This window comes from Bradyrhizobium diazoefficiens (assembly GCF_016616885.1).
Taxonomy (GTDB): domain Bacteria; phylum Pseudomonadota; class Alphaproteobacteria; order Rhizobiales; family Xanthobacteraceae; genus Bradyrhizobium; species Bradyrhizobium diazoefficiens_F.
Genome location: NZ_CP067102.1, coordinates 6,469,653 through 6,522,431, shown reverse-complemented (window position 1 = coordinate 6,522,431; position 52,779 = coordinate 6,469,653). Strand labels below are relative to the sequence as shown.

General features: G+C 64.0%; 64 protein-coding genes and 1 riboswitch (2 of these 65 running past the window's edge). Of the genes, 31 read left to right on the top strand and 33 right to left on the bottom strand.

Annotated features, from left to right (window positions below):
* From JJC00_RS30365 to JJC00_RS30335, 7 genes are all read left to right on the top strand, one after another.
* Positions 1–583, top strand: the 3' portion of a protein-coding gene (locus JJC00_RS30365) for an AraC family transcriptional regulator (protein WP_200469491.1). It extends 251 nt beyond the left edge of the window; only the last 583 of its 834 coding nucleotides appear in the window; the start codon falls outside the window, past its left edge; the stop codon is at positions 581–583.
* Positions 584–721: 138 nt separating this feature from the next.
* A complete protein-coding gene (locus JJC00_RS30360) occupies positions 722–1,660 on the top strand; it encodes an SMP-30/gluconolactonase/LRE family protein (RefSeq protein ID WP_200469490.1) in 939 nt (312 codons plus the stop codon).
* A 204-nt stretch (positions 1,661–1,864) separates the two neighbouring features.
* Complete coding sequence (locus tag JJC00_RS30355; RefSeq protein WP_200469489.1) at positions 1,865–2,458, top strand: GNAT family N-acetyltransferase; 594 nt, start codon at positions 1,865–1,867, stop codon at positions 2,456–2,458.
* A 16-nt stretch (positions 2,459–2,474) separates the two neighbouring features.
* The gene (locus JJC00_RS30350; protein WP_200469488.1) at positions 2,475–4,121 is read left to right on the top strand and encodes a GMC family oxidoreductase; all 1,647 of its coding nucleotides are present in this window, start codon (positions 2,475–2,477) and stop codon (positions 4,119–4,121) included.
* 164 nt (positions 4,122–4,285) lie between these two features.
* The gene (locus tag JJC00_RS30345; RefSeq protein ID WP_200469487.1) at positions 4,286–4,543 is read left to right on the top strand and encodes a BrnT family toxin; all 258 of its coding nucleotides are present in this window, start codon (positions 4,286–4,288) and stop codon (positions 4,541–4,543) included.
* Entirely contained in the window at positions 4,530–4,823 is a 294-nt protein-coding gene (locus JJC00_RS30340) for a BrnA antitoxin family protein (RefSeq protein WP_200469486.1), read from the top strand. The genes JJC00_RS30345 and JJC00_RS30340 overlap by 14 nt, the downstream gene beginning before the upstream one ends.
* Positions 4,824–4,853: 30 nt before the next feature.
* Positions 4,854–5,171, top strand: a complete 318-nt coding sequence (locus JJC00_RS30335; RefSeq protein ID WP_200469485.1) for an immunity 53 family protein — start codon at positions 4,854–4,856, stop codon at positions 5,169–5,171.
* 486 nt (positions 5,172–5,657) lie between these two features.
* Here the strand turns inward: JJC00_RS30335 and JJC00_RS30330 are convergent, their stop codons facing one another.
* Positions 5,658–6,500: an AAA family ATPase gene (locus tag JJC00_RS30330; protein WP_200469484.1), complete on the bottom strand. Its 843-nt coding sequence runs from the start codon at positions 6,498–6,500 to the stop codon at positions 5,658–5,660.
* A 235-nt stretch (positions 6,501–6,735) separates the two neighbouring features.
* On the opposite strand from JJC00_RS30330, the gene JJC00_RS30325 reads away from it, so the two are divergent.
* The 3 genes from JJC00_RS30325 to sseA all read left to right on the top strand — a co-directional run bounded on the left by JJC00_RS30325 (position 6,736) and on the right by sseA (position 9,558).
* Positions 6,736–7,911, top strand: coding sequence for a vWA domain-containing protein (locus tag JJC00_RS30325; RefSeq protein ID WP_200469483.1), 1,176 nt, complete (start codon positions 6,736–6,738; stop codon positions 7,909–7,911).
* Between the two features lie 110 nt (positions 7,912–8,021).
* Entirely contained in the window at positions 8,022–8,435 is a 414-nt protein-coding gene (locus JJC00_RS30320; RefSeq protein ID WP_200469482.1) for a rhodanese-like domain-containing protein, read from the top strand.
* Between the two features lie 271 nt (positions 8,436–8,706).
* Complete coding sequence (gene sseA / locus JJC00_RS30315) at positions 8,707–9,558, top strand: 3-mercaptopyruvate sulfurtransferase (RefSeq protein ID WP_200469481.1); 852 nt, start codon at positions 8,707–8,709, stop codon at positions 9,556–9,558.
* A gap of 2 nt (positions 9,559–9,560) precedes the next feature.
* On the opposite strand, the gene JJC00_RS30310 is transcribed toward sseA, so the two are convergent.
* Positions 9,561–10,340, bottom strand: a complete 780-nt coding sequence (locus tag JJC00_RS30310) for a hypothetical protein (protein ID WP_200469480.1) — start codon at positions 10,338–10,340, stop codon at positions 9,561–9,563.
* A gap of 365 nt (positions 10,341–10,705) precedes the next feature.
* Between JJC00_RS30310 and JJC00_RS30305 the strand changes: the two genes are divergently transcribed.
* Together JJC00_RS30305 and JJC00_RS30300 are read left to right on the top strand one after the other, a co-directional pair.
* Positions 10,706–11,890 carry a L,D-transpeptidase family protein gene (locus tag JJC00_RS30305; RefSeq protein ID WP_200469479.1) on the top strand — a complete coding sequence of 395 codons (1,185 nt, stop codon included), beginning with the start codon at positions 10,706–10,708 and terminating at the stop codon, positions 11,888–11,890.
* Positions 11,891–12,052: 162 nt separating this feature from the next.
* Positions 12,053–13,021, top strand: coding sequence for an NAD-dependent epimerase/dehydratase family protein (locus JJC00_RS30300; RefSeq protein ID WP_200469478.1), 969 nt, complete (start codon positions 12,053–12,055; stop codon positions 13,019–13,021).
* Positions 13,022–13,031: 10 nt separating this feature from the next.
* Here JJC00_RS30300 and JJC00_RS30295 read toward each other — a convergent pair whose 3' ends face one another.
* A complete protein-coding gene (locus tag JJC00_RS30295; RefSeq protein ID WP_200469477.1) occupies positions 13,032–13,994 on the bottom strand; it encodes a D-2-hydroxyacid dehydrogenase family protein in 963 nt (320 codons plus the stop codon).
* Positions 13,995–14,141: 147 nt separating this feature from the next.
* Positions 14,142–14,357: a hypothetical protein gene (locus tag JJC00_RS30290; RefSeq protein ID WP_200469476.1), complete on the bottom strand. Its 216-nt coding sequence runs from the start codon at positions 14,355–14,357 to the stop codon at positions 14,142–14,144.
* On the opposite strand from JJC00_RS30290, the gene JJC00_RS30285 reads away from it, so the two are divergent.
* Positions 14,356–14,574, top strand: a complete 219-nt coding sequence (locus JJC00_RS30285) for a hypothetical protein (RefSeq protein WP_200469475.1) — start codon at positions 14,356–14,358, stop codon at positions 14,572–14,574. The two genes, JJC00_RS30290 and JJC00_RS30285, sit on opposite strands and share 2 nt — an antisense overlap.
* A 16-nt stretch (positions 14,575–14,590) precedes the next feature.
* Positions 14,591–16,240, top strand: coding sequence for an energy-dependent translational throttle protein EttA (gene ettA, locus JJC00_RS30280; protein WP_200469474.1), 1,650 nt, complete (start codon positions 14,591–14,593; stop codon positions 16,238–16,240).
* On the opposite strand, the gene JJC00_RS30275 is transcribed toward ettA, so the two are convergent.
* Positions 16,200–16,691, bottom strand: coding sequence for a hypothetical protein (locus JJC00_RS30275; protein ID WP_200469473.1), 492 nt, complete (start codon positions 16,689–16,691; stop codon positions 16,200–16,202). The genes ettA and JJC00_RS30275 overlap by 41 nt on opposite strands.
* A 99-nt stretch (positions 16,692–16,790) precedes the next feature.
* Here JJC00_RS30275 and JJC00_RS30270 point away from each other — a divergent pair, with 99 nt between their 5' ends.
* Positions 16,791–18,014 carry a lytic murein transglycosylase gene (locus tag JJC00_RS30270; protein ID WP_200469472.1) on the top strand — a complete coding sequence of 408 codons (1,224 nt, stop codon included), beginning with the start codon at positions 16,791–16,793 and terminating at the stop codon, positions 18,012–18,014.
* An 85-nt stretch (positions 18,015–18,099) separates the two neighbouring features.
* On the opposite strand, the gene JJC00_RS30265 is transcribed toward JJC00_RS30270, so the two are convergent.
* Positions 18,100–18,384 (bottom strand): hypothetical protein, encoded by a 285-nt coding sequence (locus JJC00_RS30265; protein ID WP_200469471.1) that lies wholly within the window; start codon positions 18,382–18,384, stop codon positions 18,100–18,102.
* 238 nt (positions 18,385–18,622) lie between these two features.
* A complete protein-coding gene (locus JJC00_RS30260; protein ID WP_200469470.1) occupies positions 18,623–18,961 on the bottom strand; it encodes a hypothetical protein in 339 nt (112 codons plus the stop codon).
* A 135-nt stretch (positions 18,962–19,096) separates the two neighbouring features.
* Here JJC00_RS30260 and JJC00_RS30255 point away from each other — a divergent pair, with 135 nt between their 5' ends.
* The 3 genes from JJC00_RS30255 to bfr all read left to right on the top strand — a co-directional run bounded on the left by JJC00_RS30255 (position 19,097) and on the right by bfr (position 20,451).
* On the top strand, positions 19,097–19,390 hold the full coding sequence (locus JJC00_RS30255) for a hypothetical protein (RefSeq protein WP_246773974.1): 294 nt from the start codon (positions 19,097–19,099) through the stop codon (positions 19,388–19,390).
* A 167-nt stretch (positions 19,391–19,557) separates the two neighbouring features.
* Positions 19,558–19,830 carry a (2Fe-2S)-binding protein gene (locus tag JJC00_RS30250; protein WP_200469468.1) on the top strand — a complete coding sequence of 91 codons (273 nt, stop codon included), beginning with the start codon at positions 19,558–19,560 and terminating at the stop codon, positions 19,828–19,830.
* Positions 19,831–19,962: 132 nt separating this feature from the next.
* Positions 19,963–20,451 carry a bacterioferritin gene (bfr, locus tag JJC00_RS30245; protein ID WP_027529403.1) on the top strand — a complete coding sequence of 163 codons (489 nt, stop codon included), beginning with the start codon at positions 19,963–19,965 and terminating at the stop codon, positions 20,449–20,451.
* Positions 20,452–20,669: 218 nt separating this feature from the next.
* Here the strand turns inward: bfr and JJC00_RS30240 are convergent, their stop codons facing one another.
* Both JJC00_RS30240 and JJC00_RS30235 read right to left on the bottom strand, forming a co-directional pair.
* On the bottom strand, positions 20,670–21,014 hold the full coding sequence (locus tag JJC00_RS30240) for a hypothetical protein (protein WP_200469467.1): 345 nt from the start codon (positions 21,012–21,014) through the stop codon (positions 20,670–20,672).
* Positions 21,015–21,154: 140 nt separating this feature from the next.
* Complete coding sequence (locus tag JJC00_RS30235; protein ID WP_200469466.1) at positions 21,155–22,216, bottom strand: alpha/beta fold hydrolase; 1,062 nt, start codon at positions 22,214–22,216, stop codon at positions 21,155–21,157.
* Between the two features lie 234 nt (positions 22,217–22,450).
* Between JJC00_RS30235 and JJC00_RS30230 the strand changes: the two genes are divergently transcribed.
* Positions 22,451–22,717, top strand: coding sequence for a DUF2277 domain-containing protein (locus JJC00_RS30230; protein ID WP_200469465.1), 267 nt, complete (start codon positions 22,451–22,453; stop codon positions 22,715–22,717).
* 96 nt (positions 22,718–22,813) lie between these two features.
* The gene (locus tag JJC00_RS30225; protein WP_200469464.1) at positions 22,814–23,029 is read left to right on the top strand and encodes a hypothetical protein; all 216 of its coding nucleotides are present in this window, start codon (positions 22,814–22,816) and stop codon (positions 23,027–23,029) included.
* Positions 23,030–23,036: 7 nt separating this feature from the next.
* Here the strand turns inward: JJC00_RS30225 and JJC00_RS30220 are convergent, their stop codons facing one another.
* The 3 genes from JJC00_RS30220 to JJC00_RS30210 form a co-directional block, all read right to left on the bottom strand.
* Positions 23,037–23,546: a collagen-like protein gene (locus JJC00_RS30220; protein WP_200469463.1), complete on the bottom strand. Its 510-nt coding sequence runs from the start codon at positions 23,544–23,546 to the stop codon at positions 23,037–23,039.
* Between the two features lie 121 nt (positions 23,547–23,667).
* Positions 23,668–23,916: a helix-turn-helix domain-containing protein gene (locus JJC00_RS30215; RefSeq protein ID WP_148750579.1), complete on the bottom strand. Its 249-nt coding sequence runs from the start codon at positions 23,914–23,916 to the stop codon at positions 23,668–23,670.
* A gap of 200 nt (positions 23,917–24,116) precedes the next feature.
* The gene (locus tag JJC00_RS30210; protein WP_200469462.1) at positions 24,117–24,884 is read right to left on the bottom strand and encodes an SDR family NAD(P)-dependent oxidoreductase; all 768 of its coding nucleotides are present in this window, start codon (positions 24,882–24,884) and stop codon (positions 24,117–24,119) included.
* A gap of 111 nt (positions 24,885–24,995) precedes the next feature.
* Between JJC00_RS30210 and JJC00_RS30205 the strand changes: the two genes are divergently transcribed.
* A complete protein-coding gene (locus JJC00_RS30205; RefSeq protein ID WP_200469461.1) occupies positions 24,996–25,481 on the top strand; it encodes a J domain-containing protein in 486 nt (161 codons plus the stop codon).
* Positions 25,482–25,487: 6 nt separating this feature from the next.
* Here JJC00_RS30205 and JJC00_RS30200 read toward each other — a convergent pair whose 3' ends face one another.
* The 4 genes from JJC00_RS30200 to JJC00_RS30185 form a co-directional block, all read right to left on the bottom strand.
* On the bottom strand, positions 25,488–26,126 hold the full coding sequence (locus JJC00_RS30200) for a hypothetical protein (protein ID WP_200469460.1): 639 nt from the start codon (positions 26,124–26,126) through the stop codon (positions 25,488–25,490).
* Between the two features lie 95 nt (positions 26,127–26,221).
* Entirely contained in the window at positions 26,222–26,473 is a 252-nt protein-coding gene (locus JJC00_RS30195; RefSeq protein ID WP_200469459.1) for a hypothetical protein, read from the bottom strand.
* 234 nt (positions 26,474–26,707) lie between these two features.
* The gene (locus JJC00_RS30190) at positions 26,708–26,968 is read right to left on the bottom strand and encodes a hypothetical protein (protein WP_200469458.1); all 261 of its coding nucleotides are present in this window, start codon (positions 26,966–26,968) and stop codon (positions 26,708–26,710) included.
* A 119-nt stretch (positions 26,969–27,087) separates the two neighbouring features.
* Entirely contained in the window at positions 27,088–27,474 is a 387-nt protein-coding gene (locus JJC00_RS30185) for a RidA family protein (RefSeq protein ID WP_200469457.1), read from the bottom strand.
* 360 nt (positions 27,475–27,834) lie between these two features.
* On the opposite strand from JJC00_RS30185, the gene JJC00_RS30180 reads away from it, so the two are divergent.
* Both JJC00_RS30180 and JJC00_RS30175 read left to right on the top strand, forming a co-directional pair.
* Positions 27,835–29,001, top strand: coding sequence for an IS110 family transposase (locus JJC00_RS30180; RefSeq protein ID WP_200467696.1), 1,167 nt, complete (start codon positions 27,835–27,837; stop codon positions 28,999–29,001).
* 645 nt (positions 29,002–29,646) lie between these two features.
* Complete coding sequence (locus tag JJC00_RS30175) at positions 29,647–30,081, top strand: hypothetical protein (protein WP_200469456.1); 435 nt, start codon at positions 29,647–29,649, stop codon at positions 30,079–30,081.
* 126 nt (positions 30,082–30,207) lie between these two features.
* Here the strand turns inward: JJC00_RS30175 and JJC00_RS30170 are convergent, their stop codons facing one another.
* From JJC00_RS30170 to JJC00_RS30160, 3 genes are all read right to left on the bottom strand, one after another.
* Entirely contained in the window at positions 30,208–30,900 is a 693-nt protein-coding gene (locus tag JJC00_RS30170; RefSeq protein WP_200469455.1) for a glutathione S-transferase family protein, read from the bottom strand.
* 11 nt (positions 30,901–30,911) lie between these two features.
* Positions 30,912–31,307 carry a hypothetical protein gene (locus tag JJC00_RS30165; protein ID WP_200469454.1) on the bottom strand — a complete coding sequence of 132 codons (396 nt, stop codon included), beginning with the start codon at positions 31,305–31,307 and terminating at the stop codon, positions 30,912–30,914.
* A 94-nt stretch (positions 31,308–31,401) separates the two neighbouring features.
* A complete protein-coding gene (locus JJC00_RS30160) occupies positions 31,402–32,052 on the bottom strand; it encodes a glutathione S-transferase family protein (protein ID WP_200469453.1) in 651 nt (216 codons plus the stop codon).
* A gap of 324 nt (positions 32,053–32,376) precedes the next feature.
* On the opposite strand from JJC00_RS30160, the gene JJC00_RS30155 reads away from it, so the two are divergent.
* Complete coding sequence (locus JJC00_RS30155) at positions 32,377–32,814, top strand: VOC family protein (RefSeq protein WP_200469452.1); 438 nt, start codon at positions 32,377–32,379, stop codon at positions 32,812–32,814.
* A 279-nt stretch (positions 32,815–33,093) separates the two neighbouring features.
* Here JJC00_RS30155 and JJC00_RS30150 read toward each other — a convergent pair whose 3' ends face one another.
* Positions 33,094–34,377, bottom strand: coding sequence for an IS701 family transposase (locus tag JJC00_RS30150; protein ID WP_200468305.1), 1,284 nt, complete (start codon positions 34,375–34,377; stop codon positions 33,094–33,096).
* Positions 34,378–34,543: 166 nt separating this feature from the next.
* Between JJC00_RS30150 and JJC00_RS30145 the strand changes: the two genes are divergently transcribed.
* The 3 genes from JJC00_RS30145 to JJC00_RS30135 all read left to right on the top strand — a co-directional run bounded on the left by JJC00_RS30145 (position 34,544) and on the right by JJC00_RS30135 (position 37,113).
* Positions 34,544–35,272: an SDR family oxidoreductase gene (locus JJC00_RS30145; protein WP_200469451.1), complete on the top strand. Its 729-nt coding sequence runs from the start codon at positions 34,544–34,546 to the stop codon at positions 35,270–35,272.
* Positions 35,273–35,471: 199 nt separating this feature from the next.
* Positions 35,472–35,696 (top strand): DUF6429 family protein, encoded by a 225-nt coding sequence (locus JJC00_RS30140; protein WP_200469450.1) that lies wholly within the window; start codon positions 35,472–35,474, stop codon positions 35,694–35,696.
* Positions 35,697–35,829: 133 nt separating this feature from the next.
* Positions 35,830–37,113, top strand: coding sequence for an IS701 family transposase (locus JJC00_RS30135; RefSeq protein WP_200468305.1), 1,284 nt, complete (start codon positions 35,830–35,832; stop codon positions 37,111–37,113).
* Positions 37,114–37,320: 207 nt separating this feature from the next.
* On the opposite strand, the gene JJC00_RS30130 is transcribed toward JJC00_RS30135, so the two are convergent.
* The 7 genes from JJC00_RS30130 to JJC00_RS30100 form a co-directional block, all read right to left on the bottom strand.
* Complete coding sequence (locus tag JJC00_RS30130) at positions 37,321–37,833, bottom strand: mismatch-specific DNA-glycosylase (RefSeq protein WP_200469449.1); 513 nt, start codon at positions 37,831–37,833, stop codon at positions 37,321–37,323.
* Between the two features lie 510 nt (positions 37,834–38,343).
* Positions 38,344–40,242, bottom strand: coding sequence for a phosphomethylpyrimidine synthase ThiC (thiC, locus tag JJC00_RS30125; RefSeq protein ID WP_200469448.1), 1,899 nt, complete (start codon positions 40,240–40,242; stop codon positions 38,344–38,346).
* A 270-nt stretch (positions 40,243–40,512) separates the two neighbouring features.
* On the bottom strand, positions 40,513–41,121 hold the full coding sequence (locus JJC00_RS30120) for a thiamine phosphate synthase (protein WP_200469447.1): 609 nt from the start codon (positions 41,119–41,121) through the stop codon (positions 40,513–40,515).
* A complete protein-coding gene (locus JJC00_RS30115) occupies positions 41,108–41,890 on the bottom strand; it encodes a thiazole synthase (protein ID WP_200469446.1) in 783 nt (260 codons plus the stop codon). The genes JJC00_RS30120 and JJC00_RS30115 overlap by 14 nt, the downstream gene beginning before the upstream one ends.
* Positions 41,891–41,894: 4 nt before the next feature.
* Complete coding sequence (thiS, locus tag JJC00_RS30110) at positions 41,895–42,092, bottom strand: sulfur carrier protein ThiS (protein WP_200469445.1); 198 nt, start codon at positions 42,090–42,092, stop codon at positions 41,895–41,897.
* Positions 42,083–43,093 carry an FAD-dependent oxidoreductase gene (locus JJC00_RS30105; RefSeq protein ID WP_200469444.1) on the bottom strand — a complete coding sequence of 337 codons (1,011 nt, stop codon included), beginning with the start codon at positions 43,091–43,093 and terminating at the stop codon, positions 42,083–42,085. Before JJC00_RS30105 ends, thiS begins: the two co-directional genes overlap by 10 nt.
* Positions 43,081–43,209, bottom strand: a riboswitch (TPP riboswitch). Its footprint overlaps the gene before it by 13 nt.
* Positions 43,210–43,345: 136 nt before the next feature.
* On the bottom strand, positions 43,346–43,879 hold the full coding sequence (locus JJC00_RS30100; RefSeq protein WP_200469443.1) for a lytic transglycosylase domain-containing protein: 534 nt from the start codon (positions 43,877–43,879) through the stop codon (positions 43,346–43,348).
* Between the two features lie 233 nt (positions 43,880–44,112).
* Between JJC00_RS30100 and JJC00_RS30095 the strand changes: the two genes are divergently transcribed.
* Positions 44,113–44,313 (top strand): hypothetical protein, encoded by a 201-nt coding sequence (locus JJC00_RS30095; RefSeq protein ID WP_200469442.1) that lies wholly within the window; start codon positions 44,113–44,115, stop codon positions 44,311–44,313.
* Between the two features lie 8 nt (positions 44,314–44,321).
* On the opposite strand, the gene JJC00_RS30090 is transcribed toward JJC00_RS30095, so the two are convergent.
* Complete coding sequence (locus tag JJC00_RS30090) at positions 44,322–45,647, bottom strand: ATP-binding protein (RefSeq protein ID WP_200469441.1); 1,326 nt, start codon at positions 45,645–45,647, stop codon at positions 44,322–44,324.
* Positions 45,648–45,661: 14 nt separating this feature from the next.
* The gene (locus JJC00_RS30085; protein ID WP_200469440.1) at positions 45,662–46,402 is read right to left on the bottom strand and encodes a response regulator; all 741 of its coding nucleotides are present in this window, start codon (positions 46,400–46,402) and stop codon (positions 45,662–45,664) included.
* Between the two features lie 180 nt (positions 46,403–46,582).
* Between JJC00_RS30085 and JJC00_RS30080 the strand changes: the two genes are divergently transcribed.
* The 3 genes from JJC00_RS30080 (at position 46,583) to JJC00_RS38810 (ending at position 48,791) form a co-directional block, all read left to right on the top strand.
* Positions 46,583–47,158: a hypothetical protein gene (locus tag JJC00_RS30080; RefSeq protein ID WP_200469439.1), complete on the top strand. Its 576-nt coding sequence runs from the start codon at positions 46,583–46,585 to the stop codon at positions 47,156–47,158.
* A gap of 217 nt (positions 47,159–47,375) precedes the next feature.
* Entirely contained in the window at positions 47,376–47,918 is a 543-nt protein-coding gene (locus JJC00_RS30075) for a PRC-barrel domain-containing protein (RefSeq protein ID WP_200469438.1), read from the top strand.
* Positions 47,919–48,356: 438 nt separating this feature from the next.
* Complete coding sequence (locus JJC00_RS38810; protein WP_200469437.1) at positions 48,357–48,791, top strand: DUF3551 domain-containing protein; 435 nt, start codon at positions 48,357–48,359, stop codon at positions 48,789–48,791.
* Positions 48,792–48,831: 40 nt separating this feature from the next.
* Here JJC00_RS38810 and JJC00_RS30065 read toward each other — a convergent pair whose 3' ends face one another.
* The 4 genes from JJC00_RS30065 to JJC00_RS30050 form a co-directional block, all read right to left on the bottom strand.
* Positions 48,832–49,662, bottom strand: a complete 831-nt coding sequence (locus tag JJC00_RS30065; RefSeq protein WP_200469436.1) for an ABC transporter permease — start codon at positions 49,660–49,662, stop codon at positions 48,832–48,834.
* Positions 49,659–50,921, bottom strand: coding sequence for an ABC transporter permease (locus tag JJC00_RS30060; protein WP_200469435.1), 1,263 nt, complete (start codon positions 50,919–50,921; stop codon positions 49,659–49,661). Before JJC00_RS30060 ends, JJC00_RS30065 begins: the two co-directional genes overlap by 4 nt.
* Positions 50,922–50,943: 22 nt before the next feature.
* Positions 50,944–51,993, bottom strand: coding sequence for an ABC transporter substrate-binding protein (locus tag JJC00_RS30055; RefSeq protein WP_200469434.1), 1,050 nt, complete (start codon positions 51,991–51,993; stop codon positions 50,944–50,946).
* A gap of 65 nt (positions 51,994–52,058) precedes the next feature.
* On the bottom strand, positions 52,059–52,779 hold the 3' portion of the coding sequence (locus JJC00_RS30050) for an ABC transporter ATP-binding protein (protein WP_200469433.1). It continues 389 nt past the right edge of the window; only the last 721 of its 1,110 coding nucleotides appear in the window; its start codon lies beyond the right edge, outside the window; it ends in the stop codon at positions 52,059–52,061.

Below are 52,779 nucleotides of genomic sequence, written 5' to 3'. Positions count from 1 at the left end.
ATTCACCCGCGCGTTCCGCGACCAGTTCGGCACCACGCCCGAAGCGGTGAGGGCGGCAACGTGCGTCAACCAGATCAAGCTTCAGGAGCCGATCCTCATGGAGTCCACCATGCTCGACAACCTCAAAGCGCCGCGTTTCGAAACCGCAAGGGCCTTCCTCGTCGCCGGCCTTGCCGAGCGCATCTCCTGCGACAACGGCGCGGCCATTCCTGGCCTGTGGCAGCGCTTCCATCAGGAGGTCGCCGATATCCCCGCACGCGTCGGTAACCTCGCCTACGGCGTCTGCTGCAACGGCGACGATGCCGGAAATCTCGATTACATCGCCGGCGTCGAGGTCGCCGATTTCTCCGATCTGCCGCGCCGCTTCGGCCGCATCCGCATTCCCGAGCAGCGCTACGCGGTGTTCACCCACACCGAGCATATCTCCTCGATCCGCCGCACCGTCAGCACAATCTGGAATCAGTGGTTGCCGGCCTCGGGCCTGAAGGCCGCGGATGCGCCGAACTTCGAGCGCTATGACGAGAAGTTCGACCCTGTCACAGGCAATGGTGGCCTTGAAATCTGGATACCTGTGCGGGAGTAGCGCTGCAACGCTGGCATACCATCCCGCTTGCTTGGCAAGGGGGACCTACTTTGTCATAACCGCTGGCAAAACTTGCCAGCGGGGCCCGTGCCGGACATCCCGAGCAAGCCATAACAAGCAGCCGGGAGGGTCCCCCCAATGTCCACTGCCACGTCCAACGTCCGCGTTCTCGCCACCGATCTCGAATTTCCGGAAGGGCCGGTCGTGATGCCGGACGGCTCGGTGGTGCTGGTGGAAATCCGCGGCCAGCGCCTGACCCGCGTTTATCCCGACGGCCGCAAGGAGATCGTCGCCAAGGTGCCGGGTGGCCCGAATGGCGCAGCGCTCGGCCCCGACGGAAAAATCTACATCTGCAACAATGGCGGCTTCTCCTGGATCCCGACCCGCAATATGATCATGCCGGGCCCGCAGCCGGAGGACTATCTCGGCGGCTCGATTCAGCGCGTCGATCTGCAATCCGGCAAGGTCGAGACCGTCGTCACCAAATGCGGCGAGCACGATCTGCGCGGACCGAACGATCTCGTGTTCGACAAGCATGGCGGCCTCTGGTTCTCCGACCTCGGCAAGCGTCGCGCGCGCGAGATGGATGTCGGCGGCATGTATTACCTCAAGCCCGGCATGAAGGAGATCGTCGAGGTCGTGCATGGCGTGCTGCCGGCCAACGGCATCGGGCTCTCGCCGGACGAGAACACCGTCTACATCGCTGAGACGCCCACGGGGCGGCTCTGGGCCTACGAGCTCTCCGCGCCAGGCACGCTGAAGCCGCGCGATGCGATCTATCGCGGCGAGCGCGGCAAGCCGATCTGCGGCCTCGGCGGCTACCAGATGTTCGACTCGCTCGCGGTGGAAGCCAACGGCAATGTCTGCGTCGCCACCCTCGTCTCCGGCTGCATCTCGGTGATCGCGCCCGACGGCACCCTGGTCGAGCAGGTCCCGACCGGCGACCGCGTCACCACCAACATCGCCTTCGGCGGCCCTGAGCTGAAGACGGCCTACATCACGCTGTCAGGTAGGGGCGAGCTCGTCGCCATGGATTGGCCGCGCGGCGGTTTGCCGTTGAATTTTCTGAATAAGTGAGCCAAGCCGTCATTGTACGGGAGGCGAGGCAACTCTCAGACCCTCACCCTGAGGAGCGCGCATCTGGCGCGCGTCTCGAAGGGCGAGGCCACTGGTGGGGCCTTCATCCTTCGAGACGCTTGCTTCGCAAGCTCCTCAGGATGAGGGTCTTGCAGTCTGGATCGCTTCGCTCCTCGCAATGACGACACGTAAGGAGAGATTTCGATGCCCTGGCCTGATCCGATCACCCTGCGTGGACAGCACGCCCGTCTCGAGCCGCTGTCGAAAGAGCATCGCGAGGGGCTGGTGGAGGCCGTGAAGGACGGCGAGCTCTACACGATCTGGTACACCGCGATCCCGACGCCGGAGAACGTGGCCAAGGAGATCGACCGCCGCCTGAGCCTGCAGGCCGCGGGCTCGATGCTGCCGTTCACCGTATTCGACGCCGGCGGCAACATCGTCGGCATGACGACCTACATGAACATCGATGCCACCAACCGCCGCGTCGAGATCGGCTCGACCTGGTACGGCAAAAGCGCGCAGCGCGGGCCGCTGAACACGCAGTGCAAGCTGTTGCTGCTCACCCACGCCTTCGAGACGCTGAACTGCATCGCGGTCGAATTCCGCACGCATTTCTTCAACCACCAGAGCCGCCGCGCCATCGAGCGCCTCGGCGCCAAGCAGGACGGCATTTTGCGCAGCCACCAGGTCGCGCCGAACGGCACGCTGCGCGACACCGTCGTGTACAGCATCACCGCTGCGGAATGGCCGACGGTGAAGGCGCATCTCGAATATCAACTCAACGACAAGCCGCGCTGAGGGCGGCCGAGGCACCATGGATAGATTTGACTATGTGATCATCGGCGCGGGCTCGGCCGGTTGCGTCCTCGCCAGCCGGCTCAGCGAGGACCCCAACACCAGCGTCTGCGTGCTGGAGGCGGGTCCGAGCGATTGGCACCCCTACATTCACCTGCCGGCGGGTTTCATCAAGACCTTCCACATGAAGAGCGTCAATTGGGCCTACCAGCAGGAGGTCGGACCTTACACCGGCGGACGCAGCATCTATGCGCCGCGCGGCAAGACGCTCGGTGGCTCGTCCTCGATCAACGGCCACATCTACAATCGCGGCCAGCGCATGGATTTCGACACCTGGGCGCAAATGGGCAATCGCGGCTGGGGTTATGCCGACGTGCTGCCGTATTTCAAGCGGCTGGAGAAGCGGGTCGGCGAGGGCGACAACACTTTTCGCGGGCGCGACGGCAACCTCACCGTCACCACCATGGATTGGCGCGACCCGCTCTGCGAAGCCTTCATGGAAGGCGCGGTCTCACTCGGGATTCCCCGCAACCCCGACTACAACGGCAAGATTCAGGAGGGCGTCTCCTACTGCCAGCGCACCATCGACAAGGGCCTGCGCGTGTCCGGCTCGACCGCGTTCCTGAAGCCCGCGATGAAGCGGCCCAACGTGCATGTGCAGACGCATGCGCATGCAACCGAGATCATTTTCGAGGGCAAGCGCGCCGTCGGCGTGCGCTACACCAAGGGCGGCAAGGGCGGTACACCGGTCGAGGTTCGCGCCAACAAGGAAGTGATCCTCTCCGGCGGCACCTATAATTCTCCACAGCTCTTGCAGTTGTCCGGCATCGGCTCGCCCGATCTGCTCGGTGCCCACGGCATCCAGGTGCGTCACGCCCTACCCGTCGGCGAAGGCCTGCAGGACCACTACGCCCCGCGCACCGTGGCGCGCGTCAAGGACATCAAGACCATCAACGAGCTTCGTCGTGGTTTCTCGCTGTGGATCGAAGCGCTGAAATGGGCGACCGCGCGCCGCGGCCTGCTCTCGCTGTCGCCGACCATGGTCTATTGCTTCTGGCATTCCGGCGAGAGCGCTGACTCGTCCGATCTCCAGCTCACCTTCACGCCCGCCTCTTATAAAGAAGGCGTGCAGGGCCAGCTCGAGGACGAACCGGGCATGACAGTGGCCTCCTGGCAGCAGCGCCCGGAGAGCCGCGGCTATGTCCGCATCCGCTCCAGCGATCCGTTCGCGCCGCCGATCATCCAGACCAATTATCTCGACGCCGAGCTCGACCGCCGCGTCATCGTCGGCGGCATGAAGCTCGCGCGGAGGCTTTTGAAGTCCGCGCCGCTGTCGCCTTATTATGCCTACGAGGATTTTCCGGGTCCAAACATCAACACCGACGACGAGTTCCTGGCCGCCGCCACCGAGCGCGGCACCACCACCTTCCACCCCGGCTGCACCTGCCGCATGGGCCCGGCGGACAGCACATGGGCAGTCGTCGACGACCAGCTCCGCGTCCACGGGCTCGAAGGCCTCCGCGTGATCGATGCCTCCGTCATGCCGCGCATGATCTCGGCGAATTTGAATGCCTCGACCATGATGATCGCCGACCGTGCCTCGGACCTGATCCGCGGCAAGGCGCCGATGGAAGCGGCACGGATACCGGATGTAGCGGTGGCGTGAGCCGAACTTCGCCTCTCCCCGCCTGCGGGGAGAGGCCGGATCGCAGCGAAGATGCGATCCGGGTGAGGGGGACTCTCCGCGAGTCAGCTTTTCCCTTCACAGTCTATTTCGTAACTACAAAATGTATTTGACTGCCAGCTAAATCGTAGCTACATTAAAAGACAATGAAAATCGTCTGGGACGAGCCGAAACGCCTCGCCAATCTCGACAAGCACGGTTTGGATTTCGCCGATCTCAACGAGACATTCTTCGAAAATGCGCTGGTCGTTCCTTCGTATAAGGACAAGCGCTGGGTCGCGATCTGCAAAAGCATCCGGGGTGTCATCGTGGTCGTGTTCGCCCGGCTGGGACGCGAGGGTGTCAGCATCATCAGCATGCGACCGGCAAGCCGCAGCGAAAGGAGACTTTATGCCGAACGCTAAAAAGAAGTCAGGCTACACCAAGAGAGATCTGCGCGAGGTCAGCGACAATCCCGAGCTGACAAAGGCCGATTTTGCCAAGGCGCGGCCATTCTCCGAAGTCTTCCCCGATCTCAGCGCGTCCATCCGCAGAGGGCGAGGCCCGAATAAGGCACCGACAAAAAAGCTCGTCTCGTTGCGCCTAAGTCCGGAGGTGGTCGAGCATTTCAAATCGACCGGGCCAGGCTGGCAATCGCGGATCGACGAGACCTTGCGCAAGGCGGTCAAGCGCAAGGCGTCGTGAGAATGCTGCGCCAGATCGTGGAAGATTTCGATGCAAGATTCAGGTGACGTGCTGGAACGATTGGAGCGGTGGTATGCGGCCCAATGCAACGGGGATCGGGAGCATACCTACGGCGTGAAATTGGATACGCTCGATAATCCTGGCTGGACGTTCAAGGTTGACCTTACCGATACATATCTCCTTGGTCGCAGCTTTGAGAAGATCGAGGAGGAGCAGAACGACGACCATACTGATTTCTTCCACTGTGAGGTCAAGGGTCGGCAATTCGTCGGCTATTGTCCCCCCAGTCGGCTTCGCGAAGTGATTTCGATTTTCCTGAACTGGGCTGAAGCGCCAGCCTCGGATTAGCCCGCAGGGTGGGTGGCTTCGTCCGCATCCGTGCCCGTCGGGCAAAACACCCCGTCAACCCCACCGCGCAAAAATATTCCACTTTGCCGAAATTCGGAATTGCGGCATAAGTCGAAACAGCCCGGCCCGACGAAGAGGGGCGGTTCGCGAGTCGTTCGAAACGCGGGCCGGGTTGCGGTGGACGCGGCAGCGTCGGCACGAAAGGGTGCGGGCAGGGCGGGTAGTCCCTGTGAGCTCGAGACCCGCGTGTGGACGAACGGCGCTGAGCGCGTACGGCAAAACCGTGTGGTCCCGGCCGTCGTCGCTACGGTCAAGCCTATCGCGGAGGTGTGGAGCGCCTAACCGGGTCAACCACATCGTCAATTCGCGGGGCGAGGGAGGCCAGAAGGAATTCGGCTCCCGGGAGAGCACGGCATAAGCCGTCAACCCACTGCGCAGGGACACCGGTGATTGGAGCGAGAGCGAAGCGCTATCGAAGGAACGCCCTTACACTTCCCTTCGGCTCAAGAACGCCAGCCGCTCGAACAGATGCACGTCCTGCTCGTTCTTGAGCAACGCGCCGTGCAGCGGCGGGATCAGTTTGCGCGGGTCGCGTTCGCGCAGCTGCTCGACGCTCATGTCTTCGTTGAGCAGCAGCTTCAGCCAGTCGAGCAGCTCCGAGGTCGACGGCTTCTTCTTCAGGCCGGGCACCTCGCGGACCTCGAAGAAGATGCGCAGCGCTTCCTCGACGAGGCGCTTCTTGATGCCGGGGAAGTGGACGTCGACGATGCGGCCCATCGTGTCGGCATCGGGGAACTTGATGTAGTGGAAGAAGCAGCGGCGCAGAAACGCGTCCGGCAGCTCCTTCTCGTTGTTGGAGGTGATCATCATGATCGGGCGCTGCTTGGCCTTGATGGTCTCGCCGGTCTCGTAGACATGGAATTCCATGCGATCGAGCTCGAGCAGCAAATCGTTCGGGAATTCGATGTCGGCCTTGTCGATCTCGTCGATCAGCAGCACCGGGCGCTGCTCGGCCGCGAAGGCGTCCCACAGCTTGCCGCGCTTGATGTAGTTCTTGATGTCGGAGACTCTGCTATCACCGAGCTGGCTGTCGCGCAGGCGCGACACCGCGTCGTATTCGTAGAGGCCCTGCTGCGCCTTGGTGGTGGACTTGATGTGCCAGGTCAAAAGCGGTGCGTTCAGCGCCTTCGCCACTTCCTCCGCCAGCACCGTCTTGCCGGTGCCAGGTTCGCCCTTGATGAGGAGCGGGCGCTCCAGCACGATCGAGGCATTGACCGCGACCTTGAGATCGTCGGTCGCAACATAGTCCTTGGTGCCGGTAAATTTCATTGCACGTCCTTGTTGGTCGTCGGCCGAAGCGGTCTCCGGTCGCGACATGGGAACGGCCGCGCGTGGCGGCCGTTCCTGGTTCAGTCAGGCTTTCAGACCCGTTTTATCAGCGAAAGGATGACGAGCACAATCACCGGGCCAATCCCGCCACGTGGACAATCGTGTCTGGGCGCGGCCCAGGGACGCGCCGGCACGGCCCCTTGACGCCAGCCGCCTGAAAGGCAATCTGTCACCCATGTTCCTGCAATTCTTCACCTCTCTGCGCGATGCGCAGGTCCCTGTGACGCTGCGCGAATACCTCACGCTGATGGAGGCGCTCGACGCTGATCTGTCGGATTATTCGGTCGAGAGTTTCTACTATCTGTCGCGCACCTCGCTGGTGAAGGACGAGCGCAATCTCGACAAGTTCGACCGCGTCTTCGGCACCGTGTTCAAGGGGCTGGAAAGCCTGCTCGACGCCATGGAGAAGGCGGAGATCCCCGAGGAGTGGCTGAAGAAGCTCGCCGAGAAATATCTCAGCGAGGAAGAGAAGAAGCAGATCGAGGCCATGGGCTGGGACAAGCTCATGGAGACCTTGAAGAAGCGCCTCGAGGAGCAGAAGGGCCGGCACCAGGGCGGCTCGAAATGGATCGGCACCGCCGGCACGTCGCCGTTCGGCGCGCATGGCTACAATCCCGAAGGCGTCCGCATCGGCCAAGAGAAGAACCGCAACAACCGCGCCGTGAAGGTGTGGGACAAGCGCGAGTTCAAAGACCTCGACGGCAATGTCGAGCTCGGCATCCGCAACATCAAGGTGGCGCTGCGCCGCCTGCGCAAGTTCGCGCGCACCGGTGCGCCGGATGAGCTCGATCTCGACACCACCATTCGCGAGACCGCCAATCACGGCTATCTCGACGTTCACATGCGTCCTGAGCGGCGCAACGCGGTGAAGCTGCTGGTGTTCTTCGACATCGGCGGCTCCATGGATTCGCATATCGAGCAGGTCGAGGAGCTGTTCTCGGCGGCCAAGAGCGAGTTCAAGCACATGGAGTATTTCTACTTCCACAACTGCCTCTATGAAGGCGTGTGGAAGCAGAACAAGCGCCGCTTTACCGACCGCACCCCGACCTGGGACGTGCTGCACAAATATCCGCACGACTACAAGGTCGTGTTTGTCGGCGACGCCTCGATGTCGCCTTATGAGATCATGGTGCCAGGCGGCTCGGTCGAGCACGTCAACGAGGAGCCCGGCTCGGTCTGGCTCGACCGCATCGTCCGGACCTATCCGCATACGGTGTGGCTCAATCCGGTCGCCCAGAAGCATTGGGACTATTCGGAATCGACTACCATCATCAAACGCATCTTTGCCAACCGCATGTACCCGATCACGATCGAGGGTCTGGAGGGGGCGATGAAGGAATTGACGCACTGAGATGTGCTGTCATTCCGGGGGCGCGCGTAGCGCGAACCCGGAATCTCGAGGTCCCGGGTTCGATGCTTTGCATCGCCCCGGAATGACGGAAGAGAAGAAGGGAGAAGCACATGCCCCAAAACATCACCCGTGGCATCAAGGCGCTGATCGACGAGGCCAATGCCGAGATCGAGACGCTGACCGCCAAGGACGCGATCGAGATCTCCAAGAACGGCGACGTCGTCATCGTCGACATCCGCGACCCCCGCGAGATCGAGCGCGACGGCCGCATCCCCGGTGCATTCTCCTGTACGCGCGGCATGCTCGAATTCTGGATCGATCCGCAGAGCCCCTACGCAAAACCGATCTTCCAGGAAGACAAGAAGTTCGTCTTCCACTGCGCTGGCGGCCTGCGCTCTGCGTTGGCGGCCAAGACCGCAAAGGACATGGGCCTCAAGCCCGTCGCCCACATCGCCGGCGGCTACGCCGCCTGGCGCGACGCCGGCGGCCCGACGGAGCAGTGGGAGCCGAAGAAGAAGGGGTGAGGTGCTTCGCTGTGGCTCCAATCTCCGGTGTCATTCCCCGCGAAGGCGGGGAATCCAGTACGCCGCGGCCTATCGGTCGAATCACAACCGTCTCGGAGTACTGGATCGCCCGGTCCCGGCTCCGCCAAGGCTACGCCGAGGCCCACGTCGGCGCTCGGCACGCCGAAGCTTCAGCGAAGGCGGCAAGCCGGGCGATGACAGCGGAGTTTGACGCGCACAGCTTCAACCTCACTCGCGCTACGCGCCCCGGAATGACCACAAGGAAAAGCGAATGACCACCGATCCCCTCGTCTCCACCGAATGGCTCGCCGCCCACATCAACGACGCCAACGTCAAGGTGCTCGACGCCAGCTTCAAGCTGCCGGGCGTGCTACCGCTGCCGAAGGATGATTATCTCGCCGCGCATCTGCCGGGCGCGGTGTTCTTCGACGTCGATGCGGTGTCGGACCATTCCAACCCGCTGCCGCACATGTATCCGAGCGCCGAGCAGTTCGGCCGCGATGTCGGCAATCTCGGCATCTCCAATGCCGACACGGTCGTGCTCTACGATGCCGGCGGCTGGGTCGCCGCGCCGCGCGCATGGTGGATGTTCCTGGCCTTCGGCCACAGCAATGTGCGCATTCTCAATGGCGGCCTGCAGAAGTGGCGCGCCGAGGGGCGCGCCGTCGAGAGCGGCGAGGTCAAGCCGAAGGCTGCGACGTTCAAGGCGAGCTATGATCCGAAGCGCGTACGCAGCATGCAGCAGCTGATCGCCAATGTCGAAAGCCGTGCCGAGCAGGTGATCGACGCTCGCGCTGCCGATCGCTTTGAAGGCCGCGCCCCCGAGCCGCGCGCAGGCATCCGCTCCGGTCACATCCCCGGCGCGCGCAACGTGCCTTATAATCAGCTGTTCGATGCCGCGACCGGCACGATGAAGCCGCTCGAGGATCTGCGCGCCGCCTTCACCGGCGCCGGCGTGAAGCTCGATGCGCCGATCGTCACGAGCTGCGGCTCCGGCGTCTCCGCCGGCGTGCTGACGCTCGCGCTCTATCGCTTGGGGGTCACCGACACCGCGCTCTATGACGGCTCATGGTCGGAATGGGGCCAGGAGAAGGGCCCGCCGATCGCGACCGGGCCGGCGTAAGGTCAGCGCGTGCGCGTGGCCGTCGTGGCGAGCGTCTGCTGCTGCTGGCCGAACGGATCGAGTGCCTGCCGGACCGGCTGAGGTGGCGGCCGCCGCACGATGCGGTGACGCTTCTTCTTGTGCGCGCGGGGCTTGCTGTCGGGCGCCGCGCTGCCGGCCTTGGTCTTCGCCGGCGCGAGGTCGTTCAGCGCGGCCACTCTGGCTGCTGCAATGTCGCTCACGCGCGATGCCAGCGCCGGCGTCGCGGTGCGCGGCACGTCGGTGGCGTTGACGGTTGGCGCGGGTGTTGTCGTCGCGGTGGAAGCTGCCGCGTCGGCCGCGGTCAGTGTGTCGGTCGGCGCGGGAGCCGCAGCTTCGCTCTTGGCTGGCTCGGGGGCTGGCGCTTCGGTGGCGGGCGGCGCTGTCGCTGGGGGCGCGATGGCGGCGACCTCTGGCTCAGGCTGGGGCTCGGATTGGGCCTTGGCCTCGAGCGTCACTGCGGCCATCTGCTCGGGGCCGGTCTCGACCGCGGGCAGGCCAATGCTCGGGACCTGCTCTGGCACCGCAGACGTCGGCTCATTGGTCGCCGGCGCGACCGGCTCGACGCGGAGCGCCGCGAGCACCGGCTGGGCCGGTTCGGGGGCCTGCGCGAACACCTGCTCCTGCGGGCCGTTCCGCCACGAGGGGTTGCTGACATACTGCTCGTGGCTCGCCCGCAGCAGCGAGGCGGCCCCTAAGCCGAATACCAGGATGGAGGCTGACAGCAGAATCGCGGCAAGCAGGAAGCGGAAGCCGGGAAGCATTGACGGGTTACGAATTTCCGCCCCGGCGGCTCGCCAGGGCCCATGAGCCATCTGAACGCGGTGACGGTACTGAGCGCCGGCTTCGCCACGCGGAGATTCGAGCTCAAATCGGTGGCGAATCAGGCTGATTCGAACATATCGCAACGTTCCCGCGCCGTTCCGTAAAAATCGGGGCTGATGACTCCGGCAATCTACGGCGTGATGCGATTTCCGCCCCGTGATGCAACGGGGCAACTGTGTGCGATTGCATCACAAATCGCTAAATCAGGCACAAATCAGCCTGTCATGTCTTGAATGTGCCGCTATCTTCGGTCATCTGGCCGTTAACGGCTCGGACGGGGCCTAGGGGCTATACAAGAGCGATGATGATCAAACACTTTCTGACGATATGCGCTGCCGCAACAGTCGCTGCGGCGGGAACCTCGCTCGCACAAGCCCAGAGCTATCCGGTTCAGCAGGCGCCGAGCTACGGCGCTCCGGCCGAATACCGGCCCGGCGACCGCACCCCGAATTTCGACGCGCTGGACGATGAAGACGACGCGATGCCGCAGGCCTCGCTGCCGCCGCCCGGTCCGGCTGACGATCCGCGCTACGGCCGCCCGGCCGGCGCTCCCCCGGTCTATTCGGCCGCCCCGCCGCAGGGCCCGGTGATGTCGCCGGATGATCCGCGTTACGGCCGTCCGGCTGGTGCTCCGCCCGTTTATTCCGCCGCCCCGCCGCAGGGTCCGGTGATGTCACCCGATGATCCGCGCTATGGCCGCCCCGCTGGCGCGCCCGCGGTGATCTATGCCGACCGTCCGGGCCAGGCGCCCGCCAGCGACGGCATGCGTCCGCCAGAAGCCGTCGGTGGCCCGGCCGCGACCGGAGTGGTCTCGCAGCCGCCCGCCGCAGGTGCCAGTGGCCGGCCGATGTCGGTCGCGTCATTGCCGCCCGAGGAGCAGCCTGACGCGGCACCGGCGCAGCTGGCGCCGAACCTGCGTCGCCAGGAGGTCGCGTTCCAGACCAAGGAGCCGGCCGGCACCATCGTGGTCGATACGCCGAACACCTACCTCTATTACGTCCTCGGCAATGGCCGCGCGATCCGCTACGGCGTCCGCGTCGGCCGCGACGGCTTCACCTGGACCGGCGTGCAAAAGATCACCCGCAAGGCCGAGTGGCCGGATTGGCATCCGCCGGCGGAAATGATCGAGCGCCAGCCCTATCTGCCGCGCTTCATGGCCGGTGGCGAAGGCAATCCGCTCGGCGCCCGCGCGATGTATCTCGGCTCGACCGTGTATCGCATCCACGGCACCAACCAGCCCTCGACGATCGGCAAGTTTGTCTCCTCCGGCTGCATCGGCATGCTGAACGAAGACGTCTCGGATCTGTTCGACCGCGCCAAGGTCGGCACCCGCGTGGTGGTGATGCAGGGCGGTACTGCACCGGGAACGGCGACTGCTTCGGCGGCGCCTGCGCCCGGTCCGGCTCCGATGGCCGCCCAGGCAGGTCCGGTTCCGGGTACGCAGCCGACGGTGGTGCCGCCGCTACCCGCGCCAGTCACGGTGCGCTAACTCTCTTCGTCAGAGCTGATTGAATCAGCGGCGCGTGTGCTTCGGCCACGCGCCGCTTTCGTTTGATGCATGCCCGTCCGGTTCCCGCGCATTCGCCCCGTTGAATCCTCACAGACGTCGACTACCTGCCGAGGAGGTTGCAACGAATTCGAGGAGCGCACGATGCGAATCTTTGTTGCGGGCGCGACCGGCGCGGTCGGGCATTATCTTGTTCCGGCGCTGATCGCGGCGGGTCATTCGGTGGTTGGTACGACACGAAGTGCGGCAAAAGCAGACCTCGTGCGTCGATTGGGTGCGGAGCCGGCCGTCGCCGACGGCCTCGATGTCGGCAGCATGCGCGCTGCGGTGTCTGCGGCAAAGCCGGACGTGGTCATTCATCAGATGACGGATCTCGCGGCCGCCACCGACCTCCGCCATTTCGATCGCGCTTTCGCACGAACCAACGAGCTCCGCACGCGCGGCACCGACATTCTGCTCGACGCCGCACGCGAGGCCGGCGCCAGGCGCTTCATCGCGCAAAGCTTCTGCGGCTGGACCTTCAGCCGCAACGGAGAAGCGGTCAAGACCGAGGCCGATGAACTTGACCCACATCCGCCGCAGGAACTGCGACGCACGCTTGAGGCAATCCGGTATCTGGAGCGGACCGTCACCGCATCGACGACGCCGGAAGGGATCGTGCTGCGCTATGGGTTCTTCTATGGGCCTGAGACCGGCACGCTCTCGCCGGCGATGATCGACCAGCTGCGCCACCGCCGTGTGCCGGTGATCGGCAGTGGCGCCGGCACGTGGTCGTTCATTCACACCGAGGATGCGGCCTCCGCCACGCTTGCTGCGGTCGAGCGCGGGCGCGCCGGCAACGTTTACAACGTCGTCGACGATCATCCGGCGCAGGTGAAGGATTGGTTGCCGGCGTTGGCCGAACTGATCGGTGCCAAGCCGCCGCTCCACGTTCCTGCCTGGCTCGGGCGCCTGCTTGCGGGCGAGCACATGGTGGCGATGATGACAGAGGTGCGCGGGGCATCGAATGCCAAGGCGAGACGCGAACTCGATTGGCAGCCGGCGAAGTCATCGTGGCGCCAGGGATTTGCTGAACTCGCGAGGGCCTCGGCAGCACAGCGCGCCGCAGCGTGACGCGCCTCCCTCAGGCCAGCTTCCGCGGCAGCTCGCTTCCGCTGGTCCAGGCGTCGATCGCCTCGACCATCTGCCCGTAATGGATGCGCAAGCCGTCCTCGGTCGCGTAGCCGAGATGCGGCGTCAGCACGAGATTGTCGAGCTTGCGGAAGGGATGATCGACCGGCAGCGGCTCGACCGAGAACACGTCGATGCCGGCGCCGGCGATCTTGCGCTGCTGCAAGGCCTCAAGCAGCGCCTGCTCGTCTACGATCGGCCCGCGCGCGGTGTTGACGAGGAAGGCGGTCGGCTTCATCCGCGCGAGATCTGCGCGGCTGACGAGGCCGCGTGACCGCTCGCTCAGCACCACATGAATGGTGACGATGTCGGCCTTGGCGAACAGCTCCTCCTTGGTGGCGTAGCCGACGCCGGCTGCCGCGCACTTCTCTGGCGTGAGATTGGGGCTCCAGGCGATCACATTCATGCCGAAGGCCTTGGCAATGCCGGCCATCTTGGTGCCGAGCTTGCCGAGGCCGACAACGCCGAGCGTGAGACCCTCGATCTCGACACCGGAAAAGGTCTGCCAGGGCTCGCCGGCGTGCATGCGCGCATTCTCGCGGCCGATGCCGCGGGTCAGTTCCAGGATCAGGCCCATGGTGAGTGGCGCGGTCGGATCGCGGGAATATTGCGTGCCGCCGATGGCGACGCCCTTCGCCTTGGCGGCCTCCATGTCGATCGCGGCATTGCGCATGCCGGAGGTGAGCAGCAGCTTCAGTTTCGGCAGCTTGTCGAACAGGCTCTTGGGGAACGACGTGCGCTCCCGCATCGCGCAGATGATGTCGAAATCGGCCAGCGCGCTGGCTGCGGCCTGCTCGGAGGCGAAGGGGTGGCTGAACACGGTGGCATCGACGCGGTCGGACAGTTTCGGCCAGTCGGCGGCGTCGAGGGCGAGGTTGAAATAGTCGTCGAGAATTGCACAGCGCAGCCGCGTCATCAGCGTTCATCCATGGCGAAAGGTGGCGGCGCCAGGCGGAGGGGCGCCATCGTCGGAACCGGGCCATGGTTGCGCGCAATCAGGCCTGCGCGCAAGCAGTCTGGGTCTTCAAAAATCCGTAGGCAAAATCCGAGAGGGAACGGCGGCTCAGAGGCCGCGGGGCTTCAGCCGGATCGGCGCATCCATGCCGTGCTTGGCGCGCCAGGCAGGACCCGGTCCGCGCATGTAGTGCAGTTCGGGCCGGTAGGGGTTGAAGGCCGTGGCGAAGAAGCGCTTCCAGAAGCCCTTGATCTCCGAGACGAGCGCGGAGGCGCGGCCGGCTTCCGCCGGAACGGGAAGGGAATTGGTCTCGATCAGAGCCATGATGGGCCTCGCTGTGCTCCCCGTTCATTCTGAGCAGGTGGCGCTGTTGCCGCGCGAGACCGAGCTTTGGCCTGATTTATTAAAAGATGGTTTCAATTGTCCGGATTGGGGTCCGGATGGTGTCCGCCCGGTATTCATCCGTGGTGAACGGAGGGAAAACATTGCCCTTTGGGGGCGGGATCGCTACATCGGCAGCAAGCAAATATCCTCAAATTGAAGGTTTCACGGGACCGATGGCGCGCCAATTTGTCTACTTCATGGACGGCCTGACCAAGAGCTACCCGACCCGCAAGGTGCTCGACAACATTCGGCTGAGCTTTTACCCGGACGCCAAGATCGGCGTTCTCGGCGTCAACGGCTCCGGCAAGTCGACCCTACTCAAGATCATGGCGGGTCTCGACAAGGAGTACACCGGCGAGGCCTGGGTCGCCGAGGGCGCGCGCGTCGGCTATCTCGAGCAGGAGCCGCACCTCGATCCGAAGCTGTCCGTGCGCGAGAACGTCATGCTGGGCGTCGCCAAGCAGAAGGCCATCCTCGATCGCTACAATGAGCTGGCGATGAATTATTCCGAGGAGACCGCCGACGAGATGACCAAGCTGCAAGACGAGATCGAGGCCCAAAGCCTCTGGGATCTCGACAGCAAGGTCGACCAGGCCATGGACGCGCTGCGCTGCCCGCCCGACGATGCCGACGTGACGAAGCTCTCGGGCGGTGAACGCCGGCGCGTTGCTTTGTGCCGTTTGCTGCTTGACCAGCCCGAGCTTTTGCTGCTGGACGAACCGACCAACCATCTCGACGCCGAATCGGTGTCGTGGCTGGAAGGCCATCTGCGCAACTATCCCGGCGCGATCCTGATCGTCACCCACGATCGCTACTTCCTCGACAACGTCACGAGCTGGATCCTCGAGCTCGATCGCGGCAAGGGCATTCCCTACGAGGGCAACTATTCGTCCTGGCTGGTGCAGAAGCAGAAGCGGCTCGAACAGGAAGGCCGCGAGGACGCCGCGCATCAGAAGACGATTGCACGCGAGCAGGAGTGGGTCGCGTCCTCGCCGAAGGCGCGTCAGGCCAAATCGAAGGCGCGTTACCAGCGCTACGAGGAACTGCTCAAGCAGGCGAGCGAGAAGCAGACCCAGACCGCGCAGATCATCATTCCCGTCGCCGAGCGCCTCGGCGCCAATGTCGTGGATTTCGAGGCCCTCAGCAAAGGCTATGGCGATCGCCTGCTGATCGACGATCTCACCTTCAAGCTGCCGCCGGGCGGCATCGTCGGCGTGATCGGCGCCAACGGCGCCGGCAAGACCACGCTGTTCAAGATGATCACCAAGCAGGAGCAGCCGGACAAGGGCACCATCACGGTCGGCGAGACCGTGCATCTCGGTTATGTCGACCAGTCGCGCGACGCGCTCGATGGCAGCAAGAACGTCTGGGAAGAGATCTCCGGCGGCAACGAGCTGATCCTGCTCGGCAAGAAGGAAGTGAACTCACGCGGCTATTGCTCGTCGTTCAACTTCAAGGGCGCCGACCAGCAGAAGAAGGTCGGCGCGCTCTCGGGCGGTGAACGCAACCGCGTCCATCTCGCCAAGATGCTGAAGTCCGGCGCCAACGTTCTGCTGCTCGACGAACCGACCAACGACCTCGACGTCGACACGCTACGCGCGCTCGAAGAAGCGCTGGAGGATTTCGCCGGCTGCGCCGTCATCATCAGCCATGATCGCTGGTTCCTCGACCGCATCGCGACCCACATCCTGGCCTTCGAAGGCGACAGCCATGTCGAATGGTTCGAAGGCAATTTCCAGGACTACGAGAAAGACAAGATGCGCCGGCTCGGCCAGGACAGCGTCATCCCGCACCGCGTGAAGTACAAGAAGCTGACGCGGTGATCAGCCGGTCTCGCAGGTTGTCGAACCTGTCGAGAAATGCCTGGGCGCGCGGCAGCGCGTCGTGAAGGAACTGCTTTGGCTCACGCAGCCAAAGCCCCTCGAATTGGCGCGAGCGTCGTTCCGAGATCAGCACATCCGCTGGCAGGTCAACGAGTGTCGCGTCCCAGTCCGGATGAAAGCGACGGGCGCGCCTGAAGCAGAGGGACAGCAGCTGCGCCTCTGTCGTCAGACCGTGATAGTCGAACGCGTTGTGCCCGTCGGTGACGAAGATGTGGTTGCCGGTGAAGCCCGCCGCAGGCTTGATCCAGCGGGCGTGAAATCCAAGGTCTGCGTAGCGATCGAGGAACGCAAAGGCCAGGACCTGGCAGGCGCCGTTGGCGAAGAACTGGCGGTCCGGCCGGTGCCATCGTCGAACTGGGTCGTCCTTGACATTGACCTTCGGTAAGAACATCGCGCTTCCGATCTTCTCCGGCTACAACCGCAAGCGAGCGTCGCGACTCGGTCGATCTCCGAGCCTTCAGGAATAGGTGCGGAAATGCAATATCGGACAATGATCAGGCTGGCAGGCGCCCTGCTATGGATGGTTCTGCTCGGTGTGCGACCGATCCACGCCGCCGACGCTGCCTTCACGCAGTTCATCGCCTCGCTCTGGCCGGAAGCGCAAGAGGCTGGCGTCTCGCGCGCGACGTTCGATCAACAGACGCGCGGGCTCGAGCCGGATTACAAGCTCCCTGATCTGATCCTGCCCGGGCGGCCCGCGACCGGCGCGCCGTCGCAGGCCGAATTCGTGCAGGTGCCGGCGGACTATGTCAGGGAAGGCGCGATTGCGAATCTCGCGGGCGAGGGGCAGCGGCTACTGCAGAAATACAATGCCGCGCTGACGAAAATCGAGAAGAGCTCCGGCGTGCCTGCGACCGTGATGCTCGCGATCTGGGGACGCGAGACCGATTATGGTCGCTACACGCTGCCTTACGACCTCGTCAGCGTGCTGGCGACGCAGGCCTATGTCGGACGGCGCAAGGACACCTATCGCAACGAGTTCATCCTGTCGCTGAAGATCCTCGGCGAGGGCGTGGTGACGCGCAAGGACATGCGCTCGTCCTGGGCCGGCGCCACCGGGCTCACGCAGTTCCTGCCGTCCGAATATTACAAGCACGGCGTCGATTTCGACGGCGACGGCCGCATCGACATCTGGCATTCGGTGCCGGATGCGCTGGCCTCGGCCGCGCAGCAGCTCGTCAACAAGGGCTGGCAGAGCGGCGTGCGCTGGGCCTATGAGGTGAAGGCGCCGGCAAAGGTCGACTGCACCACCGGCGTGCCCGAGGTGACGAAGCCGATCGGGCAGTGGCTGCGTGAAGGCTTTGTGCCGGTGCGTGGCGAGAAGCTCAGCGCGGCCGAGCAGGCGCAGCCGGCATCACTGCTCCAGCCGGAGGGAATCTATGGTCCGGCGTTCCTGACCACGAAGAACTACTTCGTCATCAAGGAATACAATTTCTCCGATCTCTATGTGCTGTTCGTCGGTCATCTGAGCGACCGCATGACGAGCCCGCTCCCGTTCGCGACGCCGTGGTCCGCGTCGAAGCAATTGCGCACGAAGGACGTCGAGACGATGCAGCGCGGGCTGACGCGCGCCGGGCTCTACAAGGACAAGATTGACGGCAAGGCCGGCATGCAGACGCGCGCTGCGCTTGGCGCCTATCAGAAGTCGGCCGGGCTCAAGGTCGATTGCTGGCCGAGCGAAGAGGTGCTGCGTTCGATCCAGGCGGTGCGCTGACAAAGCCGCCAAATAACGAGAAAGCCCGGCCGATGGTCTCGGCCGGGCTTTGATCGCGGCGCTTGGTCAGCGCCGTGCGATCAGATCAGTAGCAGACGCGAACCGGGCGAATGACCCAGCCGTAGCCGTCCCAGTAGCGCTGGCGCTGCCAGTAGCAGGGCGGCGGGGGCGGGCCCGGCTCCGCAACGTAAACCGGACCACCATAGGCCGGACGGCTCGACGCGATCGCGCCGCCGATGATCGCGCCGCCGAGCAGGCCGGCCGCGATGCCGACACCGACGCCGTCACCGGCTTTGGCCGGCGGAGTGGCGGTCACCAGCGAACCGGCGATCGTCGCAACCGTGAGGGCGGCAACAATAGTCTTCTTCATGCTCTTGGCTCTCCTGGGAGATGGACGCACCTCGTTGGGAGCGTCCGGGTTTCAAAGGTTCACGCACACTCTAATGGAATTGGCCTTGCAGCTAGGAAGCGCGCAAATGGTCAATCCACGGTAAACGCACACGGAGCTGTGACGAGAAAAAGCGGTCTTTTTCAGGCTTGGAGATGAACGGCGCATCCGTAGTGAACCGGCTCAATCAAGCCGGTTCAACCGAGCGGCGTAACGCGCCTCAGCCACAGACTCGGACGCGGCGAATGCGCCAGGCGTAGCCGTCCCAGAAGCGCTGCTTCTGCCAGACACAGCCATCGCCGTAATAGTCGTCGGCGACGTAGCCGGGACCCGGCGCGTAGTAGCGGGGCGGATAGTAGCCGGGGTCGTAGCCCGGGCCATACGCGTAGCCCGGTCCGGGTCCGTAGTAATACGGGGAGGCGAGCGCGCCACCGACGATGGCGCCCCCGATGATCCCGGCGGCAACGCCGGCAGCGACACCGCGCTGTGCATGGGCCGGCGTGCCTGCAGCCAAAACCAGGGTGGCGGCGGCAGCGACCGCCATAAGTGATTTCTTCATTGGGGCGACCTTTCACAACGAACGCCGAACTGTTGCGGCCAAAGTTCCATACTTCGTTTGAATGATCAATGAACGACGCAAGGGCCGGATGCTACCAAATGGTAGAAATGGCGGCTTCAAGCCTGGGAGACGATGATGAACGTCCTGACCAATACCCTGATCGCCCTCGGGGCCGTCGGCGTGGTCGGCTATGTCCTGATAACCCATTTGCAGAACCGCGCCCCGCGCCCGCGCGCCAGGGCGGGCGGCGACGGCGGAAGCGACAGCTATTCGGATACCACGAATGAGGGCTTCTCGCTGGGAAGTTGGTTCTCCAGCGACAATTCCGGAAGCTCAACCGACAGCGGCAGCTGCTCCACGAGCGATAGCGGTGGGGGTGGAGATTGCGGAGGTGGCGGCGATGGTGGAGGAGGCGGGAGCAGCGACTAGTCCCGTTTCCGGTACCATCTTGATCCAGCGCAACTCCCTATTTTAGAGCCGTTCTAGGCTGTTTCCGGGCCAGTTTGGAATAGCTTGAAATACCGGTTTTTCCTTTTGCATCCGGACGGCCCGTTAAATATCGATGGTGGCGCATCACCGAAGGGCCTACCGCTTCCATGATTGTTTGTTCCTGTAACGTGCTGAGCGATGACGACATCCGCGCCGCCGTCGCCGAGTCCGACGATGCTGTGCGCCACGCCAAGCAGGTCTATGGATGCCTCGGCTGTAGCGCCGAGTGCGGCCGATGCGCCCGGACGATCAAGACCATCATCGAAGAAGCGCTTGGCCCCTGCGCTCAGTCCTGCTGCTCCGGCTGCCCGCACAACCACACCGTGGCCGCTAGTGACGAGACGGCCCAACCAGCCCAGTTCGCCCTCGCGGCCTGCTGAAAACTTCCCCGCCATCGCTGAGCTTTTCCCCGGCTACGTTCCCGTAGCCGGTTGCCCTCACCCTTAAACTGACTTAGAAGCGTTCTAAATTCCGTTTAGGGCCGATTTGGACTGCAAGAGCTGGAGTGAACCATGCAGGGCGACGCAAAAGTCATCGACTATCTCAACAAGTCACTGCGTCACGAGCTGACTGCGATCAACCAGTACTGGCTGCACTACCGGTTCCTCGACAACTGGGGCCTCCTCGACATGGCCAAGGTCTGGCGCAAGGAGTCCATCGAGGAGATGGAGCACGCCGACAAGCTCACCGCGCGCATCCTGTTCCTCGACGGCTTCCCGAACATGCAGGTGCTCGATCCCCTGCGCATCGGCCAGAACGTCAAGGAGATCATCGAGTGCGACCTCGCCGCCGAGATGAGCGCGCGCGCGCTCTACCAGGAAGCGGCGACCTACTGCCACGGCGTCAAGGACTACGTCACGCGCGACTTGTTCGAGAAGCTGATGAGCGATGAGGAACACCACATCGACTTCCTCGAGACCCAGCTCGACCTGATCGGCCGCATCGGCCTCGAACTCTACACCCAGAAGCACGTCGGCGGGCTCGAAGGCGAGGGACACTAAGCTCTCGTTCTGCTCTCTCCAGTCGTCGTGGCCGGGCTTGGGGACGCGCCTTCGCGATCACGCGCGGTGTCGGCTTCGCATAGATGGTGGCGAGGTCTTCGGCGCAGAGATCGGTCACGAAGGTCTCCCTGATTAAGGCTTTAAGGATATTACTCCCCGGCCTGCTTGTCCGGGATCCGGAGATGCGCGATACCGTCCGTAAGGCGCCATCGCGCGCGCTACACTGCATCCGCGGGCACGAAGCAACTGACGATGATGGCGCCACGGTGGTGGACGTACCACACCACGGCATGACCGACCGGATTGCCGCGATCACGGATGATGGCACGCTCGGGTACCTCCATCCATTGTCCTTCAATCGGCACCCAATACGCGCCTTTGCGCACGTCGTAGTCGGTGCGATGACCGTCGGAGATGTCGCAGCAGGGCACGCCGTTCGGCGCGATCACGCTCTTGAACCAGGCGCGGATGTCGGGTGGAACGTTGTCGTACTGACCGTTGTCGAACGCGAACGCGGCGCTCGTCATCGCAGCGAGCCAAACGCACAGCGCAAGCCTGTGCATGCGATCCTCCTCATCGCGTGTCGATTCGTATTGTTCGCGCGATTAAGCCCGAGCCGCCGGCTCATTGCATGCTCAAATAATATGCGGCGCCGAGGCGCCGCATATGATGCGTTGCGGTATCGGAGCAGCTCCGACGATGCCTACATCGTGCGCTGCGGCGCGGTTTGCAGCAATTGCCGAACCTGTTCGCTGTAGAACTTTGCGTTGCCGGTGGTGCCGTGGCCGCGCGTCTCGGTGCTTTCGGGGATGAGATACAGCTTGCCGTTCTTGACCCGCTTCATCGCGGCGTCCGTCACGCCGGTCTCGGGCGGATTGCGCTCGTCGTCGGCGGAATTGATCAGGAGCAGCGAGGCCTCGATTTCCTCCAGCTTCTCGGCGGCATTGTAGTCGTGGGAGGAGTCCCACTGGTAGACGAAGTCGTTGGCATCCGCCGTGATCGGCGTCGCCAGCCGTTCGTCGACGATCTTGTCGGCCTTCGCAGCGGTCGGTGCCTGTTGCTGATAGGCGAGCGTGCCGCCGATGCTGGCAATGCCGTAGGCCGTGATGGCGTATTTCATCATGCGCGGCTGGCTGGTGTAATTGCCGCCATTGTAATCGGGATCGTTGCGGATGGTGTCGAGCATGATCCGCCGCATCATCCAGTTGCGCGACGCCATCTCGGTCGGCTGGGAGGCCATCGGCACCAGCGCGTCCATGTCCTTGGGATATGTTTCGCCCCACAGCCAGGTTTGCATGCCGCCCATCGAGTTGCCGATCACGAGCCGCAGATGCTTGACGCCGAGGCCTTCGGTTACGAGGCGATGCTGCGCCTCGACCATGTCGTCGTAGTTGTATTTCGGGAAGCTCGTCTTCATGCCGTCCGACGGCTTTGACGACTTGCCGTGGCCGATCGCGTCCGGAATGATGATGTAATATTTGGACGCGTCGAGCGGCTGTCCGGCGCCGAACAGCTCGCCGGCGAAAGCGGGCGTCAGCATGCTCGCGCCTGAGCCGCCGGTGCCGTGCAGCACCAGCACCGGTTGCCCGGTCGGTTCACCCACAGTGGTGTAGTGCAGCTTCAGGTCCGGCATGACCTCGCCGGTGTGGAACTTGAAATCCCTGGCGACCCAATCGCCTTGTTTCGGCGCCGGGTAGTCGGCGGCGAATACCGATGTCGAGATGGACAGCAGAACGCCCGACAGCGCCGCGCAAGAAGCTTTCATGTTTGTCTCCCCATGTGCGGCTCATGGCTCGTGGCCGCGTTGCGCGCGATCTTATCAGCCCGGGTCCTGGGATCGAGAGCAGAGCGCTGCTCATCCCTGAAAAAACATTTCCTCGATGTTGCGGCGCGCAAGTGGAATATTCGAGCGCCTGTGACAAGCGGCTACATGCGTTGTAGGATTTCAGCTTCTCCATCCGTCCTTGGATCAAATCGGGCCTGCCACGGGAAAGACTGCATGTGCCGCAACATCAAGACACTGTTCAATTTCGAGCCGCCGGCGACGGAGGACGAGATCCATGCCAGCGCGCTTCAGTTCGTGCGAAAACTCTCAGGCTTCAGCAGGCCGTCGCAGGCCAATGAGGCGGCCTTCGACCGCGCGGTCGCTGAGGTCTCGGAGGCTGCGCGAAAACTGTTGACCTCGCTGCACACCCATGCGCCGACGCGCGACCGCGAGGTCGAGGCGGAGAAAGCGAGGGAGCGATCGCGGCTGCGGTTCGGTTAGGGGTTCCCCCAAGCACGACCGTGATCTGGCTCACGGAAGTCGCGGCCCTCACGCGCGATGGTGTTCGCCGGGGTTTTGACAACCCGGAGCTCGATCATGAATCGCCCCCTTCTCCCGCTGAAAGCAGGTGCCTTCGTTTTCACGCTGTTGTGGACCGCGTGGATGATGTGGTGGAGCGGCTCGTTCTCGAGCGCGAACGTGGTGATCCTGGCCGTATGCGGCGCGGCAGTCGGTTATCTCTGGTACCGCGCCATGCGCTGGCAATTCGAGCGCATGGGCATGCTGCCGCGGCGTGAGGATCAAGCGAAGTAGGCGCCCGCTAGTTCTTGTGGCCGTGCTTCTTCTTTTTCTTCTTTTTCTTGTACGCGTCGCCTTCGGCATCGTCGCTCTCGGCGTCGTCGTCGTCGGAGGGCGTATCTTCAGCCTCGTGCACGGCGGCCTCTAACGCGGCACGCTCGGCGGCTTCCTGCTCGCGCTGGCGGCGGCGTTCGTCCCAGGCGTCGAACAGCTGCTCGAGCCACGGCAGCACCTGCTCGATCGAGGGCAATTGGCCGGGCGGACCAGCTTCGCCGCGCGGGCCTTGAGGGCCGGCGGGACCTTGCGGGCCGGCCGCGCCTCGCGCACTGGCTTCGCCCGCCTTGCCCGGCAGACCGGCCTTGCCCTGTGCGCCGGCCTTTCCGACCGGTCCCGGCTTGCCCTGCGGGCCCGGCTTGCCGCGTGCGCCGTCGGGGCCCCGCTTGCCAGGATGACCCTGCGGCCCCGGCCGTCCCGGCTCGCCCTGCCGTCCGCGCGGACCCTGAGGTCCCTGCCGTCCCTGTTCGTCTGCCACGCCGCTGCTCCTTCTGCGCACGCAAGCTACTTAGCGGCGTTTGACGACAGCAGCAATTCCGCCCGCACATCCTGCCGGGCTTGATCAACATCAATCGACGCGGCACGGCGGGCCTCGCGCGTCAATCGTGATACGCCGGCACCTCGATGCCGGAGGCGGCGTAGAGCCTGATCTTGTTGCGCAGCGTGCGCACCGACAGGCCGAGCACGCGCGAGGCACGCGTGCGGTTGCCGTCGCAGCGCGCGAGCGTCTGGAGCACGAGCTCACGCTCGACCTCGCCGACGGTTGCGCCGATCAACAGTGGAACGATCTCGTTGGGTGCAAGGAATTGCGCGCCCTGCTCGGGCGCCGCGACATGAACAGTGGTCATCAACATACTCCCCCGATCAACGCCCGCTTCCATCGTTGCAAGCGGATCGAGAACAAACGACCCCAAGCCGTAGATCTACGGTGGGCGGGTTTGGTTAACGAAAGGTTAATTGCGCGCGATCGCACGAATTGACCTTGGGATTGCCGCCACATTGCCGCGATTGGCACGAGATGCATAGCGAGGCGGACCGATCTCGCGACTCACACCGTGCGATAGCCGCCGTCCACCATCACGATCGTTCCCGTGACGTAGGACGACAGGTCCGAGGCGAGGAAGACCGCGGGGCCGACGATGTCCTCGGGCTTGCCTGTGCGCGCGAGCGGGGTGTGATCGACGAAGGCCTGCACCAGCGCCGGATTGGTGGCGCGTACATGGGCGTTGATGTTGGTCTCGATGAAGCCCGGGCCGATGGCATTGACGCGCACGCCTTCCTTGCCGAGCTCGACCGCGAGCGCCTTGGTGAAGCCGAGCACGCCGTGTTTGGAAGTGGTGTAGGCCGCCGAGCTCGGCGTGCGCAGATGCACGAAAGACTGGATCGAGCCGATATTGACGATGCGGCCTTTGCTCGCGCGTAAGGGGCTGAGGAAGGCCTGCGTCATGTTGAAGACGCCGTTGAGGTTGAGCGAGATGATGTCGTTCCAATCCTTTGCCACCGTCTCGGTCTCCGCGGTGAAGGCGTTGCGGCGGGTGATGCCGGCATTGTTGACGAGGATCGAGACCTGTCCGACCTTGTCGGCGACGGTCTTGGCCAGCGCAAAGCAGTCGTCACGCCTGGTCACGTCGAGCGCGAAGCTCTCGGCCTTGCCGCCGGCCTTGCGGATCTCCTGGGCGGCTTCCGCAACCGTGTCGGCATTGACATCGAGCAGCACCACCTGCGCGCCCTCGCGGGCGTAGCCGGCGGCGATCGCCCGGCCGATGCCGGAACCGGCGCCCGTGACGACAGCGATATGGTTTGCGAGCAATGCCATGACAATTTCCTCCCGGATTCGTTTCTAAGTTTCATGAAAGGCTAACTCGAAATTAAGGGGGCGGAAACGGCAGCCTTGGCATACTCATCTCCATTGCTAAACGTTGCGCGCATGATGGAACGACTGGAATCCTGGAAATTGGCGCTCGAGCGCCTGCGGTCGGCGGAATTCGCTGATTGGGCCGAGGCGGGACGGCTCGTGGCCGAGATCGTGCGGATGAGCACCGATGCCACGCTGCGGCAGGCCGCCGAGCAGGCGCTGCCCGTGCTGCGCCAGGCCGCGGACAATGACGATCACAGCATCACGCTGGCCGCGCGGCGCCGCGTCGGCGTGATCCTCGATGTCGTCCATGATCTGACCGCGCCCCGCTTCGGCCGTCGCAACGCGGCGCCGAAGAAATTGTCGAGCGAGGATCGCGCCCGCAAGATGCTGGGCTTGCCGCTCGCGGTGCAGCTCACCTGCGACGACATCAACCAGGCCTATCGCCGCGCCGCCAAGGGCATGCATCCCGACCAGGGCGGCAGCGCGCAGGCCTTCATCGACCTCTCCGCCGCACGCGACATTTTGATTCATCCCGGCGCGCACAAGGACGCGTGAGAGCGCTCAGCTCTTGCTCACGCAGCTCGGATAGGGCGCGGCTTCGCCCGGCATGATCGGGCAGAGGTCGATCGGGCTCAGATCGTGCAGGCGGGCTTGCCAGCGGTCGTCGTTGATCGGCGGCTCGTCGCTTTCGGGGCCGCGCTCAGCCCATTGGATGGTGTAATAGTCGGTCGCGCCCTTGAGCGTGATCAGCAGCGCGGTTTCGCTGTGCCGCGTCGGGCCGCTGTCGATGCGGCCGCAACCGACCACCGCGACAAAGCCCTCGAAGCGGCCGAAGGTCGTGGCGCCCAGCGCCTTTGCGGCAAAACTGTCGGGGCACGCCGTCTTGAACCCGCCTGCGATGGTGCCCGCAAAAATCTGCGGCGAGGCGCCGGGCGTCAACGTCATGCCCTTCTCGCCGGTGACCGTGATCATCTGCGTCCAGCGCTCGGGCGTCTCGCCCTTGAGCACGGCTTCGTGGATGTAATGGCCGCCCTTGGTGTTCTCGAACGCCGCGACAAAATGCGACGGCATCGTGAAGCTGACGAGCTGGCCGAAGATCGGCGAGATCACACGGAAGGATTGCGGGGCCTGCGCCTGCGCCGTTGCGGCGAGCAGGAGTGATGCGGCGAGCGCCGTCGCTGTCGTCGTCCGTGCGCGCATCGACCTGCTCCAAAATCCGCGAGGTGAAAAAACGACCGGGCAAGGATGCTAGCATCGCATCCTTGCCCGGCCCTTGTCGTCCGCCGATCGAATTCTTACCAGCTGCAGTGACCGGCCTTCAACGCATGATCCTTCAGCTCGAGCGCGTCGAGGAATGTCGGAACCGTCGCGCTGGCGCGATGGTAGCCGGCCGGCCACGGCGTGGTCGGGATGCTCTCGTCCCAGATCTGGCACACGCCGCTGTCCTGCCAGCGGATCAGATGATAGCCGGCTTCGGCCGGGCTCGCGGCGACGAAGGCGGCAGCGGCGAGACCGGCGGCAGTGCACAGCATGGAAATACGACGCATGGATCAGCTCCTCAAAATGAAAGATGTGATGCGCCTCCCGACAATGACGGGGAGGGGTGCGGAGCGCTCTCAGCCTGCGCCCCGGACAAGATGTGAGTAGTTCCGTATGCTGATCAGGTTCAAAGCGTGCGCGCGGGAAATGACGGAATTCGCACGACAAAACGGGGCCCAGCGCAAAAAGAAGAGGGCGAGCTGCCTGCGCAACCCGCCCTCAAACTGGATTGACCGATCGGCTCAGAGGCTGCAGCGGCGGTCGGCGCGCATCTTGATCTGGAGCTCGGAGGCGGCCGTGAAGGACGGGAGCGGCTTGCTGACAACCTTATAGGTCGAGGCGCCCCACTCGAACGGCTTGTAACGGAGATCCTCGTTCCAGACCTGGCAGATGCCGGTGTTGTCCCAGCGGATCACGTAATAGCCGGTCTTCGCCGAGGCCGGCACGGCGAACATGGACGAGGCGATGCCGGCGACGGCACAAAGGGCGAGAACGCGACGCATGAAAAATCTCCTGATGGGAATGTGGCCGGAGACTGGTGCGGCAAAATGGTGCGGCTTGCAAGCCGCAGCGTGGCCGATCACGGATATGTCAGGGAGCTCCCCGTTGACTATCCCTTGGACTATCCCTTGGCCAGCGATGCCACCGCCTCGATCTCGATCAGCATCTTCGGATCGGGCAGTGCCTGCACCACGCAGGTGGTGCGTGCGGGAAAAGGCGGCGGGCCGAACGCGCCGGCATAGAGCGCATTCATCGCGGCAACGTCCGAGGCGCGGGTCAAGAGCACGTTGACCTTGACGAGGTCGCGCATCGTGGCGCGGGCCTCGTCCAGCACGCGCTTGATGTTGACGACGACATTGGCGAACTGCGCCTCGAAGCCGTCAGGCAGCGCGCCCTTGGCATCGAAGCCGGGAATGCCGGAGACGAACAGCAGGTCGCCGACGCGGGTCGCAAAGGAGAGCGGCGGCGTCTTGACGTGCGGCGGGGGTGCAAAGTGCTGGATCGGCATGGGGGCCTCGGATGCAACGGGGTGGAGTTTTCAGCAGCGTAGCGGTTGTTCGGAGTGTGCTCCAACACAAAACGCGAAAACAACCCCATGCACAGTAGAAATCATTGGCGAAACTGGAATTCGGGAAGGCAGAAATATCGGTTGACCCGTCGGGCAAAACACGGGCAGGATTGAATGATGGGTGTGGTGTGGGTAGGCGCTGGCGGCTTGCCTCGCAGCTCCCCGCGGCCCGCTGGCGGGAGAGGCCGGAATTCAGTCGCCCCGTCATTGCGAGCGCAGCGAAGATTCCATGGGGAGTGGATAGCGACCAGATCTGAGGCCAGACTGAGGTTGCTAAATCCATTCAACCTGGAGACGACGATGTTGCTCGATCATCCTTCCGACGGACCGGCCGCTATCCGCACGCAGTTTGGCGCAATTTTTGTGTCATTGGAACTGAGCCGCTCGACATGGCTGGTGACCTCGCTGTCGCCCGGCAAGGGCGAGAAGATGTCCAGACACAGCGTGGAGGCCGGTGATATTGCGGCGCTCTTGAAGCTGTTTGCAGAGCTGAAGCAGAAGGCCCTGGCCCGAACGGGGGAGAACTATCCGATCATCACCATCCAGGAGGCTGGACTGGATGGGTTCTGGCTTCACCGCGCTTTGCAGCAGGAGGGCATTGAAAGCCACGTGGTCGATCCGGCCTCGATCGCGACGCCGCGCCGGCGCCGGCGGGCCAAGACGGACAGGCTCGATGGCGAGACGCTGCTGCGGTCGCTTCTGGCCTACAAGCGCGGCGAGCCGCGGGTCTGCGCGATGGTGGTTGCTCCTTCACCGGAGGACGAGGATCGCCGCCGACTTTGCCGCGAGCGGCGGACATTGATCGCGGAGCGGATCGAGCACGTCAACCGGATCAAGGGGCTGCTGTTTGCACAAGGGATATCCGGCTATGTGCCGCTGCGGCGCGACCGCAAGGCACGGCTCGAGGCCTTGCGCACCGGGGACGGGCGCCCGTTGCCGCAGCATTTGAAGGCGCAGGTCGGCCGCGAGCTCGCCCGGCTCGAACTGCTGCTCGAGCAGATCGCGGCGGTGGAGCGCGAGCAAGAGGCGCTACTGACGGCGAGCAAGCCAACCGGCGAGAAGGCTGCATCGGACCCGGTCACCATGCTGCTCGGCCTGAAGAGCCTGGGCCCGAACTTCGCTGCCGTTCTCTGGACGGAAGCCTTCTGGCGCCAGTTTGCCAACCGCCGCCAGGTCGCCTCCTATGCGGGGCTTGCGGCCACGCCATGGCGCAGCGGCGGTATCGAGCGCGAGCAGGGCGTGTCGAAGGCCGGCAATCCGCGGCTGAGAACCACGATGATCCAGCTCGCCTGGTTGTGGATACGCCACCAGCCCCAATCGGCTCTGACCCAATGGTTCAAGGCCAACAGCCAGCGCGGCCGCAAGCGCGCGATCGTGGCGTTGGCGCGCAAGCTGCTGGTTGCCTTGTGGAAGTATGTCACCCAGGGCGTCGTGATCGAGGGGGCCGTGATGAAGCCTGCCGCCTGAGCCCTCTTCACCACCTCAAAACCAATCTGCCGAGGTCCGATCGAACCTCGGCCGATCCGGGTGGACGAACCGATGGATTGCATGGCTTCAAACGCCGCAACGAAGAATGGCCTCGTCCTCTCGAGCCTGCCCGCCGCAAGCGGAATGTTGGTGCTGTCGCTATCACGCGACGACCGAATGTGAGTTTGATCTGGCAAGCAAAACCAGATTGTCAAAACTGGCTCGAACCTGAGATCGCCTGACGACAAGGAGTTATCCGCCCGACCACCAAAGCCTGATGGCGTGCTCGCTCAAGTCAAGGTCAAGCCGCTTCGCGGCGGCCCTACGGGCCGACCTTGACTCGATCTGCGCGCGCCATCCGAAGGGCCCCATGGTCGGGACGAAGAGCTGGCTGCAATCGAACAAAAAGCTGAACTACCACCTTGACACACCAAATCCCCATGTGAGCAATCCAGACTGCCTCCGCGGAAAGATCCTGGATTGTTTCGCTGCGCTCGCAATGACGGAGAATGAGGACCTTCCGCGAATCCAGCCGCCACCACACTTGCGGAGACTCCCCCCATCATGTTGCCGCCGCGATCGATCGGATAGATTGCGGCTTCTGATTCGTTTTCCCTCCCTAAAAATAGCCCCCGGAGACGCCCCATGAAGATTGCCACCACCTTGCGTGCCGCGCTCGTCGTCATTGCCGCGCTGGCCGGCCTCTCGACCGCGGCGCAGGCCGACGGCGGCACCGTGGTGCTGACGATCTACAAGGCGGGCTGGTTCATCGGCGGGTCCGGCGGCAGCGGCGTGTTGAACTTCCGCGGCCGCTCCTATTCGCTCTCGACCGGCGGGCTCGATTACGGCCTCGTCTTCGGCGGCTCCAAGACCGTGCTGCGCGGCCGCGTCTCCAACATCAACCGTCCCTCGGATGTCGCCGGCGTCTACGGCGCTGCCGGTGCCGGCCTCGCCGTCGGCCGCGGCGCCCGTGCCATCGTGCTGACCAACCAGAAGGGCGCGGTGCTGGAGCTGTCGGGCTACCAGACCGGCCTGATGGCGAACGCGGATCTGAGCGGACTTGCGATCACGATGCGGTAGGGCAGGCTGCCGTAGGGTGGGTTAGTAGGCGAAGCCGTAACCCACCTCTTTACTTTCCACGCGGATGGAGAAGCGGTGGGTTACGCCAGCGGACTACGCTTCGCGTAGCCGCGGGGCTAACCCACCCTACAAACTCACCATCGCATGAACCCGCTCGCAATGCGCGACGAGGTTCTTCTGCGCATCGACGAACGCCTTCAGCGGCGTCGGGATCGGAAAATAATAGATATTCGCGATGAAGCCGTAGATGCCGGCGTCGCAGCTGGTCGGCCGCTCGCCATCGACAAAACCGTGCGCGGGCACGATCTCGGCCAGCACTTGCAAATCGGCAAGGCCCCGTGCGTAAGCCTGCTCGGGCGAGTAGCGGCCGATGCCCTGGTAGTGATAGCGCTGCGCATTGTAGGCCTTCGCCTTCTCGAAGCCATCAGCGTCGATCTGTCGATGCTGCGCGATGAAGCCGTCGCGAAACGCGGGGTAGTAGCGCTCGTCCTTCCAGCGTGAATACGACATCACCCAGTAGAGATCATCGAGCATGCGCGTGACGAGATGATGGGTCCGGCGCTGCGCAGGCGACAGCGCGGCATCGATGGTCAGGTGATATTTTGCGATGGCGTGCGCGATGATCGTCTCGCTGTCGCCGACGGTCTCGCCGTCGTCGACGATGTAGGGCAGCTGCCCGCGCGGCGCTGCGGAGGCATCGAACACGTGCTCATGCACGAACGCCACGCCGGCGAGCTTCAGGAAGGCATAGACCTTGAGCCCGTAGCCGTTGTTGTCGGCGACGCCGAAGAGTTCCGGATACGAATAGAGCGTCAGCATGGCTCCTCCTTTTACTCGCGGGCCGGTTCGTCCGCCCGCTTGCCTGTGGCGCTCGCCTGCGCGCGCTTGGTGGAGCGGATCATCAGGAACGAGCCGGACGAGCCCGGCAGCTGCCAGCGCCCGTCGATCTCGGTCGCCTCTCCATTCATGATGCCGTCGTAGTGGACAATGTCGAAGCCGTACCCCGGCGGCTCGTAGCGCTTGACGAACGATACGACGTGGCCTGAGCGATGGCCCGTGATCGAGGCGCGGTGGGTGCGCAGCGGGCAGCGCGGATTCGAGCAGGGCTCGGTGATGTGGCCTTCGAGCGCGCCGCCGGCTTCGACCAGCGTCGCCGTGAACGTGACCATTCCCGTGCCGGGCTGGATGTAAGTGCCGTCCCAGACACCGGAGAGATCGTCGCTCATGACGGCGGCTTCCTCAGAATGATGTGCGGCCGGTTGATGCCCGGTCCTTCCATCCCAAGTCGTATCGCTGCCGCAACGCGCTTGCAACAGTTTCTCAGCGCGTTGATGCGGCGGTAAAAACCGCCAATTGAGCGTCGAAAGCGCGGCGGAAGGCCGGCCTCGCTTCGCCGCGCGCGACATAGGCGGAAAGGCGGGAATATTCGCCCAGTATCGGCGATCTATTCAATCTGCGCAGCACGGTCACCATCAGGAGATCGCCGGCGCTGAACGCGCCGTCGAGCCAGTCGGCGTTGCCCAGGCGATCGGATAATTCGCCGAGGCGAACGCGCACGCGATTCTCGAGCATGGGCAGGCGCTCTTCGTACCAGCTCTTGTCGCGCTCAAGCAGCATCGCCATTCCGAGCTCGACGATCGGCGGCTCCAGCGTATTGAGTGCGGCAAACATCCACGCGATCGCGCGGTATCTCGCATTCGCCTCGTCAGGCAGCAATCCGCGATGGCGCTCGGCGAGATGAAGCACGATCGCGCCGGACTCGAACAAGGCGAGATTGCCGTCCTCATAGGTCGGAATTTGCCCGAACGGATGCAGCGCACGATGCGCCGGTTGCTTCATCGCCGCGAACGACACGAGGCGAACGTCGTAGGGCTGGCCGACTTCCTCGAGCGCCCAGCGCACGCGCATGTCGCGCGCCTGGCCCCCGCCGCGGTCGGGCGAGCTTTCAAAGGCGGTGATGGTGGGAGGCATCTGGGAACTCCGGGGTGGTTGCGGCTTGCATCCAGAGGACGAGCGGGCGGTGCGGATTCCGACAGGTTATACGGTTTCCCGATGTGTAGGATGGGTAGAGCGAAGCGAAACCCATCGCTCACCTCGCGGTCCAACCTCCGGCCCGATCGAACGGTCGCGCCTCTTGCTTCGGTCCAATTGATCAGTTTCGCTGCGCTCTACCCATCCTACGAGTTGGGCCGGAAATAATCCTCCGCCCTCCTGTCGGAATTCCGGTCCCAGCTTCGTCCTTGGGACGACGACGCGCGTACGCGCGCCGATCCGAGGCCAAAAGGATATCCACACATGACCTCCATCACGCCGTTCCTCTGGTTCGACAACAACGTCCCGGAGGCCGTCGCCTTCTACAAATCGGTGTTCCCCAATGCCAAAGTCGAGACCGTCAGCGACTTCATGGCGGTGTTCGAGCTCGAAGGCCAGCGCTTCCACGCGCTCAACGGCGGGCCGCAATACCGCTTCAACGAGGCGGTGTCGTTCTTCATCAGCGTCGAGACTCAAGGCGAGGTGGACTATTTTTGGGAGAAGCTCACCGCCGCCGGCGGCGAGGAATCCCGCTGCGGCTGGCTCAAGGACAAATTTGGTCTGTCCTGGCAAGTGGTCCCATCAGCGCTCGGCCGCTATCTCGGCGATCCCGACCGCAGCAAGGCCAACCGCGTCATGCAGGCCATGATGGGAATGCGGAAGATCGTGATTGCGGAGTTGGACAGGGCGTATGCGGGGTGAGGCGCTGGCTGTGCCGTAGGGCGGGTTAGCCTTGCAGATGTGCGAAGCGCATCTGCTTGGCGTAACCCACCACTTCTGAATCCGTGGCGACAGACTTGGTGGGTTACGCCTAGCGGTTCGCGCTTCGCGCGATCCGCGGGGCTAATTTTACTGCGTCACAAGAGGAGTTTTGGGCGGTCTCGACGGACGGCGCCACAGCACGGGCATCGCATGATTATTCTGCTCAGCGCCCGGATCAAGCGCGCGCGCACAGTTGCAATCGAGTTTGGGACGTGGCGCTCAGGCCGCCAGGGCGGATCCGCGGGGTCGATAGTCGTCGGGTAAGCGAGGTGCCGGGAGCGGCGGGGCGCAACGAGGTCCTGAGGGGGGAATCGTCGCCCGCTCGGCGACCAGGAAGCCGTAAGCGGCGATGCACAGGGTCGCGTGATGATGGAAGCCCCGCCAGCCGCGCCCCTCGTAGTGACCCAGCCCGACCTCTTGCTTGAGCTCCTGGTAATCGCGCTCGATGCGCCAGCGCAGTTTCGCCAGATCGACGAGCCGCGTGAAGCTGATGGTCTCCGGCAGCGTGGAGAGCCAGTATCTGGTCGGCTCAGCTTCGCTCTTCGGCCATTCGATCAACAGCCACTCCGCCGACGATTTCTCCGGGATGAGCTTGTTGGACCCAACACGCACGCGAACACGAGCAAAGCGCGAGGTGAGCTGCTCGGCCGAGCCCTCCCGCCACTTCACCGTGCACCATTCAAGCTTGGGCAGACCGAGGGCCAGTGTCTTGGCCGTGACCAACTCAGGCTCGTCGCGCCGGCCGGTATTGTTCATCGGCTTGTCCATGCGCCGCGGGCCGGCGCCAGGCCCCCACATCAAAATAGTTGGCACAATGCCGGCCACGTAAGACACGTTCAACTCCGACATGCCTGCACGCAGCCGCGCGTCCCTGCCGTAAGCGGCATCCATCAAGGCAACGCCGCGCGGCAGGCTGGCCTCGCATGCCCGTCGTATCTGATCGAGTGCGATCTCCGGCTTGGTCTTGAACTTGATCTCCTTCGGAATGCCTGCCTTCTTTCGCCGTGCACGATCCTTGGCCCAGGTCTCCGGAAGGTACAGCCGGTAGTCGACCGGAAGGCTGCCGGTACGACTGGCGATCGACAGCGACACCGCCACCTGGCAGTTGGCCTGCTTGCCGAGTTGACCGCAATATTGGTGATGCACGCCGACCGAATGCTTGCCCTGCTTGGGAAACGAGGTGTCGTCGATGATCCAGGCCTCGATTGGCCCGTCCTTCTCCAGCGCCGGCAGCACCATCTGGCGGACCTTCGCCAGCACGTCCTCGTCGGACCAGCATGCATTCCCCACAAAGTGCAGCAACGACTGGTGCTGAGCAGCCGTCCGCGCCGGATCCGTTCGCGCCGCCAACGGTTCCACGCTCTTGCGTTCGCCGGGGAGCACCAACCCAGTGCAATAATCGCGCAACTGTCGCCTACGTCTCGGATGACCGATCACGCTCGAAAGACCGTCTACGTAAGCCCCAAAACGCTCTTCGGCTTCCCGGTGATTGTTGACACTCATCTGGCTCTCCGCGCGCCAATATATGAATCTCAACAGATACTTGATTCTCAGACCAAATCGCCGCGACCAACTGACTCAGTAGTACTAACCCACCCTACGAAGTGTTCCACTTCGCGACCTCGCTTGGGATCGCTATACTGCCGACCATCAGCAGGATGGTGAGCTCATGACGAGAGAACTTGAAGGCAAGGTTGCCGCCGTGACCGGGGCCGCGTCGGGCATCGGGTTGGCGAGTGCCGAGGCGATGCTGGCCGCGGGCGCGCGCGTGGTGATGGTCGACCGCGACGAGGCCGCGCTGAAGGCGCTCTGCAACAAGCATGGCGACGCGGTGACCCCGCTGGTCATCGATCTCCTGGATCCCAAAGCCTGCGCAACGCTGCTGCCGCGCGTCCTGGAGCAGGCAGGACAGCTCGACATCCTGCATGCGAATGCGGGCACCTATGTCGGTGGCGACCTGGTCGATGCCGACACGATGGCGATCGACCGGATGCTGAACCTGAATGTCAACGTCGTGATGAAGAATGTGCACGACGTGCTGCCGCACATGATCGCGCGCGGGACCGGCGACATCATCGTCACGAGCTCGCTGGCGGCACATTTTCCGACGCCGTGGGAGCCGGTCTATGCGTCGTCCAAATGGGCGATCAACTGCTTCGTCCAGACGGTGCGGCGCCAGGTCTTCAAGCACGGCATTCGCGTCGGCTCGATCTCGCCCGGCCCGGTCGTGAGCGCGCTGCTCGCGGACTGGCCAGCCGAGAAGCTGCAGGAAGCGAGGGACTCGGGAAGCCTGCTGGAGGCCAGCGAAGTGGCTGAAGTGGTGATGTTCATGCTGACACGGCCGCGCGGCATGACAATTCGCGACGTGGTCATGCTGCCGAGCAATTTCGATCTCTAGGGCGCGCTCTTGTAGGGTGGGCAAAGGCGCGCTCTTCGCGCCGTGCCCACCGTTTGACCGGATTTGTGAAGAGACGGTGGGCACGGCGCAAGGGCGCCTTTGGCCACCCTACGAAGCGATCGCATGGCGCATTCGAGGCCATTGCGGATTGGCTATGGTCGAATAGAATGCCCTCAACATTGCTCTGCGTGAGGTCACGATGGCCATTAACAAGGACAAGATCGACGACGCGGCGTTGGCGTTGCTTTATTTGACCCTGCACGATGGCTATCGTGCATGGAAAGGCTTTGATTGGGATGTGCTCGGCCGCCTGCATGACAAGGGGATGATTCTTGACCCCGTCGGCAAGGTAAAGTCTGTCGTGTTCACGGACGAGGGACTCGAACGAGCGAAAGCATTGTTCGAAGAGTTGTTCGAGGAATAAGAGCCTTGCGATGCGCGAGGAATTGGCGCGCTCTCGTAGGGTGGGTTAGTACTACTGAGTCAGTTGGTCGCGGCGATTTGGTCTGAGAATCAAGTATCTGTTGAGATTCATATATTGGCGCGCGGAGAGCCAGATGAGTGTCAACAATCACCGGGAAGCCGAAGAGCGTTTTGGGGCTTACGTAGACGGTCTTTCGAGCGTGATCGGTCATCCGAGACGTAGGCGACAGTTGCGCGATTATTGCACTGGGTTGGTGCTCCCCGGCGAACGCAAGAGCGTGGAACCGTTGGCGGCGCGAACGGATCCGGCGCGGACGGCTGCTCAGCACCAGTCGTTGCTGCACTTTGTGGGGAATGCATGCTGGTCCGACGAGGACGTGCTGGCGAAGGTCCGCCAGATGGTGCTGCCGGCGCTGGAGAAGGACGGGCCAATCGAGGCCTGGATCATCGACGACACCTCGTTTCCCAAGCAGGGCAAGCATTCGGTCGGCGTGCATCACCAATATTGCGGTCAACTCGGCAAGCAGGCCAACTGCCAGGTGGCGGTGTCGCTGTCGATCGCCAGTCGTACCGGCAGCCTTCCGGTCGACTACCGGCTGTACCTTCCGGAGACCTGGGCCAAGGATCGTGCACGGCGAAAGAAGGCAGGCATTCCGAAGGAGATCAAGTTCAAGACCAAGCCGGAGATCGCACTCGATCAGATACGACGGGCATGCGAGGCCAGCCTGCCGCGCGGCGTTGCCTTGATGGATGCCGCTTACGGCAGGGACGCGCGGCTGCGTGCAGGCATGTCGGAGTTGAACGTGTCTTACGTGGCCGGCATTGTGCCAACTATTTTGATGTGGGGGCCTGGCGCCGGCCCGCGGCGCATGGACAAGCCGATGAACAATACCGGCCGGCGCGACGAGCCTGAGTTGGTCACGGCCAAGACACTGGCCCTCGGTCTGCCCAAGCTTGAATGGTGCACGGTGAAGTGGCGGGAGGGCTCGGCCGAGCAGCTCACCTCGCGCTTTGCTCGTGTTCGCGTGCGTGTTGGGTCCAACAAGCTCATCCCGGAGAAATCGTCGGCGGAGTGGCTGTTGATCGAATGGCCGAAGAGCGAAGCTGAGCCGACCAGATACTGGCTCTCCACGCTGCCGGAGACCATCAGCTTCACGCGGCTCGTCGATCTGGCGAAACTGCGCTGGCGCATCGAGCGCGATTACCAGGAGCTCAAGCAAGAGGTCGGGCTGGGTCACTACGAGGGGCGCGGCTGGCGGGGCTTCCATCATCACGCGACCCTGTGCATCGCCGCTTACGGCTTCCTGGTCGCCGAGCGGGCGACGATTCCCCCCTCAGGACCTCGTTGCGCCCCGCCGCTCCCGGCACCTCGCTTACCCGACGACTATCGACCCCGCGGATCCGCCCTGGCGGCCTGAGCGCCACGTCCCAAACTCGATTGCAACTGTGCGCGCGCGCTTGATCCGGGCGCTGAGCAGAATAATCATGCGATGCCCGTGCTGTGGCGCCGTCCGTCGAGACCGCCCAAAACTCCTCTTGTGACGCAGTAAAATTAGCGAAGCGTAACCCACCATGCTCCCGCGATGGCCGGACGAACTTGGTGGATTACGCTTTGCTAATCCACCCTACGCAGCAATCCACTTCGCCAGATCCCGCCACGGCTCCAGCGTCCAATGCCCCGACGCCGCCCCCGACGGCGATGGCAGCACGAATACCTCCGGCCAGCTCTCATCGCGCGGCTGCCGCCCCAGCGAAATCCCGCTCGACGGCCTGCCATAAAACAAGCTCGCCGCCTTCTTGCTCGTGAACGCAATCGTCCGCGGCTGATAGATATCGATCTTGGCCTTGAACCCCGGCACGTCGATCGCCTCACGCGCGATCTGATGATCCATCCCGGCGCCCGACTTGGAGAGATCGGTGAAGCCGATCCCGAGCTCGATCAAGCCTGCGAATTCGCTTGGCTGATAGCGCCGCGGCGTGATGCCGGCCTCATGGATCGCGCGCCAGAAGCGGTTGCCGGGATGGGCGTAGTAGTGCCCGAGTTCGGCCGAGCGCGTAGAGGCGGCGGTGCCGACAAAGACGAGGCGGAGGTTGGGGCGGAGCTGGTCGGGGAGGCGGTGAGGGGAGGAATCGGGCAACTTCATTTGTCCCAGGCATTGACCCGCATGAGCGGAGCGACAAAGACGCCGGATGTCGCTACGCTTATCCGGGCTACGGCACTCAAAAATCTCTCAATATCGATCGAATTCTACGGACCAAAATAGTCGAAGCGCGGACCATCAGTAAGGACCGGCTCGATCTGGTGTTCGAGAACGGCGATGTTCCGTCGATCTACGATAATCCGGAATTCAGATCCTGGTGGTTTCTCGGGGGGCGCCAAAATGACGCGACTACGAAGAGGACCACCTGGTCCTTTTCAATGGGTGACCAAGAGTTGGAAGACCTCACGGAACAAGAGTACCAAGATCGACGCGCCTAAAGAGCCAAAAACCTATCCCCGGACTAGCGCCGGACGCTCGTCCTCATAGCGCTCTGCTAGCTTAAATCTTTGCCAAAGGATAAAGAGGCCAGGCTCTCGCCCGGCCTCTACACGTCCTCCGATGCTAAAACTAATCCAAGGCAGGTTGGGAAAGCGTCGGCGCTGTCGCTCACAGCACCCGATTACTCTCCTTCACCTTCTCCGCATCCAGATACACGCTTGAGCCCATCTCCTTGAACTTCGCGCTCATCCTGGCCATGCCGTCCTCGGCGGTGCCGCTCATCGACATGCCCACCGAGTTCGGATCATTCAGCGTCGCGGCGTAATCCCGCACGTCCTGCGTGATCTTCATCGAGCAGAACTTTGGTCCGCACATCGAGCAGAAATGGGCGACCTTGTGGGCTTCCTTCGGCAGGGTCTCGTCGTGGAAGTTCTTGGCGGTATCAGGGTCGAGACCGAGGTTAAACTGGTCGGTCCAGCGGAAGTCGAAACGGGCGCGGGAGAGCGCGTCGTCACGCAGCTGGGCGGCCGGGTGGCCCTTGGCGAGATCGCTCGCATGCGCGGCGATCTTGTAGGTGATGACGCCGGTCTTGACATCGTTACGATCGGGCAGGCCGAGATGCTCCTTCGGCGTGACGTAGCAGAGCATGGCGCAGCCGAACCAGCCGATCATGGCGGCACCGATGCCCGAGGTGATGTGGTCGTAGCCCGGCGCGATGTCGGTGGTCAGCGGTCCAAGCGTGTAGAACGGCGCTTCGCCGCATTCTTTCAGCTGCTTGTCCATGTTGATCTTGATCTTGTGCATCGGCACGTGGCCGGGGCCTTCGATCATGACCTGGCAACCCTTGTCCCACGCAATCTTGGTGAGCTCGCCGAGCGTCTCGAGTTCCGCAAACTGCGCGCGGTCATTGGCGTCGGCGATCGAGCCGGGGCGCAGGCCGTCGCCGAGCGAGAACGAGACGTCATACTTGCGCATGAGGTCGCAGATCTCGTCGAAATGCGTGTAGAGGAAGCTTTCCTTGTGATGCGCCAGGCACCACTTCGCCATGATCGAGCCGCCGCGGCTGACGATGCCGGTGACGCGGCTGGCGGTGAGGTGGATATATTGCAGGCGCACGCCGGCGTGGATGGTGAAATAGTCGACGCCCTGCTCGCACTGCTCGATCAGCGTGTCCTTGTAGAGCTCCCAGGTCAGCTGCACCGGGTCGCCGTTGCACTTCTCCAGCGCCTGATAAATCGGAACGGTGCCGATCGGCACCGGCGCGTTGCGCAAGATCCATTCGCGGGTGGTGTGGATGTTGCGGCCGGTGGAGAGGTCCATCACGGTGTCGGCGCCCCAGCGGATCGCCCACACCATCTTCTCGACCTCTTCCTCGACCGACGAGGTCACCGCCGAGTTGCCGATATTGGCATTGATCTTGGTCAGGAAGTTGCGGCCGATGATCATCGGCTCGAGTTCTGAGTGATTGATGTTGGAGGGGATGATGGCGCGGCCGCGCGCGATCTCAGAGCGCACGAACTCCGGGGTGATGAAGGCGGGGACTTCCGCGCCGAAGCTTTCGCCGTCGGCGAGTGCTGCTTCGGCGCGCTCGAGCCGCTGCTTGCGGCCGAGATTTTCGCGGGCGGCGACGTAGATCATCTCCTTGGTGATGATGCCGGCGCGGGCGAATTCGAGCTGGGTAATCTTGTGGCCGTCGAGGCCGCGCAGCGGCTTGTGATAGGCGGCGAAGGAGCGCGCGGCCTTGTCGGCGGAGACGCTGCCATTGTCCTCCGGCTTGATCTGGCGCCCGTCATATTCCTCGACGCCGCCGCGCTCCAACACCCAGGCCTTGCGGTCGCGGGCGAGGCCGGCGTTGACGTCGATGGTCACGGACGGATCGGTATAGGGGCCCGAGGTGTCGTAGACCGGCAGGTTCGGCTCGCCCGCGCCTTCGGACAGGATGATCTCGCGCAAGGGCACGCGCAGGTCGGGCGCAGCGTCGGGCGAGGCGAAGATCTTTCGCGAGGACGGCAGCGGGCCGGTAGTGACGGCGGGAACGGTCTTGTCGGGGTTGGAGCGGATGTTCATGGGATCCTCCGGTTACTCTTTAATTCCTGGGTGCAATTTCAATCTCGTCATCCTGAGGTGCGCGCACTTGCGCGCCTCGAAGGATGAACGAGCCGGGCCGTCGCCCTTCGAGGGCCGCCGAAGAGGCGGCCACCTCAGGGTGACGGATCGAAAGGTCTTGCTCCGTCATTGCGAGCGCAGCGAAGCAATCCAGAATCTCTCTGCGGAGATAGTCTGGATTGCTTCGTCGCAAGTGCTCCTCGCAATGACGGTGTGGAGAGAGTGTGCGCATCACGCAGCCTCCTTCGACTGGCCAAGCCACTGCCGCACCCGCGCATCCGGGTCGGCATTTTGGGTGACGTCGCTGACGACGGCGATGGAATCGGCGCCGGCGGCAAAAATCTCCGCGGCGTGCTCGAACTTGATGCCGCCGATCGCGACCAGCGGGATGTGGCCTACGCGCTTCTTCCATTCCGTGATCTTTGGAATGCCCTGCGGTTCGAACCGCATCGATTTCAGCGTGGTGAAGAAGATCGGACCGAGCGCGACGTAGTCAGGCTTGGCGGCGAGCGCGGTCTCAAGCTCCGCGTCGTCATGCGTGGAGACGCCGAGCGACAGGCCGGCCTCGCGGATCGCCTTGAGGTCGGCGTCCGCCAGATCCTCCTGGCCGAGATGCAGATATTTTGCGCCGGCGACGATCGCCGCGCGCCAATAGTCGTTCACGACCAGCTTGGCTTGCGTGCCGTTCGTGATCGCCAGCGCGTCGGTGACGATCTGCAGTGCCTCGGCGTCGTTGAGCTCTTTCGCGCGCAGCTGAATGGTGCCGACGCCGAGCTTGGTCAGCCGCTCGACCCATTTGAGGCTGTCGACGACGGGATAGAAGCGATCAGGATACGGCATGCCAGAACGGGGTCCCAACGACAGGGGTGGAGGGGGAGGCGAAATCGCGGGCGTTCATCAGCCCGGCTTCAAAAGCGGTGCGGCCGGCATCGATGCCGAGGCGGAAGGCGTTGGCCATGGCGACGGGATCGGCGGCCTTTGCGATCGCCGTGTTGAGCAGCACGGCGTCATAGCCGAGCTCGAGCGCTTCGGCGGCATGCGAGGGCGCGCCGATGCCGGCGTCGACCACTAGCGTGATGTCGGGCAGACGTTCGCGCAGCAGCTTCAGCGCGTCGCGGTTCGTGATGCCTTTCGCGCTGCCGATCGGCGCGGCCCATGGCATCACCACCTTGCAGCCGGCATCGACCAGCCGGTTCGCGACCGAGAGGTCTTCCGTGCAATAGGGGAAGACCTCAAAGCCGTCCTTGATCAGGATGGCCGAGGCCTCGACCAGGCCGACGACGTCGGGCTGCAGCGTGTCGTTGTCGGCGATGACTTCGAGCTTGATCCAGGAGGTGCCGAACAATTCGCGCGCGAGTTTTGCCGTGGTCACCGCCTCGCGCACGCTGCGGCAGCCGGCGGTGTTCGGCAGCACGGCGACGTCGAGCTCGCGGATCAGCTTCCAGAATGCGTCCCCGGTCTTGCCGCCGGCGGATTCGCGCCGCAGCGATACCGTGACGATGTTCGAGCCGGAGGCGCGGATCGCCTCTTGCATGATCGCAGGCGAGGGATAGAGGGCGCTGCCGATGAGCAGGCGGGAGGTGAATTGCTTGCCGTAGAAGGTCACCATGTCCTCACCCTCCCTGCCGCGGTGTGATGATCTCGATCTCGTCGCCGGCCTTGAGATGGGTCTCTGCCCAGCGGCTCTTCGGCACGACGTCGTAATTGAGCGCGATGGCGAAATGCGTGCCCTCGTAGTCGAGCTCGATGAGCAGCGCGTCGACGCTGGCCGAATTCACCTCGCGCTGCTCGCCGTTGATGATCACAAGCATTGCATCACCTCATTGTCGATCTGGCCGCGCTCGACATAGGAAAGCGTCAGCTCGGCGAGGGCCGGGGCGAGCAGGAAGCCGTGGCGGTAGAGCCCGTTGACGCTGATCTTGCTGCCGCGCACGCCGATGCGTGGCAGATTGTCGGGATACGCAGGCCGAAGGCCCGAGCCGAACTCGACGATGCGGGCCTCGCCGAAGGCCGGATGCACCGCATAGGCCGCACCGAGCAGCTCCAGCGCCGAGCGCACGCTGACGCCGGTGTCCTCGGCCTCGATCGAGGTGGCGCCGAGCATGAACAAGCCGGCCTCGCGCGGAATCACGTAGAGCGGCCAGCGCGGATGGATCAGCCGCACCGGACGTGCCAGCTGCACCTCGCTGGTCTCGATCAAAATCATCTCGCCCTTGACGCCGCGAAGCTCAGGTTGCTCCTCGCGCGCGCCGAGGCCGCGGCAGTCGATCACGATGCCGTCGAGATCTTTCGCGGTGACGTCGCTGCCGAACTTGATGGCGCCGCCGGCCGCAACGATGCGCTCATGCAGCTTCGGCAGCACGCGGCGCGGCTCGACATGGCCCTCGGTGGGGAAGAACAGCGCCTCGCGGAAACGGCCTTCCAGCGACGGTTCGATCCCGGCAAGAGCCGTGGCATCGAGCCGGCGGTGGCCCTCGGTCATCCGCGCAAAGCGCTCAAAGTCGTTGCGCTCGCGCGGATGGGCGACGACGAGCGAGCCGTTGAACGGGATATCCGGCAGCTCGCGCCGCCAGATATCGAGGGAGCGCAGGCCGAGGCGGCTGATGATGGGTTCGGCGACCTCCGCCTCGCACCAGGGCGCGAGCATGCCGCCGGCCCAATGGCTGGTGGCGCCGGTCATGGCCGCGTCACCGCGCTCGTGTAACGTCACGGCATGGCCGGCCTGCGCGAACAACAGCGCCTGCCAGGCTCCGGCTATGCCTGCGCCGATGATGGATACCGGAGAATCCGGTCGTCTGGTCGTCTGCAACATCCCTGTCCCTTCGCCGGCATGACCCGGATCAGGTTCAAAGGGTCACCGCGGTCCTGGGCAGGTTTGCCCATTTAGCGGTATCTCAGCTCCTCCTCGGAGCACCCCTCGGAACGGCTCTAATGTAGGCCAGTGACGGCTGGTGTCAACGCGTTAGCCACAGGGCAGTCATTCCGGGGTGGTCCGCAGGACCGAACCTCAGGTGCGCAATTGCGCACCATAGTTCGTCGCTGGCGCGCCGTCCCGGAATGACGTTCAATCGTGAGGAACCTGCGCCCGGGCGTTGCGGACGCGCTGGGCGAGCTTCCTGTGCGGCAACGTGCCGAATATCGGCTGCGGATTGCCGTTCGGCTCGAGCTGAGGCTCGAAGCTCGCCTGTTGCACCATCTGCTGGCGCTGCCGCTTTGCAGCGTAGTAATAGCCGCCCGCGAAATAACGCACGGCTCGGTCGTGGTCGCCGTTGGCGGCACGGTAGGCGCCGGCGAGATATTTCACCGCATAGGTGAGATTGGTGTCGGGGTCGCGCAGGCCGGCGGCATCGCCGGTGTAGCCGAGGCCGCGGGCGGTCGCGAGCTTGATCTGCATCATGCCGATGGTGCCGCCACGGCCGACCAGACCAGGCTGATAGCGGCTCTCGCGCATGATGACGCGATGCACCAGCGCCTCCGGCACGCCGTTGGCACGCGCATGCATGGCGACCATCTCGGCATAGTCGGCCTGGCCGGCGAATGCGGCCTGCGGCGACACCAGTCCGGCCGCGACGAACACGGCAATACGAAAAATTTTCATCGAAATGTTCCTCGGCAGAACGGACCTGCGCCCGTGCGCGTTAGGCCGTGGGAACGCGGCGATGATGTGGCGAAACGCCGCCATCGGCGATTTTGGCTGTCTCGTCGTTTTTGCGACTTAAACCTGGGTTAACAGCAACACTGGCGGAGCGCGTTGCGCGACAGCAGGCCTGTTCATTCGCGCGCCTTCGCCCAAAAACTGCAAGTCAGAAACGGCATTTCGGGAGGACGTCCATGACCAGAGCACACATCGACGACATCCCCATGCAGAACCCGTGTGCCCAATGCGGCACGCCGATCCCGTTCCCGGATTGGATCGAGCCGGGAGAAGGCCGCGTTTCCTATCTCTGGAAGTGCCAGGCCTGCGGCTATTGCTTCGAGGCGGTGGCGATCTTCGACAAGCCCGCGATCGAGCACCCGCCGCTCGCCGCTTAAGCGGCGACTTACGCGGCCAGCCGCGGCTGCTGCCACACCGGCAATTGCATCCGCACAATCAGCCCGTGCGGCTGGCGGTCGTGCAGCGACAGCTCGCCGCCATGGGCGAGCGCGATCGCGCGTGCGATCGACAGACCGAGACCGAAGCCGGTGGAATCGTCCATGGTGCGCGCATCGTCGCCGCGCACGAACGGCTCCAACATCTCCTGCTTGCGCGCATCGGAAATGCCGGGGCCGTCATCCTCGACGTCGATGAAGAAACTCGTGCCTGATACATCGAGGCGGATCGTCACCTCGGCGCCGAAGCGCACCGCGTTCTCGACCAGGTTGGTGATGCCGCGATGCAGATCGTCGGGACGCGCCGCGGCGGTCGCCGATGACGGGCCGTCATAGTGCACGACATGGCCCATGTCGCCGAACTGATCGGCGATCAGCTGCAGCGTGCTGGCGATATCGACCAGCGTCACGGCTTCGATCTTGCGGTCGTTGCGCAGCAGCGACAGCACGCTTTCCAGCATCGAGCGCATCTGGTCGAGATCGATCAGCATGCGCTTGCGGTTGCCCTCGTCCTCGATGAACTCGGCGCGCAGGCGCAGCCGCGTGATCGGCGTGCGCAGATCGTGGCTGATCGCAGCCAGCATGCGGGTGCGATCCGACATCAGCCGCGCGATCCGCTCATGCATGCGGTTGAGCGCGCGGGCCACCGAGCGGATCTCCTCCGGGCCGCGCTCGGGCAACGGCTCGGCGGCGCCGTCCAGGCTGAAATTCTCGGCGGCCTTGGCAAAGGACGACAACGGCGTCGCCAGCGCGCGCGCCGCCCACAGGCCGAGCACGCTGATGCAGATGAAGGCCGTCATCAGCGTCACCAGCCACGGCGCGCCCCAGAACCACGGACGCGGACCGTTCTCGACATGGCCCGCGATCATGGTGCCGTCAGGCAATTCGACGCCGATGCGGCGGGCGCCGCCCTCGGGCGCAAGCTGCACCACCTTGTAGCCGCGGCCGAGATGGCGGCGCAGCCCGTGCAGGTGCTGGCTTTCGCTGTCCTCGACCACCGTCGCCGTATCAGGCGCTGATATCTCGATGTTGAGCTTGGGGAACGCGCGTGCGAGATCTGCGATGAGGCGCGGCCGGTCGTCGGGCTCGGCCGAGCCGAGCAGCAGCGCTGCATCCATCAATTGGGGCGCGCCGTCCGGTGGCGCGTCCGGACGGTCGGGCCGGCTGATCAGGAAGGCGGCGGTGACGACGAGATGCAGCGCGACGGTCGAGGCCAGCACCAGCGCGGCGATCTGGCCGCCGATGCCCTTGAGGTGGAAGAACCCGAACGGTCTCATCGTCGCACGCCCTGTCAGTTGCTCAGGGGCGTCGTAACCGCTTCCGTTCTGGGCGTAAACAAATAACCGCCGGAACGCACCGTCTTGATGATGCTGGGATCGGCCGGATTGGGCTCGATCTTGCGGCGGATGCGGCTGACCAGCACGTCGATGGAGCGTTCGAACGAGCCGGCGTTGCGGCCCTGCGTGAGGTCGAGCAGGCTGTCGCGCGACAGCACGCGGCCGGGACGCTCGCAGAACGTGCGGAGCAGGTCGAACTCGGCGCTGGTCACCGCGACGCGCGCGCCTTCCGGATTGCGCAGCTCGCGCAGCCGCAGGTCGATGCGCCAGCCTTCGAAGGCGAGCGTGGAGGCGCCCTCGATCGAGCTCGCTGCCTGTGCGGAGGCCTGACGCCGCAGCACGGCGTTGATGCGGGCGAGCAGCTCGCGCGGGTTGAACGGCTTCGGTAGATAATCATCCGCGCCCATCTCGAGGCCGACGATGCGGTCGACGTCCTCGCCGCGCGCGGTCAGCATGATGATCGGCGTCTGTGCCTCGGCGCGCACCTTACGGCACAGGCTGAGACCGTCCTCGCCCGGCAGCATGACGTCGAGGATGATGAGATCAACGCGGTGGTCGGCCATGGCACGCGACATCTCGCGGCCGTCGCTCACAGCGGTCACGTTGCAGGAGTTGTTGCGGAGATATTTCGCAATCAACGTCCGGGTTTCGCGGTCGTCCTCGACGACCAGAATGTTGGGAGAAGGGTTGGCCATGAGCTTTGTTTGTCCAAGATTCGGGCCAAAAGGCGAAGATTTTTGTTTCAGATTGTTTCCGAATGTATTCCCGCAACACCCCGCAACCACCGCGTAGTCATACGGCAAGGTCTCGTTAAGCCCGTTAACCCATACCGTGGCGTGGAAGTGCAAGAAATCCCGTAAACCCACGGAGCCATCATGACCTCGATTTCGGCGGCCTCCGCCAGCAATCACCAGTCGCCGCTGCAAAAGCTGCAGCAGGAATTGCAATCGGAAGTGTCCGACGGGACGATCTCGTCGTCGGACCAGTCCGCGCTCACGACCGCCCTGCAAGACGTCGACACGGCGCTCCAGCAGAGCCGCTCCAGCGATCAGTCCGGCGGCACCAGGCCGTCCAAGGACGGGCTGAAATCGAAGATCGACGATCTCATCTCCACCAAGGTTTCGAACGGGACGCTGACGTCAGACCAGGCCGACGAATTGAAGGGCGTGTTTCAGTCCGCCTTCTCCAAAGGGCCCGGCGGTCCCGGCGGCACGGGTGGCCCGCCTCCCGGTCCGCCGCCGTCGGATGACGGCTCCTCGGATTCCGCGTCGTCGACGGGCCAGACGGCCAGCAGCAGCTCGACCGATAGCGGCACGGCCAAGATCCTCGAGCAATTCCTCCAGGCGCTGCAGCAGTCGCAGTCCTCGAGCTCGTCCTACGGTGCGAACGGCACGACCAGCTCCTCGAGCAGTTCGGATTTTTCGGCGCTGCTGATCGACTACAAGAGCTGACCCTGAGCGACGCGGGTCGGCGCGTTCCTCGCCGCGATCGTGCTTCACCCAGGGCGCATGATCGTCGGCGGGGAACCGCAAACCGTTCCTAGGCGACGCAGGAACCTCCTTCGCAATGCAGCGCCGCAATGGCGCAACGAAATTGCCGCAGCTCAGGAACTGCACGTGATCGTGGCTGTTCTCTCCGCATAAGTTTCTGCTGAAGGAGAGGACAACCATGTTGATGAAATCGATCGCCGCCGGCCTTGCCGGCACGGCTTTGCTTGCGACCGTTGCGTTCGCGCAAAACCCGACCTCCACCACCGACAAGTCGCCACCCGCGGCCAGCGCGACGAGCACAACCACGACCGCGTCGGGCGAATGGCGCGCCTCGAAGATGGCGGGCGTGAAGATCTATAACGAGGCCAACGAGAACATCGGCTCGATCAACGACCTGCTGATGGACAAGAGCGGTGCCGTGAAGATCGCGGTGATCGGCGTCGGCGGCTTCCTCGGCATGGGCGAGCATCTCGTTGCCGTGCCGTACGAGAAGCTGAAGTTCGTCAATGAGGCGGTGGCCTATACCGGCACCGGCACCGGCGGGGCTCCGGGCGCCCCCGGCACCATGAGCAAGTCGACCACCACCACCGGCGCTGCGACCGGCACCGACAAGACGGCCACGACGGCGCCGTCGGGCTCGAAATGGTATCCGGACCACGCCGTGTTCAACGCGTCCAAGGACGAGCTGAAGAACATGCCCGAGTTCAAGTACTCGGAGTAATGCGGCTCGCGTGACGGCCTCAACGAAGCGCGCCCGGTTTTCACCGGGCGCGCTGTCGTGTCTCTTCTTACCTCGCCCCGCTTGCGGGGAGAGGGAGAGGATTCTTCGTTCTTTCACCAGCGGGCAGCCGCCCTTGTCGAGCGGACGGAAGGCTTCGTCGCCGGGCACGGTGGCGATCAGCTTGTTGAGGTCCCACAGGGACAAGTGGAAAAGATCGAGAATAAGTAGGGCGCGACGGTGTTAATCTTAGGCGCCGCGAAGCGGCGAGAGGGTGCGCGTGGGATGTCTGACTTCCGCGCGATTCAGAAGGCTCCTCGCGCAAGACTGGCGCGGCCTCTCACGGCACGCGCATGAACCTATTCCGTGAGCATTGACTTGGACCAATACTGCTTGCGATCTGAGTGGGCCCAGTGTTGTAACGACTTGGAGGAGGTTCCAATGCGCACATTGGCTTTGACGATTTTGACGATAGGTATCGTCTTAACAGCAGGGCACGCCCGGGCTCAGAGATATGATCCGGCTTTTCCCGTTTGCCTGTACGTCGTCTCATTCGGAGCCACCCCTTACTATAGATGCAGCTACACGACGATGGACCAATGCAGGGCGTCGGCCAACGGTCAGATGTGCGTCCTCAACCCGTATTACGCTGGTGCGACGGCGCCGGTGAGAGGGAGCAATCGGCATCATTCTCGCCAAGTCGGATCAAGATCGCCCGCGCCCGCCGAGATCAGGTCGTACGCGCCACCTGCGCCGCGGATCCACTCCCGGTCCGCACCGTACAATCAATACGATGAACCGTATTATGGAGCTTCCCAAGGTTACGCGCCCGGCGAGAAACAACGATTTCTCGACAGCGTGAGACGATACATGTGACGGACAGGCCGAAGGGTGGAGGGTAGAAGAGCGCGGCCGCTCAGGCGCTGCTGCCCTTGAGCCGTTCGTTGCGTCGGCGCAGGCCTTCCAGGGTGGCGAGGAGGATGACCGAGACTGTCGTCAAAATCACCGCCGCGGCCGTGATGGTCGGGCTGATGTTCTCGCGGATGCCGCTGAACATCTCGCGCGGCAGGGTGCGCTGCTCTGGCCCTGCCATGAACAGCACGATCACCACCTCGTCGAAGCTGGTCGCGAAGGCGAACAGCGCGCCCGACGCGAGCCCCGGCAGGATCAGCGGCAGGATTACGCGGCGGAACGCATCGAGCGGCGAGGCGCCAAGGGAGGCAGCGGCGCGCGCCAGATTGGTGTCGAAGCTCTGCAGCGTCGCGCCGACCGTGATCACCACAAAGGGCGTCGCAAGCGCCGTGTGAGCCAGGATCAAGCCGAGATAGCTGCCGGTCAGTCCGATCGGCGCGAAGAAGAAATACAGACCGACCGCGGTGATGACGCCGGGCACGACCACCGGCGACAGCACGAAAGCCAGCACCAGCGGCTTGAACCGGCTCTTCCATTGCGCCAGCCCCAGCGCGGCCAGCGTGCCCAAAACCATCGACAGCAGGGTCGAAGCGACGCCGATGATCATGCTGTTCTTCAGCGAATTCATCCAGCGCGGCGAATTGATGAAATCGTCGTACCAGCGCAAGGATAGGCCGGGCAGCGGATAGGTGAGATACGATCCTGAGCTGAAGGACAGCGGCATGATCGCCAGGATGGGTGTGATCAGGAAGATGAACACCAGCGTCGAGATGACGATGGTGGCGGTCCACGCGATGCGCTGGCTGGGCGTGCGGAGGGAAGAGTGGTCGCTCAATTCTTCATCCCTCCCGTGACCTGCTGGCCCTGCACCAGCTTGCCGTAGACGAGAGCGAGCAGAATAGTGGCAAGCAGCAGCACCGCGCCCAACGCCGAGGCAAGACCCCAATTGGCGGTCTCGGTGGTGTAGAGCGCGATGAAATAGCTGATCATCTGATCGGCGGCGCCGCCGACGAGGGCCGGCGTGATGTAGTAACCGAGCGCCAGGATGAAGACGAGCAGGCTTCCCGCGCCGATGCCGGGCAGGGTTTGCGGCAAATAGATCCGCAGGAAGGCGGTGAGGGGTGGTGCACCGAGCGAGGCGGCGGCACGCATGTAAGCCGGCGAGATCGCCTTCATGCTGCTGTACAGCGGCAGGATCATGAACGGCAGCAGCACGTGGGTCATGGCCACGCAGACACCGAACCGGTTGTAGATCAGGCGCAGCGGCTCGTCGATGATGCCAAGCCAGTGCAGGCTGTCGTTGACGACGCCCCTGCTCTGCAGCAGCACGATCCAGGCGCAGGTGCGGACCAGAAGCGAGGTCCAGAATGGCAGCAGCACGAAGACCATCAGCAGGTTCGACCGGCCGGGCGGCAAGGTCGCCAGCAGGTAGGCGACCGGGAAGCCAAGGATCAGGCAGAGCGCGGTGACACTGATGCTGATGAGGAAGGTGCGGGCGAAAACATCGCGGTAGATGGCCTGATCCGGCGAGGCTGCGACGATCGCGCCGTCCACGTTCCGCGTCAGGTCGAGCGCCGCCAGCAGGTAGAAACCGGTCACCGGGCCACTGGCATCCCTGATCGTCGTCCAGGTGGTGCGTTCGCGCCAGGCCGGGTTGATCTTGCCCAGCGTCTCCTTGGCGGTGCCCGGCTCGGGTGCTGCCTTCAGATTGCGTGCGGTGCTGGTCAGGATCGTGCGAAAGCCGTTCAGGGCGTAGTTGAGCCGCTTGGCCGCGATGGCGAGGGTGCCGGAGGCGCGCGCCGCCAGGATGTCGCCTGCCAGCGCTGCGTAGGCCTTTTCGTCCGGCAGGTCCTTGCCGTCCCAATTGGCGAGCGCAACCACGGTTTGCGGCAGAACCTGGCGGACCTCGCGGTCATCGACCGCGCGCCACAGCATGCCGGCGATGGGGCCTGCGAAGGTGAAGAGCAGGAAGACGAGAAGCGGCAGCACCAGCGCCAACGCCTTGACCTGGCGTGTCCGCTCCGCACGCCTCAATCGGCGCTTGAGCGGCACCTCGGTCGACGCATCGGCGCCGGTCAGGAGCGCATCCGTCATTTGTCGAGCCTTGCAGGGTACGCTATTTCGCGGCCCATTTGTTGAAGCGCTCGGTCAGGCGGTCGATGTTCTCGAGCCAGAAGGCGACGTTGATCTCGACCGCGTTCTTGATGTTGGCAGGCGCGGTCGGCAGATCTTTCAGGACGGCCGGTTGGATCAGGGCGGCGGCGTCCTTGTTCGAGGTGCCGTAGGCAATGTTCTCCGACAATTTGGACTGGTTCTCCGCCTTGCCGGCGAAGTCCAGGAACTTGTAGGCCGCGTCCTTGTTCGGGCTACCCTTCAGGATGACCCAGCTGTCGAGGGTGAAGAGCGCGCCGTCCCACACCATGCCAAAGTTCTTCTTCTCGTTCTTGTTCGCGGTGTCGATGCGGCCATTGTAGACCGAGGTCATCGCCACCTCGCCGGAGGCGAGCAGTTGCGGCGGCTGGGCGCCGGCCTTCCACCAGACGAGGTCGCCCTTGATGGTATCCAGCTTCTTGAACGCGCGATCGACGCCTTCGTCGGTCGCCAGCACCTTGTAGACGTCCTTCGGTGCGACGCCGTCGGCCATGAGGGCGATCTCCAGCGTGGTCTTCGGGCCCTGACGCAGGGCGCGCTTGCCCGGAATCTTCTTGGTGTCGAAGAAGTCGGCCCAGCCTTTGGGCGCTTCCTTCAGCTTGTCCTTGTCGTAGCCGAGCACGAAATCGTAGAGGATGGCGCCGACGCCGCAGGGATTGACTGACGGCTGGATGTAAGCGGCCTCGCCGCCGATCTTGGAATAGTCCAGCTTCTCGAACAGGCCTTCCTCGCAGCCGACCGCGAGCTCGTCGCTCTCGACCTGGACGACGTCCCAGGTGGCGGCGCCACCCTGGACCTTGGCGCGCAACACGCCGACGCCGCCGTCCCAGGACTCGTCGTTCATGGCAATGCCGGCCGCCTTCTTGAACGGCTCGAAATAGACCTTCTTCTGGGCGTCCTGATAGGCGCCGCCCCATGACACGACGGTGAGGTCACGCGCCTGCGCGACCGTGGCCAGCGCGGCGCTGGCGCTGAACGCCGCGGCGAAACCCAGAGCAATGTTGCGCTTCAGCATGGTCCTTGTTCCTTCTTCATCTGCGTTGCGTTGACGTGATCGATGCAGCTTCGCTTGCGTTGGGATCAGACGGGATCGAGCGCGAGGCAGTCCTCGGGGCGGAAGGTGATGAAGACATTCTCGCCATGCCTCAGGCTATCATGTGCCCCCGGCTGAAGCTTGACCATGAACTCGGCGTTCCCTGAGACATCGAGCACGGCCAAGGCGTGGTCACCGAGATAGATGGTGTTCTGCACCTTGGCCGGCAGCCGGTTCGGTTCGTCGCTGGAGCCGCTATCAGGGATGATGGCGATCCGCTCCGGCCGCACCGACAGGGACGTCGATGCGCCTATGCCTGATACGTTGACCGCACGTGCCATGACGGAGCCGCCGGCCGCCAGCGTGACGCGGCAATAGTCCTTCTCGATCGTCTCCACGGTGCCGGCCAGCACATTGTTCTCGCCGACGAAGTTGGCGACAAAGCTGTTGACCGGCTGCTCATACAGCGCGTCGGGCCTGTCGATCTGCTGCACGATGCCGTCGTTGAACACGGCGATCCGGTCCGACATGGTGAGCGCTTCGCTCTGGTCGTGGGTGACATAGACGACGGTGATGCCCATCGTCTCGTGCAGCTGCTTGATCTCCAGCTGCATCTGTTCGCGCAGGCGCTTGTCGAGGGCGCCCAGGGGCTCGTCCATCAACACGAGCTGCGGGTTGAAGACCAGCGCGCGGGCCAGCGCCACGCGCTGCTGCTGGCCGCCGGACAGTTGCCCGGGCCGCCGCTGCGCCAGGGTCTCCATCTTGATC

Coding starts and splice junctions, on each gene's coding strand:
- JJC00_RS30360 (WP_200469490.1), top strand. CDS start 722: ATGTCCACTGCCACGTCCAACGTCCGCGTTCTCGCCACCGATCTCGAA.
- JJC00_RS30355 (WP_200469489.1), top strand. CDS start 1,865: ATGCCCTGGCCTGATCCGATCACCCTGCGTGGACAGCACGCCCGTCTC.
- JJC00_RS30350 (WP_200469488.1), top strand. CDS start 2,475: ATGGATAGATTTGACTATGTGATCATCGGCGCGGGCTCGGCCGGTTGC.
- JJC00_RS30345 (WP_200469487.1), top strand. CDS start 4,286: ATGAAAATCGTCTGGGACGAGCCGAAACGCCTCGCCAATCTCGACAAG.
- JJC00_RS30340 (WP_200469486.1), top strand. CDS start 4,530: ATGCCGAACGCTAAAAAGAAGTCAGGCTACACCAAGAGAGATCTGCGC.
- JJC00_RS30335 (WP_200469485.1), top strand. CDS start 4,854: ATGCAAGATTCAGGTGACGTGCTGGAACGATTGGAGCGGTGGTATGCG.
- JJC00_RS30330 (WP_200469484.1), bottom strand. CDS start 6,500: ATGAAATTTACCGGCACCAAGGACTATGTTGCGACCGACGATCTCAAG.
- JJC00_RS30325 (WP_200469483.1), top strand. CDS start 6,736: ATGTTCCTGCAATTCTTCACCTCTCTGCGCGATGCGCAGGTCCCTGTG.
- JJC00_RS30320 (WP_200469482.1), top strand. CDS start 8,022: ATGCCCCAAAACATCACCCGTGGCATCAAGGCGCTGATCGACGAGGCC.
- sseA (WP_200469481.1), top strand. CDS start 8,707: ATGACCACCGATCCCCTCGTCTCCACCGAATGGCTCGCCGCCCACATC.
- JJC00_RS30310 (WP_200469480.1), bottom strand. CDS start 10,340: ATGCTTCCCGGCTTCCGCTTCCTGCTTGCCGCGATTCTGCTGTCAGCC.
- JJC00_RS30305 (WP_200469479.1), top strand. CDS start 10,706: ATGATCAAACACTTTCTGACGATATGCGCTGCCGCAACAGTCGCTGCG.
- JJC00_RS30300 (WP_200469478.1), top strand. CDS start 12,053: ATGCGAATCTTTGTTGCGGGCGCGACCGGCGCGGTCGGGCATTATCTT.
- JJC00_RS30295 (WP_200469477.1), bottom strand. CDS start 13,994: ATGACGCGGCTGCGCTGTGCAATTCTCGACGACTATTTCAACCTCGCC.
- JJC00_RS30285 (WP_200469475.1), top strand. CDS start 14,356: ATGATGGGCCTCGCTGTGCTCCCCGTTCATTCTGAGCAGGTGGCGCTG.
- JJC00_RS30290 (WP_200469476.1), bottom strand. CDS start 14,357: ATGGCTCTGATCGAGACCAATTCCCTTCCCGTTCCGGCGGAAGCCGGC.
- ettA (WP_200469474.1), top strand. CDS start 14,591: ATGGCGCGCCAATTTGTCTACTTCATGGACGGCCTGACCAAGAGCTAC.
- JJC00_RS30275 (WP_200469473.1), bottom strand. CDS start 16,691: ATGTTCTTACCGAAGGTCAATGTCAAGGACGACCCAGTTCGACGATGG.
- JJC00_RS30270 (WP_200469472.1), top strand. CDS start 16,791: ATGATCAGGCTGGCAGGCGCCCTGCTATGGATGGTTCTGCTCGGTGTG.
- JJC00_RS30265 (WP_200469471.1), bottom strand. CDS start 18,384: ATGAAGAAGACTATTGTTGCCGCCCTCACGGTTGCGACGATCGCCGGT.
- JJC00_RS30260 (WP_200469470.1), bottom strand. CDS start 18,961: ATGAAGAAATCACTTATGGCGGTCGCTGCCGCCGCCACCCTGGTTTTG.
- JJC00_RS30255 (WP_246773974.1), top strand. CDS start 19,097: ATGAACGTCCTGACCAATACCCTGATCGCCCTCGGGGCCGTCGGCGTG.
- JJC00_RS30250 (WP_200469468.1), top strand. CDS start 19,558: ATGATTGTTTGTTCCTGTAACGTGCTGAGCGATGACGACATCCGCGCC.
- bfr (WP_027529403.1), top strand. CDS start 19,963: ATGCAGGGCGACGCAAAAGTCATCGACTATCTCAACAAGTCACTGCGT.
- JJC00_RS30240 (WP_200469467.1), bottom strand. CDS start 21,014: ATGCACAGGCTTGCGCTGTGCGTTTGGCTCGCTGCGATGACGAGCGCC.
- JJC00_RS30235 (WP_200469466.1), bottom strand. CDS start 22,216: ATGAAAGCTTCTTGCGCGGCGCTGTCGGGCGTTCTGCTGTCCATCTCG.
- JJC00_RS30230 (WP_200469465.1), top strand. CDS start 22,451: ATGTGCCGCAACATCAAGACACTGTTCAATTTCGAGCCGCCGGCGACG.
- JJC00_RS30225 (WP_200469464.1), top strand. CDS start 22,814: ATGAATCGCCCCCTTCTCCCGCTGAAAGCAGGTGCCTTCGTTTTCACG.
- JJC00_RS30215 (WP_148750579.1), bottom strand. CDS start 23,916: ATGACCACTGTTCATGTCGCGGCGCCCGAGCAGGGCGCGCAATTCCTT.
- JJC00_RS30210 (WP_200469462.1), bottom strand. CDS start 24,884: ATGGCATTGCTCGCAAACCATATCGCTGTCGTCACGGGCGCCGGTTCC.
- JJC00_RS30205 (WP_200469461.1), top strand. CDS start 24,996: ATGATGGAACGACTGGAATCCTGGAAATTGGCGCTCGAGCGCCTGCGG.
- JJC00_RS30200 (WP_200469460.1), bottom strand. CDS start 26,126: ATGCGCGCACGGACGACGACAGCGACGGCGCTCGCCGCATCACTCCTG.
- JJC00_RS30195 (WP_200469459.1), bottom strand. CDS start 26,473: ATGCGTCGTATTTCCATGCTGTGCACTGCCGCCGGTCTCGCCGCTGCC.
- JJC00_RS30190 (WP_200469458.1), bottom strand. CDS start 26,968: ATGCGTCGCGTTCTCGCCCTTTGTGCCGTCGCCGGCATCGCCTCGTCC.
- JJC00_RS30185 (WP_200469457.1), bottom strand. CDS start 27,474: ATGCCGATCCAGCACTTTGCACCCCCGCCGCACGTCAAGACGCCGCCG.
- JJC00_RS30180 (WP_200467696.1), top strand. CDS start 27,835: ATGTTGCTCGATCATCCTTCCGACGGACCGGCCGCTATCCGCACGCAG.
- JJC00_RS30175 (WP_200469456.1), top strand. CDS start 29,647: ATGAAGATTGCCACCACCTTGCGTGCCGCGCTCGTCGTCATTGCCGCG.
- JJC00_RS30170 (WP_200469455.1), bottom strand. CDS start 30,900: ATGCTGACGCTCTATTCGTATCCGGAACTCTTCGGCGTCGCCGACAAC.
- JJC00_RS30165 (WP_200469454.1), bottom strand. CDS start 31,307: ATGAGCGACGATCTCTCCGGTGTCTGGGACGGCACTTACATCCAGCCC.
- JJC00_RS30160 (WP_200469453.1), bottom strand. CDS start 32,052: ATGCCTCCCACCATCACCGCCTTTGAAAGCTCGCCCGACCGCGGCGGG.
- JJC00_RS30155 (WP_200469452.1), top strand. CDS start 32,377: ATGACCTCCATCACGCCGTTCCTCTGGTTCGACAACAACGTCCCGGAG.
- JJC00_RS30150 (WP_200468305.1), bottom strand. CDS start 34,377: ATGAGTGTCAACAATCACCGGGAAGCCGAAGAGCGTTTTGGGGCTTAC.
- JJC00_RS30145 (WP_200469451.1), top strand. CDS start 34,544: ATGACGAGAGAACTTGAAGGCAAGGTTGCCGCCGTGACCGGGGCCGCG.
- JJC00_RS30140 (WP_200469450.1), top strand. CDS start 35,472: ATGGCCATTAACAAGGACAAGATCGACGACGCGGCGTTGGCGTTGCTT.
- JJC00_RS30135 (WP_200468305.1), top strand. CDS start 35,830: ATGAGTGTCAACAATCACCGGGAAGCCGAAGAGCGTTTTGGGGCTTAC.
- thiC (WP_200469448.1), bottom strand. CDS start 40,242: ATGAACATCCGCTCCAACCCCGACAAGACCGTTCCCGCCGTCACTACC.
- JJC00_RS30120 (WP_200469447.1), bottom strand. CDS start 41,121: ATGCCGTATCCTGATCGCTTCTATCCCGTCGTCGACAGCCTCAAATGG.
- JJC00_RS30115 (WP_200469446.1), bottom strand. CDS start 41,890: ATGGTGACCTTCTACGGCAAGCAATTCACCTCCCGCCTGCTCATCGGC.
- thiS (WP_200469445.1), bottom strand. CDS start 42,092: ATGCTTGTGATCATCAACGGCGAGCAGCGCGAGGTGAATTCGGCCAGC.
- JJC00_RS30105 (WP_200469444.1), bottom strand. CDS start 43,093: ATGTTGCAGACGACCAGACGACCGGATTCTCCGGTATCCATCATCGGC.
- JJC00_RS30100 (WP_200469443.1), bottom strand. CDS start 43,879: ATGAAAATTTTTCGTATTGCCGTGTTCGTCGCGGCCGGACTGGTGTCG.
- JJC00_RS30095 (WP_200469442.1), top strand. CDS start 44,113: ATGACCAGAGCACACATCGACGACATCCCCATGCAGAACCCGTGTGCC.
- JJC00_RS30090 (WP_200469441.1), bottom strand. CDS start 45,647: ATGAGACCGTTCGGGTTCTTCCACCTCAAGGGCATCGGCGGCCAGATC.
- JJC00_RS30085 (WP_200469440.1), bottom strand. CDS start 46,402: ATGGCCAACCCTTCTCCCAACATTCTGGTCGTCGAGGACGACCGCGAA.
- JJC00_RS30080 (WP_200469439.1), top strand. CDS start 46,583: ATGACCTCGATTTCGGCGGCCTCCGCCAGCAATCACCAGTCGCCGCTG.
- JJC00_RS30075 (WP_200469438.1), top strand. CDS start 47,376: ATGTTGATGAAATCGATCGCCGCCGGCCTTGCCGGCACGGCTTTGCTT.
- JJC00_RS38810 (WP_200469437.1), top strand. CDS start 48,357: ATGCGCACATTGGCTTTGACGATTTTGACGATAGGTATCGTCTTAACA.
- JJC00_RS30060 (WP_200469435.1), bottom strand. CDS start 50,921: ATGACGGATGCGCTCCTGACCGGCGCCGATGCGTCGACCGAGGTGCCG.
- JJC00_RS30055 (WP_200469434.1), bottom strand. CDS start 51,993: ATGCTGAAGCGCAACATTGCTCTGGGTTTCGCCGCGGCGTTCAGCGCC.